Here is a 54,311-nt window from a genome sequence, read left to right on the forward strand (position 1 = left end):
CGCGCGCGGCCTGGCGCCTGGCGGCGGCGCTGTGGCTGCTGGCCTGCGCCGCCGCGGCCGCGGGCCTGCTGGTGCAGCACCTGAACCTGCGCGGCCTGCAACCGCAGCCCGCGCCGCTGGCGGCCCAGGTGCTGGGCAGCCGCGCCGTCACGCCCAGCCTGCGCAGCACGGGCGGCACGCTGGTCGTGCTGCAGCCCGAGGGCGAGCCGCCCCGCCAGGTTCTGATCGGCGATGCGGCCGCCGCCGGCTGGACGGCCGGGCAGACGCTGCGGCTGTCCTGGGCGCGTGGGCGTTTTCACGGGCGCTACGTGACCGGCTGGACGGGCCAGGAATGAGCGATGCCGACTTTCCCCGGGCGCGTGCAGGCCTGCGGGCCGGGCGTGAATAATCTGCAGGCATGAAACTCGCCATCCTCGACCGCGACGGCACGCTCAACGCCTGGGCGGGCGACCCCGTCACCACGCCCGCGCAGTGGCAGGCCCTGCCGGGCGCACTGGAGGCCCTGGCGCGGCTGCACCAGGCGGGCTGGCACGTGGTCCTGGCCACCAACCAGCCGGGGCTGGGCACGGGGCGGCTCGACACTGCCACCATGGTCGCCATCCACGCCCGCATGCACCGCGAGCTGGCGGCGCTGGGCGGGCGCATCGACGCGGTGTTCTACTGCCCCCACGCCCCGGACGAGCCGTGCACCTGCCGCAAGCCCGGCTCCGGTCTGCTGCAGCAGATCCGCGACCGCTACGCCCTGGAGGGGCGCGACCTGGCCGTCATCGGCAGCTGCCTCGACCACCTGCAGGCCGGCGCCCCGCTGGGCGCGCAGCTGCACCTGGTCTGCACGGGCGCCGCGGCGGTGCTGGACCCGGCCGCGCCCCTGACGCCGGCCTGGCCTGCCGGCACCCGGGCGCACGCCAGCCTGGCGGCGGCGGTCGATGCGCTGCTGGGCTGAGGCTGGTGCGTTCTATGAAATGCATAGCTGAAAGTCGTTGACAGACAAGGGCTGAGGCCTGTTTTCTTTAACCATTCATTGATATTTCATGGCCCTGATCCGCTCCGTTCTGCATCTGCTGGTGATGGTCATTACCGTCATTCCCTACACCCTGGGTGTGCTGCTGGCGCGCTGGATCACCGGCAGCAGCAGCGCGGCCTACCGCGTGGCGCGCGCCTGGCTCAAGCTGAGCGTGGATTCCGCGCGCTGGCTGCTGGGCATCCGCACGCAGGTGCAGGGCATGGAGCGCCTGCCGCTGCAGGGCGCGGGCGGCGCGGTGCTGCTGGTAAAGCACCAGTCGGCCTACGAGACCTTCCTGATGCCCGCGCTGCTGCCGCGTCCCTTGGCCTACGTGTTCAAAAAAGAGCTGCTCAAGGTGCCGTTCTTCGGCTGGTCCATCGGCAGCCTGGACATGATCCACATCGACCGCGACAAGCCCACGCGCGCCTTTGCCCGCGTGCTGCAGCAGGGGCGCAAGCTCCTGGGGCAGGGCCACTGGGTCATCATGTTCCCCGAGGGCACGCGCATCCCGCGTGGGCAAAAAGGCGACTACAAGAGCAGCGGCGCGCGCCTGGCGATCGACGCGGGCGTGCCCGTCATCCCCGTGGCTGTCACCTCCGCGCGCGTCTGGCCGCCCAAGGCCTTCGTCAAGCGGCCGGGTGTGGTGCAGGTGAGCTTTGGCGCGCCCATCGCCAGCACCGGGCGCCGCCACGACGAGCTGATAGCCGAGGTCGAGGCCTGGATCGAGGGCGAGATGCGCCGCCTCGACCCCGAGGCCTATCCCGGCCTGCAGGCATCCGCCCCGCAGGCCGGCGGCTGAGGCCGCCCGCGCGCCATGACGCTGCGCCACCCCGAGGCCAACCGCGCCATCGCCCTTGAGGGGCGCGAGGTGGCCTATCTGCTGCAGCGCGCGCGCCGGAGCAGCATCGGGTTTCGGGTCGATGGCGCGGGCCTGTCGGTGCGGGCGCCGCAGGCGGCCAGCCTCCCGGCCATCGAAGCGGCGCTGCAGGCCAAGGCCGGCTGGATCGTGCGCAAGCTGGCCGAGCAGGGCGCATACCAGCAGCGCCTGGAAAGCAGCCGCATCGCCTGGGCCGCGGGCGCCGTGCTGCCCTGCCTGGGCCGGCCGCTGACCATCGTGCTCGCTGCGGGGCCGGCCACCCGCCTGGCGGACGGCGCCACCGACCGCCTCGTGCTGGCCCTGCCCCCCGACGCGGCGCCGGCCCAGATCAGGAGCGCCGCCCACGTCTGGCTGCTGCGCCAGGCGCGCGAGCACTTCACGGCCCGGCTGGACCATTTCGCGCCGCTCCTGGGCGTGCAGTGGACGCGGCTGACCCTGTCCAGCGCGCGCTCGCGCTGGGGCAGCGCCCGCATCGACGGCTCCATCCGGCTGAACTGGCGCCTGATGCACTACGCGCCCGAGATCATCGACTACGTCGTGGCGCACGAGCTGGCGCACCTGCGGTACATGGACCACAGCCCGCGCTTCTGGAGCACCGTGGCCAGCGTGGTGCCCGACCACGCGGCGCTGCGCCGCGCCCTGCGCGAGCAGCCGGCGTCGCTGTGGGAGTGACGCGCGGCGCCTGCCACAATGCCCGGCCATGAACGCGCCCGCATCCACCCCCGACCCGCTGCCCGACCACCCCCTGCCCGCCGAAGGCTACGCCGGCGACGTCGCCCCGCACCTGGCCTGGCGCTGGGTGCAGGCGGGCGAGGCCGTGCTGGTGGACGTGCGCACCGACGCCGAGCGCGAGTGGGTAGGCCAGGTGCCCGGCGCCGTGGCCATCGCCTGGAAGCAGTGGCCCGGCATGGCCGTGAACCCGGACTTCGGCGCCGCCCTGCGCAGCAGCGTGCCCCCGGGCGGCAAGGCCGTGCTGCTGTGCAGGAGCGGCGTGCGCTCGGTGGCTGCCGCGCGCTGCGCGGCCGGGCTGGGCATCGAGGCCTACAACATCCTGGAAGGCTTCGAAGGCGCGCTGGACGCGCAGGGCCGGCGCGGCCGCGTGGGCGGCTGGCGCCTGCGCGGCCTGCCCTGGCGTCAGGGCTGAGCGGGCGCGGCCCGGCTCACTTGCCGCCCAGCGGCGGAATGCGCAGCTTCTGCCCGGGGTAGATCTTGTCCGGGTCGCTCAGCATGGGCTTGTTGGCCTCGAAGATCACCGGGTACTTGCTGGCGTCGCCATAGAACTTCTTGGCGATCGCGCTCAGCGTGTCGCCGCGCGCCACGTCGTGGTACTGGGCCTCGGGCTCGGGGTTGGACACCGTCATCTGGTTGTCCACGCTGGTCACGTGAGCGACGTTGCCGCAGCACAGGGTCACCTTCTCCTTGGCCGCCTGCGTGGGCGCGGTGCCGGTCACGGTCACCTTGCCCTCGGGGCCCTCGAACTTCACCTTCACATCGCTCACGCCCAGGTTCTGCGAGGCCACGTAGGCCTCGATGGCCTTGCCGGCGCGGGCATTGAGTTCGTCCTGTGCCGGGGCGGCGGCCTGCGGGGCCGGGGCACCTGCCGCGGGGGCGGGTGCCGGGGCTGCGCTGGTGCTGGCCGGGGCCGCCGGGGTGGCGGCGTGCGCGTCCTTGCCGCCGAACAGCTTCTCTCCGGCCTCCCTGACGAAATTGAACAGTCCCATCGTTGACTCCTTGTGGTTGCATTTGACGCGTATGGATACGCCGGGCCACTGTAGTGAGGGGCGTGGGGGTGCGCCTGTCGGATAAACCCCCGCCGCCCCATCGGCGGCCATGCCAGCGGCGCCCGATGGACGGCCCATGGGCGCCCGGCAAAACTCACGATAATCCGCGCCATGACTTTTCTGGCCATCGACGTGGGCAACACCCGGCTGAAGTGGGCGTTGTTCGACACGCCACAGCCGGGCGCCGTGCCGCGCGCGCACGGCGTCGAATTCCTCGAGCACATCGAACGCCTGGCCGAGGGGCCCTGGGCGCAGCTGCCCACGCCCACCCGCATGCTGGGCTGCGTGGTCGCGGGCGACGCCGTCAAGCGCCGCGTGGCCGAGCAGATGGAGCTGTGGGACGTGACCGCCAGCTGGGTCGTGCCGCAGCCCGAGGAGGCGGGCGTGGTCAACGGCTACGACCACCCCATGCGCCTGGGGGCCGACCGCTGGGTGGCCATGATCGGCGCACGCCACCGCCTGCTGGCGCGCGGCCCGGCGCGCCCCCTGGTGGTGGTCATGGTCGGCACGGCGGTGACGGTGGAGGCGCTGGACGCCTCGGGCCGCTTCCTGGGCGGGCTGATCCTGCCGGGCCACGGCATCATGCTGCGCGCGCTCGAGTCGGGCACCGCCGGCCTGCACGTGCCCACGGGCGAGGTGCGCCCGTTTCCCACCAACACCAGCGACGCGCTGACCAGCGGCGGCACCTACGCCATCGCCGGGGCGGTGGAATGCATGGTGCAGCACCTGCGGCACCACTGCGGCGAGGAGCCGGCCTGCATGATGACCGGCGGCGCCGGCTGGAAGATGGCGCCCAGCATGACGCGGCCGTTCGAGCTGGTGGAGAACCTGATCTTCGACGGCCTGCTGGAGATCGCCGCGCGGCGCTTCGCGTGAGGGCGAGGCAAGCCCGGCGCCTCAGGCGGTTGCGGCCTTGCCCCGCAGGAAATCGATGCAGGTGCGCACCGCGCGCGTCTGGTGGCGGTGCGGCAGGTACAGCAGCCACAGCTGCGTGCCGAAGATGCTCAGCCGGTACCCGTCCAGCGCGGCCAGCACCTCGCCGCTGGCCAATTCCTGCTGCACCACGTAGTCGGGCACCAGGCCCACGCCCAGGCCGGCCAGGATGGCCTGTCTCAGGAACGGAAAGTGCTCGGACACCAGCGTGGGTTCGAGCAGCACCTCCTGACGCTCCTCGCCCCGGTAGGCCGACAGGCGCAGCGGCCGGCCGACCACCCCGGCGGTGATGAGGGGCGCCGCGGCCAGCGCCTCGGGCATGGCCGGCAGGCCGTGCTGCTGCGCCCAGGCGCGGCTGGCGCAGGCGACGTAGCGCACCGTGCCCAGGCGGTGCGCCACGGTGGAGGGCGGCGGCTCCTCGACCACGCGCACGGCGATGTCCACCTCGTCGCGCAGGTGGTCGGCGCGGTTCTCGAACAGCACGTCCAGCACGATGCCTGGGTAGAGCCGCTTGAACTCGATCAGCCAGTCGCTCATCACGATCTGCCCGTAGCCGCTGGGCACGCTCAGGCCCACGCGGCCCTGCAGGCCCTGGCCGAGGCTGGCGATGGTCTCGCGCGCGGCCAGCATCTCGCCCTGGATGGCGCGCCCGTGCGCGTACAGGCGCAGGCCCAGCTCGGTGGGTTCGGCGCGGCGCGTGGTGCGGCGGATCAGCTGCGCGCCCACCGATTTTTCCAGCTGCATCAGGTGGTAGCTGACGTTGGCCCGGCTCATCTTGAGCTTGCGCGCGGCCTGGCTCAGGTTGCCGCTGTCGATGATCTCCACCAGCAGGGCCAGGGATTGCAGGTCCATATGTCAAATGGTGCTTGACGGATTGTCAATGGTTCATGTGATTGTAAAGAGCGGTTGACCTATGCAGAATGCCCGGGCTGCGGCCCGGCCGCACTGCTCCAGGAGACCCAGACATGTCGCAAGCCGCCGCGCCCGGCGCCCCAACCCCCCCGGTCGTCACCACCGAAACGCACGGCCCCGTGCTGCTGGCGCGCATCGACCACCCGCCCGTCAACGCCCTGGGCCAGGCCGTGCGCGCCGGCCTGCTGGCGGCCATCGAACAGGCCGAGGCCGACGCGGCCATCCATGCCTTGCTGCTGGTGGGTGCGGGCCGCGCCTTCATCGCCGGCGCCGATATCCGCGAGTTCGGCAAGCCCCCGCAGCCGCCCAGCCTGCCCGAGGTCTGCCAGCGCATCGAGGCTTCGTCCAAGCCCGTCATCGCCGCGATTCACGGCGCGGCGCTGGGCGGCGGGCTGGAGGTGGCCATGGCTGCCCACTACCGCCTGGCCCTGCCGGGCGCGCAGCTGGGCCTGCCCGAGGTCAACCTGGGCCTGCTGCCGGGCGCCGGCGGCACGCAGCGCGCGCCACGCCTGATGGGGGCGCTGCCGGCCGCCGAGCTGATGCTCTCGGGCAAGCCCCTGGCCGCGCGTGCCGCCCTGGCCGCCGGGCTGGTGGACCGCCTGGTCGAGGGCGACGACCCGGCCGCCGCCGGCCTGGCCTGGGCCCGGGAGCTGCTGGCCCAGGGCGCCGGCCCGCGCCGCACCGGCGCGCTGCCCGTGCCCGACGCCGATGGCGCCCTGGCCGGCCTGGAGGCCCTGGCCACCGAGACGGCGAAGAAGTCGCGCGGCCTGTTCTCGCCGCAGCGCATCATTGAATGCGTGCGCGCCGCGCTCACCCTGCCGTTCGAGGAGGGCCTGGCGCGCGAGCGGGCGCTGTTCCTGCAGTGCCTGGACAGCCCGCAGCGCGCCGGCCTGGTGCATGCCTTCTTTGCCGAGCGCGAGGTGGCCAAGGTGCCCGAGGCGCAGGCCGCCCCGGCGCGCCCGGTCGAGCGCGTGGCCGTCATCGGCGGGGGCACCATGGGCGCCGGCATCGCCGTGGCGGCGCTGGATGCGGGCCTGTCGGTCACGTTGCTCGAGCGCGACGAGCCTGCCCTGGAGCGCGGCCGCGCCAACGTGCGCAAGGTCTATGACGCCCTGGTGGCGCGCGGGCGCCTGGCGCCCGAGGCGCGCGAGGCCAGGCTTGCGCGCTGGCGCACCAGCACGCGCTATGAGGACATCGCCGACGCCGACCTGGTCATCGAGGCCGTGTTCGAGGACCTGCAGGTCAAGCGCGCCGTCTTCGCCGAGCTCGACCGCGTCTGCCGGCCCGGCGCGGTGCTGGCGACCAACACCTCCTACCTGGACATCGAGGCCATCGCCGACGCCACCGGCCGGCCGCAGGACGTGATCGGCCTGCACTTCTTCAGCCCGGCCCACATCATGCGGCTGCTGGAGATCGTCGTGCCCGCGCGCGTGGCGCCCGATGTGGTGGCCACCGCCTTTGCCCTGGCGCGGCGCATGAAGAAGGTGCCCGTACGCGCAGGCGTGTGCGACGGCTTCATCGGCAACCGCATCCTGGCCGTGGTCCGCGAGGCGGCCGACCACATGGTCGAGGACGGCGCCAGCCCCTACCAGGTGGACCAGGCGCTGCGCGACTTCGGCTTTGCCATGGGGCCCTTCCAGGTCGTGGACCTGGCCGGTGGCGACATCGGCTGGGCGACGCGCAAGCGCCGTGCGCCGCAGCGTGACCCGCGCGCGCGCTACGTGGAGGTGGGCGACCGGCTGTGCGAGCGCGGCTGGTTCGGCCAGAAGACCGGGCGCGGCTGGTACCTCTACCCCGAGGGCGCGCGCACCGGCCAGCCCGACCCCGAGGTGCTGGCCATCGCCGACGCCGAGCGCACCCGCAAGGGCGTTGTGCCGCGCAGTTTTACGCCCGAGGACATCGTGCGCCGCTACATGGCGGCCATGGTCAACGAGGGGGCCAAGGTGCTGCAGGAGGGCATCGCCCTGCGGCCGCTGGACATTGACGCCACTTTCCTGTTCGGCTACGGCTTTCCACGCTGGCGCGGCGGGCCCATGAAGTGGGCTGACATGCAGGGCCTGCCCAGGGTGCTGGCCGACATCCGCGAGTTCGCCCGGCAAGACCCGCTGTTCTGGACACCCACGCCGCTGTTGGAAAAGCTGGTGGCCGAAGGCCGCGATTTCGACAGCCTGAACCGCGCCGCCTGATTGATCCCACTCCCTCCCCCTGTGGGGGAGGGCAGGGGTGGGGGCAGCGACGATGGGCTCGCGACACGGCGTGCCAGCACCCACCGGCCCCCATCCCCACCTTCCCCGAGAGGGGGAAGGAGCAAGGCAAAAAACGCCTTCAGCCAGCGTCAATAAAGCGCCAACAGCTATCAATTTTTTATCAATCAACCACCACCAGGGTCCCCCCATGCGCGAAGCCGTCATCGTCTCCACCGCCCGCACGCCGCTGACCAAGGCGCACCGCGGCGAATTCAACGCCACGCCCGGCCCCGCGCTGGGGGCCTTTGCCGTGCGCGCCGCCGTCGAGCGTTCGGGCATCGATCCCGCTCTGATCGAAGACCTGATCTGGGGCTGCGGCTATCCCGAAAACTCCATGGGCCGCAACATCGGCCGCCAGACCGCCCTGCGCGCCGGCCTGCCGGTGTCGGTGGGCGGCACGGTCATCAACCGCTTCTGCGCCTCGGGCCTGCAGGCCATTGCCGTGGCCGCCGGCCGGGTGATGCTCGAAGGCGTGCCGGCCATCGTCGCCGGAGGGGCCGAGAGCATCTCGCTGCTGAACCCCGCCGGGCGCAGCGGCACCGCGCACCTCGACCCCTGGCTGGTCGAGCACCAGCCCGAGCTGTTCATGGAAATGATCGACACCGCCGACGTGGTGGCCCAGCGCTACGGTATCTCGCGCGAGGACCAGGACGCCTTTGCCCTGCAGAGCCAGCAGCGCACGGCGGCGGCGCAGCAGTCGGGCGTGTTCGACAACGAGATCGTCCACTGCGCCACCCGCATGACGGAAAAGAACAAAGAAACCGGCGAGGTCACCTGGCGTGAGGCCGTGGCCACCATGGACAACTGCAACCGGCCGTCCACCACCCTGGAAGGCTTGGCCAAGCTGGAGCCCGTCAAGGGCGCGGGCAAGTCCGTCACCGCCGGCAACGCCTCGCAGCTGTCCGACGGCGCGGCGGCCTGCGTGATCATGGAGGGCAAGGAGGCCGAGCGCCTGGGCCTGTCGCCCCTGGGGGCCTTCCGCGGCCTGGCGATTGCCGGCTGCGAGCCCGACGAGATGGGCATCGGCCCGGTCTTTGCCGTGCCGCGCCTTTTGGAGCGCGCCGGCCTCAAGGTGCAGGACATCGACCTGTGGGAGCTGAACGAAGCGTTTGCCTCGCAGGCCCTGTACTGCCAGCGCCAGCTTCAAATTCCCATGGACCGGCTGAACGTCAACGGCGGCGCCATCTCGATTGGCCACCCCTTCGGCATGACCGGCGCGCGCCTGACCGGCCATCTGCTGCTGGAAGGCCAGCGCCGCCGGCAGCGCGGCGAGCGCGTCAAGTGGGGCGTGGTGACCATGTGCATCGGCGGCGGCATGGGCGCGGCCGGCCTGTTCGAGATCTTCTGATGGCGCCCGCCGAGTCCGCAGGCCAGCCGCTCGCGCTGCGCCGCGAGGGGGCGGTGCTGGTGCTGTCCATCGACAACCCGGGCGCGCGCAATGCGCTCTCGCCCGAGCTCTACGCCGCCCTGCTGGAGGCGCTCAGGCAGGCCGGGGCCGACCCCGGCGTGGGCGCCATCGTGCTCACGGGCGAGGGCGGGCATTTCTGCTCCGGCGGCGACCTGCGCCAGCTGGCCACGCGCCGCGACCTGCCCGAGGCCGCCCGGCGCCAGCGCGTGGAGGCGCTGCACGAGGTGGTGCGCGCGCTGCGCGACTGCCCCAAGCCCATCGTCGTGGCCGTGGAGGGCGCGGCCGCCGGCGCCGGTCTGTCGCTGGCCCTGGCGGGCGACCTGCTGGTGGCGGCGCGCAATGCCGTGTTTTCCGCCGCCTACGTCAAGGTGGGTCTCACGCCCGACGGCGGCGCCACGGCGCTGCTGGCCCAGTTCGTCTCGCGCCAGGTGCTCACCGAGCTGTGCCTGACCGGCGAGCGCGTGGGCGGCGAGCGCATGCACCAGCTGGGCGTGGTCAACCGCCTCACCGAGCCCGGGCAGGCGCTGCCGACGGCGCTGGCGCTGGCCGGGCAGCTCGCCGCCGGCCCGGACCTCGCCATGGCGCGCATCAAGCACCTGTGCCGCATGGCGCCCGAGCAGGGGCTGGACGCGCAGATGGCGCTGGAGGCGCTGTACATGCCGCTGTCGCAGGCCACCGAGGAATCGCGCGAGGGCATAGCCGCCTTTCTGGAAAAGCGCGCCCCCGACTTTGCCGCGCTGCGGCGCAGGTCCGGCTGAACGGTTTTCATCCGCCGTTTCTTTTTTGATAGCGCAACATCGATAGCTGATGCGGGGTTGCACCCCTTTTCCCTCTGGGAGAGGGCAGGGGTGAGGGCCGCCCCGCCCACCCCGTCAGCCCGACGCCGCGCCTTCCGCGCCTTCCGCTCCCGTCCGCCTGCGCCACAGCAGCTCGGTTGCCAGCAGCGCCAGCGCCGCCACGGCCAGCGGCGCCAGGTAGTACAGCGCCCGAAACGCCAGCACCACCGCCAGCGCCGCGCTGACCGGCATGTGCGCCGACAGCACGGCCGTGCCCACGGCCTCCAGCACGCCCAGGCCGGCGGGGATGCGCGACACGAGGCCCGCCACCGCGCCCAGCAGCACGGTGGCCAACGCCGCGGGGTAGGGCGCCTGGCCCTGCGCCAGCGCCCACACCGCGCCGCCCATGAGCGACCAGTTGACGCTGGAGATCGCAAGCTGCAGCAGCGCCACGCGCCAGGTCGGCAGCGGCAGGCTGCGCCCGCGAAATACCAGGGCCTGGCCACCGCGCAGCACGCACAGGGCCAGGTAGGCCAGGCTCACGCCCGCCAGCAGCACGCCCAGCCAGCGCAGCTGCTGCGGGCCCAGGTGCCAGCCTTCGGGCAGTGGCGGCGCCCAGCCCCAGAAGACCACGCAGGCCAGCAGGAAGTAGCCCACCCAGTTGGTCACGATGGACAGCACCACCACCTGCGCGATCTGCCCCACGCTCAGGCCCTGGCGCGAGTACAGCCGATAGCGCACCGAGACGCCGCCGATGAGCGAACCCAGGTTCAGCGTGAACGGGTAGGCGATCAGGGTGATGGCCATGGTGCGCGCCACGCTCAAGGGGTGGCGCATGGCGTGCCGCCCGAACAGGTCGAAGCAGCCGTAGGCCAGGTGGCTGGCCCAGGCCAGCAGCGCGCCCAGCAGCAGCGTGCGCGGCGGCAGCTGCCTGAGCGCCTGCCACACCGCCGGCCAGTCCACCTGCAGGGCCTGGCGCACCAGCAGCCAGACCACCAGCAGCGCCACCGCGGCCATGGCCGCGCCGCCCGCCCAGCGCCAGCCGCGGCTGGCCAGCAGGGCGCGCCAGCGGCCCTGCGCGGCCAGCGCCCGGCCTTCAGCGGGTGCTGCCGGCATGCTCAGGCTCCGGCTGCACCAGGGAGATGGTGGGTGCATGGCGCGGCAGCCAGCCCGCCCAGGACGGGAACCAGCGCACCAGGTGATAGACGCAGTAGCCGCGCAGCAGCCGCAGCCCCTCGAAGGCGCCCTTGGGCTGGGGTTCGACCTGGGTGCAGCTGTCGGCCATCAGGCGCTCCAGGCGCCGGTGCAGCAGCGCGTTGAACTCCCGGTCGCGGATGATCACGTTGGCCTCCAGGTTCAGCGACAGGCTTAAAGGGTCGAGGTTGCTCGACCCCACGGTGGACCATTCGTCGTCCACCAGCGCCACCTTGCCGTGCAGCGGCCGCTCGCAGTATTCGTAGATGTGCACGCCCGCGCGCAGCAGGTGGTCGTAGAGCAGGCTGGCGGCCGTCTTGACGATGGGCATGTCGGGCTCGCCCTGCAGGATCAGGCGCACGTCCACGCCCCGGCGGGCGGCGCGGCGCAGCTCGCGCACCAGGCGCCAGCCGGGGAAGAAGTAGGCGTTGGCGATCACCACGCGCTTGCGCGCCGCGCGCAGGGCGATGCGGTAGTGGCGCTCGATGGCGGTGGTGTGCAGGTCGTTGTCGCGCGTGACGAAAATGGCGTCGGCCGGTCCGGCCGCGGGCAGCTCGGGCAGGGGCGCACGCAGCTTGCGCCGGCGCTCCTCGCCGCGCGGCAGCACGGCGCAGCGGGCAAAGCGCTGGATGTGCGCTACGACGGGCCCGCGCACCTGCACCGCCCAGTCCTGCTTGGCCTCGGGGCCGAAGTCGGCCACGTGGTCGGCCGAGTAGTTGATGCCGCCGATGAAGGCCAGCTCGCCATCGACCACCACGATCTTGCGGTGCATGCGCCGCAGCACGTTCAGCCGCCGCCCGAAAAGGCGGCGTCCGCCCGGGTCGAACACCCGGAAATGCACGCCCGCCTGCACCAGGCTGGCCAGAAAGGGCGGCGGCAGGTCGGGCGAGCCGAAGCCGTCCACCAGCACGTGCACGTCCACGCCCCGTTCGGCGGCGGCCAGCAGCGCGGCATGCAGGGCGCGGCCGATCTTGTCGTCGAAGAGGATGAAGGTCTCCAGTAGCACCTCGCTGCGCGCGGCGCGGATGGCGTCGAACACGCGCGGGAAGAACTCCTCGCCGTTCTCCAGCAGTTCGAACTGGTTGCCCGCCACCCAGCGTGAGGAGCGCGGCGGGCGCCGGCGCCCGGGGCGGGTCTGGGGGCGCGCACTCATGGCACCAGCTCCGCGGCCAGGGGGGCGTGGTCCGACAGCCGGCTCCAGGGCCGGCGCGGCAGCGCCACGGGCAGGTGCACCGAGACGCCGCGCACGTAGATGCGGTCCAGCGCCAGGAGGGGCATGGACGCGGGAAAGGTGCGCACCGCGCGCCCGAACGAATGCACGAAGACCTCACGCAGCCCGGCCTCGCGTGCCAGCAGCCCGTGGGCGCGGCCGCGCCAGTCGTTGAAGTCTCCGGCCAGCACCACCGGGTCGTCCTCGGGCAGCGAGCGCACCAGCGCCGCCACGCGGTGCAGCTGCTGGTGGCGGTGCGCCTCCTGCAGCCCCAGGTGCACGCAGATGGCGTGCACGGGCGTGGCCAGCTCGGGCGGCTGCAGCACGCAATGCAGCATGCCCCGGCGCTCGGGGCCGGCCACCGAGATATCGTGGTTCTCGTAGTGCACGATGGGGAACTTCGACAGCAGCGCGTTGCCGTGGTGGCCGCTGTCATAGACAGCATTGCGGCCATAGGCGTACTGCGTCCAGATCGAGTCGGCCAGGAACTCGTAGTGCGGCTGCGTGGGGAAGTTGCGCACGCGGCGGGCATGGCGCTGGTGCGTGCCCACCACCTCCTGCAGGAACACCACATCGGATGCGACCTGGCGCACGGCCTCGCGCAGCTCATGCAGCATGAAGCGGCGGTTGAAGGAGGTGAAGCCCTTGTGGACGTTCACGGTGAGCACCTTGAACGCCATGCGCGAGGAAGAGGGGGGGGTATTGGGGTTCATTGCGGTCCGTGGTCCCCCGGGCGGCCGGCCATGGCGGACCGGGACCAGCCGGAGGACAAGTGGACCGATTCTTGGCGGTCACCGCCCTGCGCACTGTAGGACGGGGGACCAAGCGCTTGACTGCGCTGGTCCCCAGGCCGCGTGCGCCCGGCCGCAAAGGCGCGGCTCCCTCGTGGCCGCCGCAGGCCGATTTAGCCCGGCAGGAAGCCTTCCACCGACAGATAGCGCTCGCCCGTGTCGTAGTTGAAGCCCAGGACGCGCGCGCCCTGGGGCAGCTCGGGCAGCTTCTGGGCAATCGCCGCCAGCGCCGCGCCCGAGGAGATGCCCACCAGCAGGCCTTCCTCGCGCGCCGCGCGCCGCGCGTACTCGCGCGCCGGCTCGCCATCGACCTGGATCACGCCGTCGAGCAGGCTGGTGTCCAGGTTCTTCGGGATGAAGCCCGCGCCCAGGCCCTGGATGGGGTGCGGCCCGGGCTCGCCGCCCGAGATCACGGCCGAGGCCGTGGGCTCGACGGCGAAGACCTTGAGCTGCGGGAACCGCGCCTTGAGCACGCGCGCCACGCCCGTGATGTGCCCGCCGGTGCCCACGCCGGTGATTAGGGCGTCCAGTCCCTCGGGAAAATCCGCCACGATCTCGGCCGCCGTGGTGCGGGCGTGCACCTCGACGTTGGCCGGATTGTCGAACTGCTGCGGCATCCAGGCGCCGGGCGTGGCGGCGACGATTTCCTGGGCACGGGCGATGGCGCCCTTCATGCCCTTTTCCTTGGGCGTCAGGTCGAAGCTGGCGCCATAGGCCAGCATCAGCCGGCGGCGCTCGATGGACATGCTGTCGGGCATGACCAGCACCAGCTTATAGCCCTTGACGGCGGCCACCAGCGCCAGACCGATGCCGGTGTTGCCGCTGGTCGGCTCGACGATGGTGCCGCCGGGCGCGAGCGAGCCGTCCCGCTCGGCCGCCTCGACCATGGCCAGGGCGATGCGGTCCTTGATCGAGCCGCCGGGGTTGCCGCGCTCGGATTTGACCCAGACGTTGGCACCCGGCCCGAACAGCCGGTTGATGCGCACATGGGGGGTGTTGCCGATGGCTTGCAGGATGTTGTCGATTCGCATGCAGGGCTCCGCGGTAGAGGGGGACGAGAAAAAGGTGCCGGCCATTGTGGCGGACAACGGCTGACTGCGCGTGATATCGATATTCCCGCGCGGCATGCCGGGCTGCCCGCTGCCAGCGGATAATCGCGCCCTTGTGAAGCACGCCGGACCGCCGCTGGTGCAAGCTGGGAAACCAGGCACTGGAGGAACGTCCGGACTGCACAGGGCGGCGTAGCAGCTAACGGCTGCCCACCGCGAGGTGAGGATCAGAGCAACAGAGACGAGTCCGAGCGGGCATCGAGCCCGCTCGGGGTGAAACGGGCAATCTCTACGCGCAGCAACACCAAGTAGGCACACGTTGACGGGGCCCCCGGAGTGTGCGGGTAGGTGGCATCGAGCCGGGCGGGCGACCCCCGGCCCAGAGTAATGGCGGTCACGCCCAGGTTGTCGCAAGACGGCCCGGGTGCACAGAATCCGGCGTACAGGCGTGCTTCACATTTTTTTGGTCAAAAGTAGCTGCAAACCCTTGCAAATAAAAGGCATGCAGCTATTTTTTTGAGAGCAAAAGGGTTGACTCAGAACCGCTCCCACGGCCGCAGGTAGCGCCATTGCCCCTCGGCCAGCGGCGCCAGCGCCACGCGGCCGATGCGCAGGCGCTTGAGCGCCACCACGCTCAGGCCCACGGCCGCGCACATGGCCGGCACCTGGCCCGGGCGGATGCCCTTCAGGGCAAAGCGCAGGCGCTGCTCGCTCTGCCAGCTGACCTTGATGGGCGGCAGGGCCCGGCCATTGAACTCAAGCCCGTGGCACAGGCGCTGCAGGCCCCCGTCGGCGATCCGGCCGGTCACCTGCACGATGCATTCCTGCTCCAGCGTCTCGATGTCCTCGGCCAGGCGGCGCGCCATGCGCCGGTCCTGCGTATAGACCACCAGCCCGCTGGCCTCGGTGGGCAGGGGCGTGTGGCACTGCAGCTGCCGGAAGTGCCGCTGCAGCACGCGCACGGGCGGCCCGCCCTCGGCGTGCAGGCTGTCCGGCTGCAGCAGGGTCAGCGCCTCGGGTGCGCCGCGGCTGCGACTGGCGTGGGCGCCGGGCTCGATCCCGCCCAGGCCGGCCTCGTAGCCCGGCGGCTTGTGCAGCAGCAGCGTGACGGGCGGGGCCTCCTCGGCCCGGGCGCCGGACTGCAGTTGCACCTGCTGGTCCGGGCGCACGCGCAGGCCCGGCTCCTCGGCGAGCCGACCGTCGACCTGCACCCAGCCGCCTTCGATGTACAGCTCGGCCTCGCGGCGCGAGCAGCCGAGGTCTGCCGCCAGGCGCTTGGACAGGCGGATGGCCTGCGTCTCGTCCGGGGCCGTCATGTCAGCTCTGTCAGGTTGTTGCCCGGCTCCAGCATGCGGATGCGCTCCACGTGCGCCAGCAACGAGCGCTGCGCCAGCGGCCACATGCGCGGCGGCACGTCGTCGTAGGCCAGGCGTACCCAGTCCTGGATGCTGCCGTCGGGCCGGGCCTGCATGGCGGCCAGCACCCTGGCCTCGCGCGCCAGGCGGTGGGCCTGCAGGCCGGCAATGACCCGGCGCGCATCGCACAGCACGTAGCCGTGGGCCGGGGCAATGAACTCCACCCCATGCCGGGCGCACAGGGCATCGAGCCGCGCCAGCGAGTCCAGGTAGTCGGCCATGTTGCCGTCGGGCGGGTCGATGATGGTGGTGCTGCCGTTCAGGATGTGGTCGCCCGAGAACAGCAGCCCGTCCTCGCGCAGGATCAGGCACAGGTGGTTGGCCGCATGGCCGGGCGTGTGCACGATCTGCAGGGTATGGGTGATTTTGCCCTCCGGCCCTTGTCCCTCAAGGACGAGTAGCTCATCATTCGATAGCGCGCGGTCGGGCGTGAAGCGGCTGGCCGCGCGCGCCGTGGCGGCCGAGGGCAGGCCCAGGATGGGTGGGGCGGCGCGGCCATGCGCGGCCACCAGGGCCTTGAGTGGCGCCGCGCCGGGGAAGTGGTCGGGGTGCGAGTGCGTGCAGACGATGGCGCGGATGTCACCGCCGGCGGCGCGCCACAGGCGTTCGATGTGCTCGGGCTCGGCCGGGCCAGGGTCGATTGCGATGTAGCCCGTGGCCGGCTCGCCGACCAGGTAGCTGTTGGTGCCCGGCCCCGTCATCACGCCCGGGTTGGGGGCCGTGAGGCGCTGCACGTTCTTCAGCAGCGGCAGCACGCGCTCGCACTGCCAGTCCAGCGGATGCTGGTGGTGCCCGTCGGGGCAGACCAGGGCCAGCTCGCCGTAGGGGGAGTCGTGCTCCATGAAGTGTTCGACCTTGCCCGCCACCAGACCTGAGCGCGGGACGGTCACCCACAGCGGCTGCTCGTGCGCCACGGCATCGAGCACGGCCTGCACATCGGCGTAGGTGGCCAGGCGCTGCAGCGTGCGGATGGTCGGAAAGATCATGAAGAACTGCCCGGCTTCGTGGCGCGCCAGCGCGTCCTCGGGGCGCACCCAGACGGGCTCGAATTGCTCGGACTCGTCGGCCACCGGCTCCTGCCCCTCGGGCATGCGCGCCACGAGAAAGGGCACGGCAAAGCGCTTGGGCAGGTTGCGGTCGGCCGTCCAGTGCGCCAGCTGGTACATGGCGTCGGCCGCCAGGCGCAGGCCGTGCGCGGCCACCTGCGCGGCAAACGGGGCGCTGCGGTCCAGGGCGGCGATGTCCTCGGGCCCGGCCCAGCGCCCGTCGGGGTGGCGCGCCAGCAGGATGCCCAGCTCCTCGAAGCTCTCGCGCAGCGCGGCCAGGGCCTCGGTCAGCTGCTGGCCGGTCTGCGCCGGCCGCCGGTCGGCCAGGGCGTGCGCCTCGGGCGCGGCGTCCTGCGCCTCGATGCCGCCGCCGGGGAAAACATAGGCGCCGGGCACGAAGCTGGCCTTGGCCGAGCGGCGCGTCATCAGCACCTCCAGGGCCGGCCGCCCGTCCGGGCCAGGGGCGTCGCGCAGCAGCAGCACGGTGGCGGCGTTCAGGGGGGTGACGGGGGTGCGGCGGGGGTGAAGGTGTTGGCTGTCGCGGGGCATGGGTGCATTATGGGCAGCGTGCCGCGCGGCGGCCGGATAATCGTGGGCCCGTCTGTCACCCCCGTTCCGACTGCCTGCCCCGTTCATGACTTCACCTTCCGCCCTCGCTCCCGCGCTGCCGCTGTCTCCCATCACCGAAGACGACATCGCCCATTACCTTGCCGGCACGCCGGGCTTCTTCGAGCGCCATGCCGAGCTGCTGGCCAGCATCACCCTGACCAGCCCGCACGGCGCGCGCGCCGTGAGCCTGCAGGAGCGCCAGGCCGAGATGCTGCGCGAGAAGATCAAGGCGTTGGAGCACCGCGTCATGGACATGGTGCGCCACGGCGGCGAGAACGTCGCCATCGCGGCCAAGGTGCAGCAGTGGGCCTGTCGCCTGGCCGCCGTGCGCGACGCCGCCGACGTGCCGCGCGCCGTGACCGAGGGCGTGAGCAGCGGCTTCGACGTGCCCGAGGTGGCGCTGCGCCTGTGGGAGGCCGCGCCCGTCTATGCCAGCGCGCACTTCACCGAAGAGGTCAGCGCCGACGTGCGCGCCTTCGCCTCGTCGCTGACCATGCCGTTTTGTGGCCCCAACCTGGGCTTCGAGGCCGTGGCCTGGGTGCCCCGGCCCGACGAGGTGCGCTCCATGGCGCTGCTGCCGCTGCGCGCCGGCGCCATCGACAACGCGGCCGAGCCGGCTTTCGGCCTGCTGGTGCTGGGCTCGCCCGACCCCCAGCGTTTCGACGCCACCATGGGCACGGACTTTCTGGTGCGCATGGCCGAGCTGGCCAGCAGCGCGCTGCAGCGCCTGCAATGAGCGCGCCGGGCCCGGCCGGGGGCGACGCGCAGGCGCAGGCCGCCGGCGCGCCGCCCAGCCGCCCGGCGCTGCCGGCCGAGGCCCGGGCCTACCTGGAGCACGCCCGGGTGCAAAAGCGCCTGGCCGGGCGCACCCTCATCCTCTACACCCTGGACCTGCAGCGCCTGTGCGCCCACGCCGCGGAGGTGGAGCTGCCGCTGCTGTCGCTCACCAGCGCCCACCTGCGCCGCTTTGCCGCGCAGATGCACGCGGGCGGGCGCAGCGCGCGGGGCATCGCGCTGATCCTGTCGGGCTGGCGCGGCTTCTACACCTGGGCCGCGCGCCAGGGGCTGATCGGCCACAACCCGGCGCGCGACGTGCGCGCACCGCGCGCGGCCAAGCCCCTGCCCAAGGCCCTGGGCGTGGACGACGCCGTGCACCTGGCCGGGCACACCCAGCCCGGGCAGGACCCCTGGCTGGAGGCGCGCGACGCGGCCATGGTCGAGCTGCTCTATGGCTGCGGCCTGCGCGTGGGTGAGCTGATCGGGCTGGACGTGGTCGCCAGCAGCGCCGCCCACCGCCAGGGGCGCGGCTGGATCGACCTGCTCGAACGCGAGGCGCACGTGCTGGGCAAGGCCGGCAAGCGCCGCAGCGTGCCCATGGGGCAGGTGGCGGCCGATGCCGTCGAGCGCTGGCTGGCGCAGCGCGCCCTGCCGTTTGCCGGCGCGGGCGTGGCGCGGCTCGACCCTGACGCGCTGTTCGTCGGCACGCGCGGCGCGCGCATCAGCGCACACGCCGTGTGGCTGCAGCTGCGCCGACGCAGCCTGGCCGCAGGGCTGGCCACGCCGGTGCATCCGCACATGCTGCGCCATTCATTCGCCAGCCACCTGCTGCAGTCCAGCGGCGACCTGCGCGCCGTGCAGGAGCTGCTGGGCCACGCCAGCATCACCACCACCCAGGGCTACACCCGGCTGGACTTCCAGCACCTGGCGCAGGCCTACGACAAGGCGCACCCGCGCGCACATCGCAAGGACGGGGGCGAGGAGTGAGCGGCGGGCCCGGGGCCCGTAAAACCCTTGCCCGGACAGCACGGGCGTGTGAAAGTAGCATCCCTCGTGCATTTTTCCACCCACCAAAAGGAGACCGTCCCATGGCCGACACCTGGCTGCCCTCGCTCATCACCGAAACGCCCCAGCAAGGCTTTGAGCTGGCCATCACGCTGAGCCGCCGCGGCGTGAAGTACACCCAGCCCGATGCCGAGGTGCTGCACAAGCTGCGCCCCGAGTACGCCAACAGCCACGAGGCGCTGACGGCTGCCTCGCAGGTCGTGGCCATCAACTTCCAGACCGTGGCGGCTGCCAACGGCTACTGGCGTAAATGATCCCGTTTGCTATCTGAACGATAGCTGCATGCCGGCGCCCCGCAAGGGCTGCCGGCCTTTTTTCTTGAAATGCTTCGGCCCGCACCGACCTGCGCACCATGTCCCTGATCCCCGTCACCATCCTCACCGGCTTCCTCGGCGCCGGCAAGACCACCCTGCTCAAGCGCGTGCTGACCGAGGCGCACGGCCAAAAAATAGCCGTGATCGAGAACGAGTTCGGCGAGGAGAACATCGACAACGACATCCTGGTCACCGACTCGAAGGAGCAGATCGTGCAGATGAGCAACGGCTGCATCTGCTGCACCATCCGCGAGGACCTGCGCGAGACGCTGCAACTGCTGGCCGCCAAGCGGCGCAAGAAGATGCTCGACTTCGAGCGCGTGGTGATCGAGACCACCGGTCTGGCCGACCCCGGCCCGGTGGTGCAGACCTTCTTCATGGACGACGAGATCGCCGAGACCTACCTGGTGGACTCGATCATCACCGTGGTGGACGCCAAGCATGCGAACACCCAGCTCGACGAGCGCCAGGAGGCGCGCCGCCAGGTGGGCTTTGCCGACCAGATCTTCCTGTCCAAGACCGACCTGGTCAGCGAGGCCGAGAAGGACGCGCTGATCCACCGCCTCAAGCACATGAACCCGCGTGCGCCCATCAAGGCTGTGCATTTTGGCGAGGTGCCGCTGTCGGAGGTGCTGGACCTGCGAGGCTTCAACCTGAATGCCAGGCTGGACGTGGACCCGGACTTCCTCAAGGACGACGACCACGGCCACGTGCACGACGAGCACTGCGGACACGACCACCACGGCCATGACCACGGCCATGACCAGGCGCACGCCCATGGCGAGCACTGCAGCCACCCGCACCACCACCACCACGATGACGACGTGAAAAGCTTCGTCTATCGCGCCACCCGGCCGTTCGACCCGGCGCGGCTGGAGGACTTCCTGGGCGCCATCGTCAACGTCTATGGCCCGCGCATGCTGCGCTACAAGGGCGTGCTGGACATGCAGGGCACCAACCGCAAGGTCATCTTCCAGGGCGTGCACCAGCTCATGGGCAGCGACCTGGGGCCCGAGTGGGCCGAGGGCGAGGAGCGCACCAGCCGCATGGTGTTCATCGGCATCGACCTGCCGCGCGACATCCTGGAGCAGGGGCTGTCGCAGTGCCTGGCCTGAAGGGCCGGCCGTTGAAAGGCCAGCCAGGATTGTGGTGAAAACCGCCTGAAACCCGTGCCAGGCAAGGGCGGTCAGCTATCGAAAACGGCAGCCGCGTCAGCCATGCGCCTGCCGCGCGATCTCCAGCGAGCGCAGCCGCAGCTGCGGGTCGAACACGTCCGACACCAGCATGAACTCGTCCGCCTGCGTCTCGCTGGCCAGCGCGCGAAAGCCCGCACGCACCGTGTCCGGCCCGCCCACCACGCCCACGGCCAGGAAGTCGGCGATCGCCTGGCGCTCCTGGTAGCCCAGGCCTTCCAGGTAGCCCGCCACCGGCGGCGCCAGCAGGCCGCGCTGGCCCGTGAGGATGCCCAGCACGCGCTGGTAGGTGCTGCTGGCGAGGAACTGCGCCTCCTCGTCGGTGGGCGCGGCGATCACCGGCACGCCGATCATGACGTAGGGCTTGGCGAGCACCCCGGACGGCTTGAACAGCCGGCGGTACAGCTCGATGGCCGCGTGCAGCATGCGCGGCGCGAAGTGCGAGGCAAAGGCGTAGGGCAGGCCCATGTGCGCCGCCAGCTGCGCCGAGAACAGGCTGGAGCCGAGCAGCCAGATCGGCACCTCGGTGCCCGCGCCGGGCGTGGCGACCAGCTTCTGGCCGGGCTCGGCCGGGGCCAGCAGGCGCTGCAGCTCGGCCACGTCGCGCGGAAAGTCCTCCTCGCGCTCGACGCGGTCGCGGCGCAGCGCGCGCATGGTGGCGCCGTCGGTGCCGGGCGCGCGGCCCAGCCCCAGGTCGATGCGGTCCGGGTAGAGGGTGGCCAGCGTGCCGAAGGCCTCGGCCACCACCAGCGGGGCGTGGTTGGGCAGCATGATGCCGCCCGAGCCCACGCGGATGGTGGTGGTGGCGCCGGCGATGTGCCCCACCAGCACGGCGGTGGCCGAGCTGGCGATGCCGGGCATGTTGTGGTGCTCGGCCAGCCAGTAGCGGTGGTAGCCCAGCGCCTCGGCATGGCGCGCGGTGCGCACGGCCAGGTCGAGTGCCTGGGCGACGCTGCCGCCCTCGCGCACGGCGACCAGATCAAGAAAAGACAGCAGGGGAAGGGGGCGGGTGCTCATGGCCCGATTGTGGCCACATGTTCAATCGCCTGTCACGCGCAGCACTTCCTCGCGGCTGGTGATGCCGGCGGCCACCAGCCGCTCGGCGTCCTCGCGCATGAGCTGCATGCCGCCGGCCTGCGCCCGCGCGCGGATCTCGCCTTCGGGTGCGCCGGCGTGCACCTGCGCGCGGATGGCGTCATCGACCACCAGCATCTCGAACACCCCCGTGCGCCCGGCGTAGCCGGTGGCGCCGCAGTGCTCGCAGCCGCTGCCGTGGCAGGCGGTGCAGTACTTGCGCACCAGCCGCTGCGCCAGCACGCCCAGGAGCGAAGACGACAGCAGGAAGGGCTCGACCCCCATGTCCACCAGCCGCGTCACGGCGCTGGCCGCGTCGTTGGTGTGCAGCGTGGCCAGCACCAGGTGGCCGGTGAGACTGGCCTGGATGGCGATCTGCGCCGTCTCGAAGTCGCGGATCTCGCCGATCATGATCACGTCCGGGTCCTGGCGCAAAATCGCCCGCAGCGCCTTGGCGAACGTCAGCTCGATGCGGGAGTTGACCTGCGTCTGGCCCACGCCGGGCAGCTCGTATTCGATGGGGTCTTCCACCGTCATGATGTTGCTGCGCGTGGCATCGAGCCGCGCCAGCGCCGCGTACAGCGTGGTCGTCTTGCCCGAACCCGTGGGCCCGGTGACCAGCAGGATGCCGTGCGGCTGACCGATCAGATGCTCCATGCGCGCCAGCACCGCGCCCTGCATGCCCACGGCCTCCAGGCTCAGGCGGCTCTCGCTCTTGTCCAGCAGGCGCAGCACGGCGCGCTCGCCGTGGGCGTTGGGCAGGGTCGAGACGCGCACGTCGATGGCGCGCGTGCCCAGGCGCAGGCTGATGCGGCCGTCTTGCGGCAGGCGTTTTTCCGAGATGTCCAGGTCGGCCATGATCTTCAGGCGGCTGATCAGGGCGGCGTGCAGCGCCCGGTTGGGCTGCACCACCTCGCGCAGGCTGCCATCGACGCGAAAGCGCACGCTCGAATGGCGCTCGTAGGGCTCGATGTGGATGTCGCTCGCGCCGTCGCGCACGGCCTGCGTGAGCAGGGCGTTGAGCATGCGGATGATGGGCGCGTCGCCGGCGGACTCCAGCAGGTCCTCCACCGCGGGCAGCTCCTGCATCATGCGCGACAGGTCGGCGCCTTCCTCGACCTCGCTGACCACCGTGGCGGCGCTCGATTCGCTTTGCGAATAGGCGGCGCTGATGCGCTGGGCCAGCGCCGGCGCCTCCAGCTGCGCCAGCTGCTGCACGGCGTGCCGGCGCAGCACCTCCGACAGCGCCGGCGCCGCAGGCGCGGGGCCGTGCCACAGCACCAGCTGCTGGCCGTCGTCCTCCAGCAGCAGCTGGTGCGTGCGCGCAAAGGCGTAGGGCAGGGGGTGGCGCATGCGGGCGGCCTCGTGCTCGTTGACTGCGGCTGGCTTATTGCGGCTGGTAGGCCGGATCGACTGGCGCGGGCGTGGGCAGCGGCCGTGGCGGCTCGGGCCGCACCGGCGCCAGGGGGGCCAGCGCCCCGGGCCGCGCAGGGGCGCTGCCTACGGGCGGGGCGGGCAGGGCCGGCAGCACCGGCGCGTCGGGCACGGCGCGCAGCAGGGCGTTGTCCTGCGGCTGGCTGCCTTGCTGCAGCGCGCGGATGGCCTCATAGCGGTCCATCACCAGCGCGTCGCTGGTGGCGTTGTCGCGGATCACGATGGGGCGCAGGAAGACCATCAGATTGGTCTTCTCGCGCGTGCGCCGCTCGCTGCGAAACAGCCCGCCCACCACGGGCAGGTCGCCGGCCAGGGGCACCTTGTCCTGCGCGAGGCCGTAGCTGTCCTCCAGCAGGCCGCCCAGCACGATGACGCTGCCGTCGTCCACCAGCACGTTGGACTCGATCGAGCGCTTGCTGGTGGTGGGCCCGTTGGTGTTGTTGAGCGTGTTGGCCGCGACCTTGGAGACCTCCTGGTACAGCGAGAGTTTGACGGTGCCGTTCTCGTTGATGGTCGGGCGCACGCGCAGCATCAGGCCCACGTCCTTGCGCTCGACCGTGGTGAAGGGGTTGACGGCGCCGCCGCTGCCGCCGGTGTTGGCGTAGGAGCCGGTCGGGAAGGGCACGTTGTCGCCGATGATGATCTGCGCCTCCTCGTTGTCCAGCGTCAGCAGGTTGGGCGTGGACAGCACGTTGGCGTCGCCCGTGTTCTCCAGGAAGTTCGCCAGCGCCCCGAGGTAGTACTTGCCGTTGATGCGCGGGATCACGCCCAGGTTCAGGCCCGGCGAGGGGCGGGCGTTGGCCAGGGCCGCCGTGTTGCCGCCGGCCGCGCCCGCCGCCGCCAGCGCCAGGTCGAGGATGTTGCGCCCGGCCACGCTGGAGTTGGTGCCCAGCACCCCGAGCGTGCTGCCGTAGTTGCCCATGATGCCCTGCCACTGGATGCCGAACTCGGCCACCTTGCTGGCGCGCACTTCGACGATCAGGCTCTCGACCAACACCTGCGCGCGCCGCCCGTCGAGCTTGTCGATCACGGCGCGGATCTGCCGGTACAAAGGCTCGGGCGCGCTGATGATGAGCGAGTTGGTGGTCGGGTCGGCCTGCACGATGCCGCCGGTGGAGGGTTGGTTGGCCTGCGCGCCGCCGCCCGCCGCGCCGCCTGCGCCCAGGCCCATGCCTCCCATGCCGCCGCCCAGGCCCGGCTGCCCGAGCGAGCTGCCGCCCTGGCCCATGCCGCCCAGCCCGCCTGCGCCGCCCAGGCCGCCCGCCATGCGCTGGGGGGCCGTGGCGCCCGGCTCGCTGCCGCCCGCCGCCGCGCCGCCGGCCAGGGCCGCGCGCAGCGTGGTGGCGAGCTTGACCGCGTCGGCGTTCTTCAGATAGACGACATGGATGTTGCCCGTGCCCGCGCCCGCGCCGCTCGCCGCGGGCTGGTCCAGCCGCGCCACCAGCGAGCGGATCAGCGCCACCCGCGCCGGGTTGGCCGCGCGCACGATCAGCGCATTGCTGCGCGGCTCGGCCAGCAGCGTGGTGCGAAATGCGGTGTCGCTCTGGCCGGCCGCAGCCGCGGGCGCGGCGCCCAGTGCCGGGCCGCTGCCACCCTCGACCAGCCGCGCCACCAGGGGCGCCAGTTCGCTGGCGATGGCGTGCTGCAGCGGGATGATCTCCACGTCGCTGGCGTTGGAGACGTCCATCGCCGCGATGATGCGCGCCAGGCGCTGCAGGTTGTCGGCGTAGTCGGTGATGACCAGCGAGTTGTTGCCCGGGTTGACGTTGATGGTGTTGTTGGGGCTGATCAGCGGGCGCAGCACCGGCACCAGGTTGTTCGCGTTCTCGAAGTTGAGCTTGAAGATCTGCGTGACAACCTGCCCGCCCGCCGGCGCCCGGCCCGAGGCGCCCTGCGTCACCGTGACGCTGCCCGCCTGCAGCTTGGCGTCGGCCTCGGGCACGACCTTGTACAGCCCCGCCGCCTCCACCACCGTGAAGCCCTGCAGGCGCAGGGCCGCCAGGAACTGGTCGAAGGCCGCCGCCGGCGGCACGGCGCGCTCGGTCACCAGGGTGAGCTGGCCCTTGACGCGCGGGTCCACCACGACGTTGCGCCCGGTGATGGTGGCCATGGTGCGAGCCACTGCCTCGATGTCGGCGCCGTTGAAGTTGAGTGTGACCGGCTCGTGCGCGCGCACGCTGCCGTTCTGGGCGTGCAATGGGCCGCAAACCCCCGCCAGCAGAGAGCCGGCAGCTATCAATCGCAGAGCAAGTCGCAGGGGGCGTCGGGGCAGGGAGGTCATAGCGTGATGATGGAGCGCGCGCCGCTGCGCCGCCCGATGATATTGAGGAGATTGGCCAGCGCCGGCTCGCTGCCCGCAGCGGCGCTGGCCTCGCCGTCGAAGCGCAGCCGCTGGCCCACCCAGCGGCCGCTGCCCGACAGCAGCAGCGCCCCGTCCAGCGTGGACAGCTGCAGCGTGGGCGCATCGCCCCCCTGCACGGCCAGGCGGTAGCTGCCCAGGGGCCGGAGCGTGGACAGGCGCGAGGACAGCTGCAGCGCGTCGAGCTGCACGCGCCCGCCCAGGCGCAGGCGGCCTTCGGCCCAGGACAGCTGCAGCCCCTCGGTGCTCAGCTGCAGGCTGCCCTGGGGCTGCAGCGTGTTCCAGGGCGTGCCCAGGCCAGCCAGCAGGGCGGCCGGCCAGTGGCTGTGGCTGTCCTCGACCGCCAGGCGCAGCGTGCGCCAGCCGGCCGCGACGCGCACGGCGATCGGCGCCGCACCGGCGGTGGTGCAGCAGTCGGCCGTCAGTTGCAGGCGCGCGCCGGCCAGCGCCGGGCGCAGCCGCCAGTGCAGGCGCCCGGGCAGGGCGGCCCGGTCCTGGCTGCCCGCGCCGCCCGTGAGGACGAGCTGGGCCGAGCCCTGCCACAGCGTGCCGCGCGCGTCATGCAGCTGCACCTGGCCGGCGCTGGCGCGCTGCAGGGCGGTGGCCAGCCAGCGCGCCGGCGCCTCGGCCAGGGCCGTGGCCGCCAGCCCCAGGGCCAGGCCGGCCGCGGCCCACGCCCAGGGCGTGCGCGCACTCTCGGCCGGGGGGCGCCGGGGGCGCGTCGGGGCCGGGGCGGGTGCGCGGGGCCGGGCCATGATCATGCGGCCCGCGTCATTCGGTGGGCAGGGCCAGCACCACGGTGCCGTCCCAGGCCGCGCTGGCAGGGGCGGACGGACTGCGGGTGAGCTGGGCCTGCACCGGTGCGGCGCGCGCGGCGGCCCGGGCCTGGGCCAGCCACTGCGCCAGCGCCTCGGCCGGCGCAGCCTTCAGGGTGATGGTGGCGCGGTCGCCCACCACGGTGATTCGGGCGCTCTCGCCCAGGTGCTGCGTCACGCTCGCGCGCAGCGCGGTCTGCGGGTCGCCCCCGCCCTGGGCGCGCGGCGCCGCCTTGAGGCGCTCGGCCTCGGCCTGCAGCTCTTGCATGCGCTGCAGCCGTGCGTCGAGCTCGGCGTGGCGCGCGGCCGACTGGCGCGCGGTGGCCAGGGCCGGCGCCAGCAACAGCCACCAGGCAAGCGCCAGGCCCAGCAGGGCGGCGGCTGCCAGCACCAGGCTGCGCTCGCGCGGCGCCAGCGTCTGCCAGCGCGCGCGCAGGGCCTGGGCCGAGCCTGGCATCGATGGGGCCCGCATGGTCAGCTGCCCGACTGCGCCGCGGGGCGCAGCACCAGGATGTCGCCCTGCAGGTTGAGGCTTGCGCCCGCAGCGGCGGCGCGTTGCCGCAGGGCGGGCAGCTCGCTCTCGGCCAGGGAGGCGCCGCGCAGGCGCAGCTCGCCCTCTTGGTAGTCGAGCGCTGCGGGGCTGGTGCTGGGTGGCAGGGCGCTGGCGGCTGCGGCCATCAGCGGCTCCAGGTCACGCGCCGAGACGCTGCCCGACTGCTGGCGCAGGCGGGCCAGCTCGCGCTCCATCTGCACCGGCGCATCGACCACCACCCGCACCTGCGGGAAGGTTTCGGTCAGCAGCAGGTCGCTGCCGGCGCGCTTGGCGGCCAGGGCCTGGCGGTCCTGCCAAGCCCACAGGTTCAGGCCCAGCACCTGCACCGCGAGCAGCAGGGCCAGCGCCCAGCGCGCGGCGCGCCACTGCGGCACGCGCAGAAAGGCATGGGCCGCGCCGGCCAGCCGGCGCAGCGCCCGCGTGCGCCCACTGCTGGCCAGGTCGAACTGCGCCAGGTCCCAGGGCCCGCGGGTGGCGGCCAGGGCGCGCTCGGCCGTGGTCTGCAGCCGCACCGGGCGCGGCGCCAGCAACCGTTCGGCCAGCGCCACCACGGCGGGTTCGGCGCGCACGGGCGGGCCGTCCTCCGGCGCCGGGCCGAGCAGGGCCTGGGCGGTCGCGGCGGCGCTGGCGGGCAGCACGGCCACGGCCTGCGTGGGCGCCAGCCCGGTGAGCAGCAGCTGCGCGTCCTCGGGCGTGCCAAGCACGCTGCACTCGGGCTGGCCGCTGGCGGTGGGGCCGGGCGCGCATTCGGGCACCACCCGGTCGGCCGGGTGGCCGGCGGCCTCCAGGGCGGCCAGGGCGGCGCGCAGCCAGGCGCGGTCGCACACGGCCACCCAGGCGGCGTTGCCCGACTGTGCGCCCGGCTCCAGCGCCAGGTGCAGCGCGGCGGGCTCGTCGAGCAGGTGCTCCTCCAGCAGGCCTTCCAGCACGGGGCGCACGCGCGCGGCCTGCGCCAGCGCGCCGGGCGGCAGGGCCACGCGCTGCCAGGACAGGGCGCGCGCCGGCACCACGGCCACGGTCTCGCCCGCGCGCCCCGGGTCGGGCAGCAGCGCGGCGCTGGCGCTGCCGTGGCGCGTCACGCCCTGCCCGTCGCTGGACAGGACGTAGTCGAGGCTGTCGGCAACCCCGGACGGGGCCGGGGGCAGGAGGATGGCGAGGATGCTCATGGGGCGGGGGGTGGCGCGGCATTGTAGGTGCCGGCCCCGCCGCCAGCGTCCACGGGCGGCGCGCCGCGTTCGCGCCACAGGGTGCGCGCCTCGCCCTGCTGTTTGTGCACCAGCGAGCGCTCGCGCACCACGGCCCCGCCCAGGCGCAGCTGCCCGTGCACCAGGAAGTACTGCGAGCTGACGGTGTGCGTGGCCGCGGCGATGCCGTCCGCCGTACCCAGCAGCCGCGTGGCGTCGGCTTCGCCGGTGAAGTGCCGCGCCGCCCGCGCCTGCACCAGCTGCTGCGCCTGCGCCATGGACAGGCCGTCGGCGCTGGCCCACAGCACCACGGGGTCGGCGGTGTTCAGGTTGACCTTGGTGCGCATGGGCAGCAGCGTCACGTAGGGCGCCAGCGCCGCCACCGTGGCCACGGGCACGCCCCACCAGCCGAGCTGCTCGACGCGCTGGGGCAGCAGCGGCGCGGGGCTTGCGCTGCCGCCGCTGCCGCCAGCCGGTGTGGCCGGCTCGGCCAGCGCCTGCACCATCTGCCGGGCGATGGCGTCCAGCTGCGCGGGCGGCAGGCCCAGGTATTCGAACAGCCGGGCGAACTGGCGCAGGGCAACGGCATCCACCTGGCCCGACTGCGCCAGGTTGCGCAGGTTCAAAAGGGCCTGCTGGTCGGTGATCTGGCCGGAGAGAAAGGCGTCGGTGGTGTCGGTGCTGGCGTCCGGGGCCTGGGCCACGCCCCGCTGGGCGGCCAGGAAGGTGGACAGGCGCGCCTCGGCCAGGGGCACGGCCCAGGGTTCGGTGAGGTTGTCGGTGCCGTCGCCGCTGCGCGCCAGCGAGTCCTCGCGCAGGATCAGGCGCGACCAGTCGAGTGCGCCGGCCAGGACCCAGGCCGACTGGATGCGGGCGCGCTCGGCCGTCTCCACCTCCACCGCGCGCCACTGCTGCCACAGCGCGGCGGCGGCAAAGCTGGCCACCAGCGTCACGGTGAGCATGGCCGCCAGCAGGGCCGCGCCGCGCTGGCGCCGGGCCGGCGCGCTCACGACTTGCCCCCGCCCAGCAGCGGGTTGACCCAGTCGTGCACCAGCGTGCCGGCCAGCGCCCCGCCGGCCGGCAGGGTGAGCTGCAGGCGCACGCCCTCGGGGATGCGCGCCGCCGCCTCGCCCAGGCCCCCGGGCGCGCGCGGGGCGCTGGCGCCCATGTCACCGCTGGACAGGGCGTTGGCCCAGGCGCCGCCGCGAAAGTAGTGCAGCTGCCAGCCGGCCACCGGCATGAGCCGGGTCTGCCCGCCGCGCCCGGCCGCGCCCGGCGTGCGTGCCCACAGGGCGGCCTGCTGCCAGGCCTCGCTCCACTCGGCGCGGGTGCGCACCGGGGCCGACTGCCAGCGCAGCCACTGGGGTGAGCCGCCATCGCTGCGCAGCGCCCAGGCGACCACCAGCGCGCCATCGTCGGGCCTGCGGCTGTCCGCGCGCGTCAGGCGCAGCGCCTGGCCGTCCCAGGCCAGAGGCTCGGTGTGCTCGACGGCCTGCAGCGCGTCCAGGTCGGCCGACCACTGCGCCAGCACCGCCTGCAGCGCCAGCAGGTCGTCGGCGCGGCTGCGCGTCTGCTCCTGCGCGCGCACCATGGCGTCCAGCCCGCGCCAGCTGGCCAGCGCCAGCAGCGCCATGACGAACAGCGCCACCAAGAGCTCCACCAGGGTGAAGCCGCGCGGACGGCGCGCCGGGCCGGCCATCAGTAGCGCCCCACGATGGTGGTCAGGCGCAGCACCGGGTAGGCGCCGCCGTACACCTGCGCGTCCACGCGGCGGAACTGCGGGTTGGGCGTGGGCGTGGTGGTGACGGTGACGCGGTACGGGCGGCCGGCCTGCTCGCAGTCGCGCGTCTCGTCGCCGATGAGCGGCATCTGGCGCGACAGGCGGGCACGCACCAGCTCGTTCTGCGCGCACAGGTGGGCCAGCACCACGTCGGTCTGCCGCTCGGCATTGCGCGCCAGCGCCGAGGTCGCCTGGCTGCCCGCCAGCAGCGCGATGGCGACCACCGCCAGGGCCACCAGCACCTCGATCAGGGTGAAGCCGCGCGCCGCCCGCCGCGTCGTCGTCATGGCTGGGCCCGCACGGCAAACGGACGCAGCCCGTCGGTGGCCACGGTGACCGTGCGGCCCGGATGGCTGCGGCTGGACAGCACCACCTGCTGCGGGCCGATCAGCGGCTCCGGCCCCAGCCACAGGACGGCAGGGCCGCGCGCGCTGGTGCCGGCGTCCAGCCAGGCCTGGGCGCCGCCGGCGCCGGGCAGGCCCTCGAAGCGAAAGCCCGCGCCCTGCGCCCGCCACGCCACCGGCTGGCCCGAGGCGCGCGACTGGGCGCGGGCCGATTCCAGCAGGGCCGCCAGGCGCTCGCCCTCGCGCTCGAGCTGCGCCGCCCCGCTGTCGCGCAGCGCCAGGGCGGCGCCGGTCGTGGCCAGGGCAGCAATCGCCAGCACCACCAGCAGCTCCAGCAGGGTAAAGCCGGCGGCGGCCCGCCAGCATGGCGTCCCCCGGGAAGGCGGGCGCCTGCGCGCGGGCGGCGCCAGCGTGGGGGCGGGCGCTGGCCCGGAGCGGGTCCAAGGCATGCGTCGAAGGGCCGGAGGCCGGGGGCCGAGCCTTACTGCCAGCTGCCGATGTCGGCGTTCTTGCCCTCGCCGCCGGACTGGCCGTCGGCGCCGAAGCTCATGACGTCCACCTCGCCCTTGATGCCGGGGTTCAGGTACTGGTAGGGCCGGCCCCAGGGGTCGTTCGGCAGCTTTTCCAGGTAGGGGCGCCAGTTGTTCGGCGCGGGACCGGCCGTGGGCTTGGCCACCAGCGCCTGCAGGCCCTGCTCGGCCGTGGGGTAGTGCTGGTTGTCCAGGCGGTAGAGCTTGAGCGCCTGCATGATGTTGGTGATGTCGGTGCGCGCCGCGGTGCTGCGCGCGTCGTCGGCGCGGTCGAGCACGTTGGGCACGATCAGCGCGGCCAGCACGCCGATGATGACCAGCACCACCATCAGCTCGATCAGGGTGAAGCCGGCGGCGACGCGGCGGCGCGCGCGGGCGAGGAGGGCAGGGGAAGCGGCGGATTTCACGGTGCGGGGCGGCAGGGCAGTCATGGGCGGGCGATGATAAATAATCGCGCCATGGTGACACAGACGAATCGCTCCTGGGGCCCGCGCCTGGCCACGCTGGCGCTGTGGGCGGCGCTGGGGGCGAGCGCCATCCACTGGGGCCTCAAGCTCTCCAGCCGCCCGCTGGCGCCGCTGCCGGCGCCCGCGCAGGACGGCCCGCGCATCGACACCGCGGCCGTGGCGCGACTGCTGGGCGCCGGCGTGGCCGCGCCCGTGGCCGCCGGCGCGCCGCTGCCCGCCGCGCAGGACGGCCTGGTGCTGCAGGGCGTGCTGGCCGGCACGGCCAGCGGCGGCGGCGCGGCGCTGATCGCCGCCGCCGGCCAGCCGGCCCGGCCCTACCGCGTGGGCGCCCAGGTGGCGCCGGGGCTGGTGCTGCAGTCGCTGTCGCGGCGCGAGGCCCGCCTGGGCCCGCAGGCGACGGGGGCGAGCACGCTGACGCTGCAGCTGCCGCTTCAGCCCGGCGCCAGCGGCACGCTCATCCAGCGGCCGTAGGCGGGCGCGGGCAGCGTCCAGTCGCCTGCCCGGGGCAAGCGTGCGCCGCCATGGCGCAGCAGCCACTGCACGCAGCGCGCCACCCCGGCATGGGTGAGCCAGACCACGTCGCCACCCATGGCCGCCTGCCGGCGGGCGGCCGCGAGCGCCTCGGCCACGCGCGCCAGCATGTCGGCCAGCGCCTCGCCGCCGCCCGGGGCATGGCGGGGTAGCTGCGCGGCCCAGGCGTCGATCTCGGCGCGGGCGATGGCGTCCCAGGGCCGGCCCTCCCAGCGGCCGAAATCCATCTCGACGAGACGGGCGTCGGGTTGCAGGGTCAAATCGGGCCTGAGCCCTTGCAGGACAAGGGCCAATTGCTCACATCGTTGTAGCGTGGAATGGTGCACGGCGGCCAGCCGCGCGGGCAGGGCCGGCGCCAGGGCGCGGGCCGCCTGGCGGGTGGCCTCGGGCTCGGCCGGTACGTCCAGTCGCCCATAGCACCGGCCGGGCGCGATCTGCGGCGCGGCATGGCGCACCAGCCACAGCCGGGGTAGGGCGCTGCTGCCTGAGGCGTTCACGCCGCCTGCCGCGCCAGCGCCAGGGCCGCGCCCAGGTAGAAGCCCAGCTCGGCGACCTGCTGCGAGGCGCCCAGGCAGTCGCCGGTAAAACCCTGCAGCCGCGCGGCAAAGCGCCGGTGCAGCCACAGCGCGCCCAGGACGCTGGCCAGCGCGGCGCAGGCCAGTACGGACGCGCCCAGCCACCAGCCCGCCAGCGCCAGGGGCGCCACGCACCACAGCGCGGCGGCGGCGAGCGAGCGGGCGGCGATGCGGTCGGCCAGGGGCTTGCTCTTGGAGGTGGCGCTGTCGCCCACGTGCGGCAGAAGGCGGATGGTGAAAAGCGGCCACAGGCGCGAGAGCGGGTGCGCGCCGACGAGCGCGGCAACGGGCATGAGCGCGCCGTAGCCGCCCAGCTGCGCCAGCAGCGCGACCTTGGCCAGCAGCGCCAGCGTGAGCGCCAGCGTGCCGAAAGCGCCCAGGCGCGAGTCCTTCATGATCTCCAGCGCCCGCTCGCGCGTGCTGGCGCCGCCCAGGCCGTCGGCGACGTCGGCCAGGCCATCCTCATGGAAGGCGCCGGTCAGGTACACCGTGGCCGCGGTGGACAGCACGGCCGCGACCAGCGCGGCCTGCGCCCCGGGCCCCAGCAGCCGGTGCAGCGCCGCATAGACCAGCGCCGCCACCAGCGCCACCAGCCACCCGACGCCGGGAAAGTGTCCGCCGGCAGCGCGCAGCATCTGCGGGCTGAACCCCACCCACTGCGCCAGCCGGCCGGTGACCGGCACGCGCGTGAAGAACTGCACGGCCAGCAGGTAGTGGCGCAGGGCTTGCATGGGTCGCTACTCAAAAGATAGCTTGAGGTCTTGCTCGGGCAGCGTTTTCAGGATGTTTTGATCCTGGGATCACCGCTGTGCAAAGACGTTTTGCTATCACGAAGATAGCATCAAGCCCCGTTGCCCTGCAGGAACAGGCGATAGGCGGGGTTGTCCGTCTCCTCCACCCAGGGGTAGCCCAGGGCCTGCAGGAAGGCGTCGAAGGCGGCCGCATCGCCCGGCGGCACCTGCATGCCCACCAGGATGCGGCCATAGTCCGCGCCCTGGTTGCGGTAGTGGAACAGCGAGATGTTCCAGGTCGGCTGCATCAGGCTCAGGAACTTGAACAGCGCCCCGGGCCGCTCGGGGAAGGTAAAGCGCATCAGTCGCTCGTCGCGCGCCAGGTGCGAATGCCCGCCCACCAGGTGGCGCAGGTGCTCCTTGGCCATCTCGTCGTGCGTCAGGTCCAGCGCCGCAAAGCCCGCCTTGTGAAAGCTGCGCGCGATCTTCTCCGACTCACCCCGCCCGTGCGTGGTCAGGCCCACGAAGACGTGCGCGCGCTGCTCGTGGCTGATGCGGTAGTTGAACTCGGTGACGTTGCGCGGCCCGCCGGGCAGGGCGCCGACGACCTCGCAAAAGCGCTTGAAGCTGCCGCGCTCCTCGGGGATGGTCACGGCAAACAGGGCTTCGCGCTCCTCGCCCATCTCGGCGCGCTCGGCCACGAAGCGCAGGCGGTCGAAGTTCATATTGGCGCCCGAGAGAATGGCCGCGTAGGTTTGTCCGCGCGTCTTGTGCTGGGCCACGTACTGCTTGATGGCGGCCACCGCCAGCGCCCCGGCCGGCTCGACGATGCTGCGCGTGTCGACAAAGATGTCCTTGATGGCGGCGCACACGGCATCGGTGTCCACCAGCACGTAGTCGTCCACCAGCTCGTGCGCCACGCGGAAGGTCTCCTCGCCAACGAGCTTGACGGCCGTGCCGTCGGAGAACAGTCCCACGTCGGGCAGCTGCACCCGCTCGTGCGCGCGCACCGACTGCGCCATGGCGTCCGAGTCCTGCATCTGCACGCCGATCACGCGGATCTCCGGGCGCACCGCCTTGATGTAGTTGGCCACGCCCGCGATCATGCCGCCGCCGCCGATGGCGACAAACACGGCGTCCAGCCCCGTGCCCAGCTGCTGCACCTGGCGCAGCATTTCCATGGCGATGGTGCCCTGGCCGGCGATCACGTCGGGGTCGTCGAAGGGGTGCACGAAGGTCAGGCCCTGTTCGGCCTGCAGCCGCGCGGCGTGCTCGTAGGCGTCGGAGTAGCTGTCGCCGCTGAGCACCACCTCGCCGCCCAGCGTCTTCACCGCATCGATCTTGAGCTGCGGCGTGGTCGTCGGCATGACGACCACCGCGCGCGTGCCCAGGCGCGCGGCGCTCATGGCCACGCCCTGGGCATGGTTGCCGGCGGACGCGCAGATCACCCCGCGCGCCAGCTGCTCGGGCGGCAGCTGCGCCATCTTGTTGTAGGCGCCGCGCAGCTTGAAGCTGAAGACGGGCTGCTGGTCCTCGCGCTTGAGCAGCACCTTGTTGTGCAGCCGGCGCGAGAGCGCGCGCGCCGGTTGCAGGTCCGACTCCACGGCCACGTCATAGACGCGCGCCGTCAGGATCTTCTTCAGGTAGTCGAGGGGGGTCAGGTGCGGGGTCATCGGTCGCCAGGAATGCTGCGCCGCAGCAAGAGCGGCGCGGGGCGCCATCATAGTGAACGCCCCGGAGGCGCAAAAAACCGGAGCCAAAAAAAAGCCCCGGGCGGTAAGGCCCAGGGCTGAATCCATCCTTTGAGGAGATGGAGGAGACAAATGGTGCGGGCCGCCCCTGCGCCTGGCAGGGCTTGTACGGTCAACGCGTGGGGCGGATTGTAGCGCGGGGTTTGCTGCGTTGCAGCAAAATGCCCTGTCAGACAACAGCCAATTCACAGCCAATTTCTGGAGAACATCGAATGGAATGCACCGTCAGCTGGACCGGCGCCGCCGGCACGCAGTCGGCCATGGGCTTCATCGCGGAGACCGGCAGCGGCCACGTCCTGGCCATGGACGGCGCGCCCGACGCCGCCCGCCCGCACCTGGGAGGACAAAACCTCGCGCCGCGGCCCATGGAGACCGTGCTGGCCGGCACCGGCGGCTGCACCGCCTACGACGTGGTGCTGATCCTGCAGCGCGGCCGCCACGACGTGCGCGGCTGCAGCGTGCGCCTGTCGGCCGAGCGTGCCGAGACCGAGCCCAAGGTGTTCACGCACATCCACATGCATTTCACCGTGACCGGCAAGGGCCTTTCGCGCGAGGCGGTGGAGCGCGCCATCGCCCTGAGCCACGAGAAATACTGCTCGGCCAGCATCATGCTGGGCAAGACGGCGCAGATCACCACCGGCTTCGAACTGGTCGAGGCGTAATCGGCAGCCAGCGACAGGACGCAAGAGCGTCCCGTCCTTTCCTCACACGTAGTGCGCCGTGGTGGTCATGACCCGGGCCGCGGCGCGCATCAGCCAGCGCGCGGGCAGGGGCAGGGTCAGCGCGCCGGCCGCCTGCGCCTTGGTGGCGTGGCGCTCCTCGTCGGCCTGCATGCGCGCCACCACGGCGCGCGAGGCGCGGTCCTGCGCCGGCAGCCGCTTCAGGTGGCCCTGCAGGTGCTGCGAGACCTGGCGCTCGGTCTCGGCGACGAAGCCGAGGCTTGTCCGGTCGCTCACGCGCGCGGCCGCGAGGCCGATGGCAAAGGCGCCGCCGAACCACAACGGGTTGAGCAGGCTGGGCCGGCTGCCCAGCGCATCGAGGCGCTCGCGCGTCCAGGCCAGGTGGTCGGTCTCCTCGCGCGCGGCCTGCATCAGGTCGCGGCGCAGCGCCGCATCGCGCGTCACGCACGCCTGGGCGACGTAGAGCGCCTGAGCGCATACTTCGCCCACGTGGTTGACGCGCATCAAGGCGCCGGAGAGACGCTTGTCTTCAGGCGACAGCTCGTCTTGCTCCTGCACCTGCCGGGCCGGCGAGGCCTCGGCGGCGGCGGGAGAGGCAAACAGGGTGCGCAGGGCGGTGTCCGCAGCAATCAACAGGGCATCCATGGTGGTCCGGGTGGCTGAAAAAGCCCAGGTGGGGATGGGCGGCGCAAGGACAATGCGCCTGCTGCCGGTTGGGCGCAACGACAGAGGGCTTTTGCGGGTCCGAGGGCAATGTTGCACTCGAGCAACGAAACGCCGCTTTCCGGCCGATTGTGCGGGAATTTCTTTGCGTAACCCAGGCTGCTCTGTTGCAATAGCCTCCAACTTCCCCCCAGGAGGTTGGCCCGGGGAGCCGGCAAGGACATGCACGGGCAGCGCCCCCGCACATGAGCCCCCTAGAGATCCGTGGCCCTCTGTTTAACCTTGGAGTAACTCGCAATGAAGAAATCCCTGATTGCCCTGGCAGTGCTGGCCGCCTCCGGCACCGCGATGGCCCAGTCGTCGGTCACCCTGTTCGGTATCGTTGACGCCAACGTCACCCACGTGAACCATGCAACCGCCGCCGGCAAGAGCATGACGGGCATGGGCCACAGCGGCAACGCCACGAGCCGTCTGGGCTTCCGCGGCGTGGAAGACCTCGGCGGTGGCCTGAAGGCAGGCTTCTGGCTGGAAGGCGCCGTGTCCAACGACGACGGCAACGGCACCGGCGCTGGCGCTGGTCCCGGCTTCGCCTTCAAGCGTCGCTCCACGGTCAGCCTGATGGGCAACTTCGGTGAAGTGCGCCTGGGCCGCGACCTGGTGCCTTCCTACACCAAGGTCAGCTCGTACGACGTGTTCGGCCAGGTCGGCATCGGCCAGTTCATGGGCTGGAACACCTGGAGCCAGGTGTCCAACCTGACGCCTGCTGCTGTCGCTGCTGACAACGCCGACGCCAACGGCTTCCGCCAGAGCAACATGCTGGCTTACTACACCCCCAACTTCGGTGGTTTCACCGCTGGCCTGGGCTATGGCCTTGACGAGCGCACCGCCGGTGGCCACGCTGGCCGCTACATGGGTGGTTTCGTGGCCTATGACAACGGCCCCTTCAGCATCACCGGTGCCCTGGACCGCCGCGACGTGCTCTACACGAACGCTTTCGCTCCCCTGGCTGACGGCAAGAAGGACATGTACTCGCTGGGCGTCGCCTACGATGCAGGCATGGCCAAGATCAGCGCCATGGCACAGCAGACCCGCTTCAAGAGCATCCCCACGGCCACCGGCACCACCGACAACAAGGTCAATGCCTACCTGATCGGCGCTGCAGCTCCCGTGGGTGCTGGCCAGTTCCGCATCCAGTACGCCCTGTACGACCAGAAGGCCATCGACAGCAAGGCACACCAGCTGAGCCTGGGTTACGTGCACAACCTGTCCAAGCGCACTGCCGTGTACGGCACGCTGGCACACATCCGCAACAAGAACAACTCCAACCTGGCCCTGGCCAGCACGGGTGTGGCCAATGCGGGTCCTGGCGTTGGCAACAACCAGACCGGCCTGTCGCTGGGCGTGCGTCACTCCTTCTAAGGAAAAGGCTGGCTTGCCCAGCTTTACCTAGAGCAGAAACCGCCACCTCCGGGTGGCGGTTTTTTTATGTCTCCATCCCTCTCCTACGTAACAAAACCTAGGGTAAATGCCTGTGGCGAGGATGCCGACGCTGTCTTGTCCCCTTTGGGGGCATTTTTAAGAATGGAGCCTCTTCTCCTCCTTCTGTAAGAAAGACTCCCACCATGCGTCCTTTGGTCAAGAAAACTGCCGCCCTGGCCGCCCTTGCGGTCACGGCTCCCCTGCTGCACGCGCAAACCGGTGGCAGCAGCGTCCAGCTGTATGGCATCGTTGACGTGGCTGTGCGTCACACCAACCACGAGGGCCCTGCCGCCGACCGGTCCGTCACCCGCATGGTTGGCGGCGGCATGTCGCAAAGCCGCTGGGGCATCAATGTGACCGAGGACCTGGGCAGTGGGCTCAAGGCAATCGCCAACCTGGAAAACCGCATCGACGCCGACAGCGGCTCCGTTTCCACCCCGTTCTTCCAGCAGTCCTGGGTCGGCCTGCAAAGCAGCAGCTTTGGCCGCATCACGATGGGTCGCCAGTTCAACGTGTTGTTCGATGTGGTGACCTCCACCTACGCCTCGTTCCCGTACTCGCCCTACATGGACGCGTACAAGCCGGAAATCGGGATGTCGCTGGGCGCACGCGCCAGCAACATGATCAAGTACACGGCGGAGTTCGGCGCACTGCGTGGCGCCTTGCAGTACTCCTTCGACGAAGGCAACACGGTAGACAGAATGGGTGCCGCCGCGAGTGGGGCAGGGGCCGTCAAGACTGCTGGCGGCTATCTGCGCTACGGTGCTGGCCCGTTCGCCGCCGGCGGTGGCTACCAGCGCTCGACCTTGCCGGGCGGCACCCGGGTCGACGCCTGGACCCTGGGCGGCTCCTACAGAAGCGGTCCGATCTACGTGAACGCCGGTTATGCCGAAAACAAGCGCAAGGATGCCTTCGTCATGGGCACGGCCGGTGTGATCGACAGCGCGCTGCTGTCCAACTACTGGTCGGGCTCTTCCAACGGCGGGTTCATGCCGGGTGACAACACCAATCCGGGAACCGGCGGCAACCCTGCCAACATGATCAACCACGCAAACAAGCGCCAGATGTACAAGGTGGGCTTCGGCTACCAGGTCACGCCGCAGATGAATGCTGGCCTGCACTACTACCACGCGCGCCAGAGCGGCTCAGCCTCGGGTGCCTTCAACGGCAAGGCCCACTTCCTGGTGGGTGTGGTGGACTACGCTTTCTCCAAGCGCACCGATGTCTATGCGGCCGTGGATCACACCAAAGTCAACGGCGGCGGCGGAATGGCGCTGGACTCCAACGGCGCCCGCAACCGCACCGGCTTCACGGCCGGCCTGCGCCACCGCTTCTGATGACCCGGCGGGGCCGCCGGCCCCGCTACGACATCGCCAAAACCTCCCTCCTCGGGAGGTTTTCCATTTTGGGCGGCCGATAGGTCTGCCGGCTGCTCTGCGCCACGGGGCTTTCCCTAGCGAAAATGCCCCGGCCGCCTGCGGCATAGTAAGGCCCCCATGCTTGCCTTCATTCTTCGCCGCCTCGCGCAGGCCGTGGTCGTCATGGTCACGGTGGCCTTCGTCGCTTTCATGCTGTTTCAGTTCGTGGGCGACCCGGTGGTCATCCTGCTTGGGCAGGACGCCACGCCCGAGCAGATCGCCGAGCTGCGCGCCTCCCTCGGCCTGGACCAGCCCTTCGTCGTGCAGTTCTGGCACTTCCTGCTGAACGCGGCGCAGGGCGAATTCGGTCTCAGCCTGCGCCAGGGTGCCAAGGTCTCGCGCCTGATCGCCGAGCGCTTCCCGGCGACGTTCGAACTGGCCCTGGTGGCCGCCGTCATCGCGCTGCTGGTGGGCATCCCCATGGGGGTGTATGCGGCGCTCAGGCGCGGCAGCTTTCTGAGCCAGGTCTTCATGACGCTGTCGCTGCTGGGGGTGTCGCTGCCGACCTTCCTGATCGGCATCCTGCTGATCCTGATCTTCTCGGTCACGCTGGGCTGGTTTCCGAGTTACGGGCGCGGCGAGGTGACGCAACTGGGCTGGTGGAGCACCGGTCTGCTCAGCCCCAGGGGCTGGCACCACCTGGTGCTGCCGGCGGTCACCCTGGCCATCTTCCAGCTCACCCTCATCATGCGGCTGGTGCGCGCCGAGATGCTGGAGGTGCTGCGCACCGACTACATCAAGTTTGCGCGCGCGCGCGGCCTCACCGACCGGGCCATCCACTTCGGCCATGCGCTCAAGAACACGCTGGTACCGGTCATGACCATCACCGGCCTGCAGATCGGCGGCCTGATCGCCTTTGCCATCATCACCGAGACGGTATTCCAGTGGCCCGGGATGGGGCTGCTGTTCATCCAGGCCGTCACCTTCGCCGACATCCCGGTCATGGCTGCCTACCTGTGTCTGATCGCGCTGATCTTCGTCGTCATCAACCTGGTGGTGGATCTGCTGTATTTCGCCGTCGATCCGCGCCTGCGCGTCTCGGGCCGGGCGGCGGGGCACTGAAAACCATGCAGACACAGCAACGCTACAAGGCGGGGGGGCGCGCCTTTGCCCAGATCGCCCGGTTCCACCCCGAACTCACCGCGCTGCGCCGTGACCTGCACGCCCACCCGGAGCTCGGCTTCGAGGAGGTCTATACCGGCGCCCGGGTGCGCGAAGCCCTGCGCGCGTGCGGCGTCGACGAGATCCACGAGGGCATCGGCAAGACCGGCCTGGTCGGCATCATCCACGGCCGTGGGCGCGGCAGCAAAGCCATGATCGGCCTGCGCGCCGACATGGACGCGCTGCCCATGACCGAGCACAACGACTTTCCCTGGCGTTCGGCCAAAAGCGGCCTGATGCACGGCTGCGGTCACGACGGGCACACGGCCATGCTGGTGGGTGCGGCGCGGTATCTCGCCGCCACGCGCGACTTCGACGGCACGGCGGTGCTGATCTTTCAGCCGGGCGAGGAAGGCCTGGGCGGCGCGCGCGTGATGATCGAGGACGGCCTGTTCGAGCGTTGGCCGGTGGGGGCCGTGTACGCCATGCACAACTGGCCCGCCATGAAGCCCGGCACCGTGGGCCTGAACGACGGCGCCATGATGGCCGCCGCCGACCGCGTCACCATCGAAATTGCCGGCCGCGGCGGCCATGGCGCGCATGCCTACCAGACGGTGGACGTGGTGCTGGTGGCAGCGCACATCATCACCGCGGTGCAGGGCATCGTCTCGCGCAATGTGCGCCCGCTGGACAGCGCCGTCATCAGCCTGTGCGCCGTGCAGGCGGGCGACCTGGGCGCCTTCAGCGTGCTGCCCGGCACGGCGACTCTGGTAGGCACGGTGCGTGCCTTCGACCCGGCCGTGCAGGACATGGTCGAGCAGCGCATCAAGGAGCTGGCCAGCGCCATCGCCCTGGGCTTTGGTGCCACCGCCACCGTACGCTATGAGCGCATCTACCCGGCCACCATCAACACCCTGGCCGAGGCACGCTTTGCCGGCGATGTGGCGGCGGCCCTGGTGGGCGCGGACTGCGTGGAACGCGACCTCGAGCCCAGCATGGGCGCGGAGGATTTCTCCTTCATGCTGCAGGCCCGGCCGGGTGCCTACCTGCGTCTGGGCCAGGGCATGGGCGCCGGCCACAGCCTGCTGCACAGCAGCCGCTACGACTTCAACGACGACATCCTGCCCCTGGGGGCGGCGCTGCACGCCAGCCTGGTGGAGCAGGCCCTGCCGCTGGCGGCGGCCTGAAGGTGGACAGATGAGCTCCTTCCGATCCGCAGCGCTGTTTTCTCTTCCTCCCTCCCCTTCTGGGGGAGGGTGGGGGTGGGGGCCAGCGACGCTTGCCACACAAGCCGCGCGCACATCATTGCCCGACAGCCCCCATCCCCACCTTCCCCCAGAGGGGGAAGGAGCAAAAACCAAGACCCCTTCGATCTTGCAATGATCCCCACCCTCTCGCGCTGGTACGACAGCGACGTCGCCTACAGCTTCCGCTCCTCGCCCATGGCCATTTTGGCGGCCGTGATCGCTGCCGTGTGCATCGTCTGCGCGCTGTTCGCCGGCTGGGTGGCGCCGCACAACCCCTTCGACCTGGCCACGCTGGAGCTGGGCGATGCGCGGCTGCCGCCCGCCTGGATCGAGGGTGGCAGCACCAAGTACCTGCTGGGCACCGACGACCAGGGGCGCGACATCCTCTCGGCGCTGATCTACGGCGCGCGCATCTCACTGATCGTGGGTCTGGCGTCGGTGGCGATCTCGGTGGTCGTGGGCGTGGCGCTGGGCCTGTGGGCCGGCTTTGCCGGCGGCTGGGTCGATGCCGTGCTGATGCGCCTGTGCGACGTGATGCTGTCGTTTCCGGCCATCCTGATCGCGCTCCTGATTGCCGGCGTGGGCCGCGCGGTGTTCCCGGACGCGCCCGAGTCGCTCGCCTTTGGCGTGCTGATCCTGGCGATCTCGCTCACGGGCTGGGTGCAGTACGCGCGTACGGTGCGCGGCAGCACGCTGGTCGAGCGCAGCAAGGAATACGTACAGGCCGCGCGCGTCACGGGCGTGCCGGCGAGGCGCATCATGCGCCGGCACGTACTGCCCAACGTGCTGGGGCCGGTCATGGTGCTGGCCACCATCCAGGTGGCCACGGCCATCATCACCGAGGCCACGCTGTCGTTCCTGGGCGTGGGCGCGCCGCCCACCTCGCCGTCGCTGGGCACGCTGATCCGCATCGGCAATGACTACCTGTTTTCCGGCGAGTGGTGGATCACCGTCTTTCCCGGGGTCATGCTGGTATTGATCGCGCTGTCGGTGAACCTGCTGGGGGATTGGCTGCGCGATGCGCTCAATCCTCGCCTGCGTTGAAACGGGCGCCACCATGTCTCTTCTCGAAGTCAACCACCTGATCGTCGAATTCCCCAGCCGGCGCGGCCTGCTCCGTGCGCTGGACGACGTGAGCTTTTCCATCGCACCGGGCGAAATCCTGGGCGTGGTGGGCGAGTCCGGCGCGGGCAAATCGCTCACCGGCGCATCCATCATCGGCTTGCTCGAACCCCCCGGGCGTGTGGCGGGCGGGCAGATCCTGCTGCAGGGCGAGCGCATCGACCACCTGCCGCACGAGAAGATGCGTCATATCCGCGGCAAGCGCATCGGCGCCATCTTCCAGGACCCGCTGACCTCGCTCAACCCGCTCTACACCGTGGGCCAGCAGCTCGTCGAGACCATCCGCACGCACCTGCCGGTGAGCGCGTCCGAGGCGCGTGAGCGCGCGGTGCAGCTGCTCAGGGACACCGGCATCCCCGCCGCCGAGCAGCGCATCGAGCACTACCCGCACCAGTTCTCCGGCGGCATGCGCCAGCGCGTGGTCATCGCCCTGGCGCTGGCCGCCGAGCCGCAGCTGATCGTGGCCGACGAGCCGACCACGGCGCTGGACGTGTCCATTCAGGCGCAGATCATCCAGCTGCTGAAAAACATCTGCCGCTCGCGCGGCGCCGCCGTCATGCTGATCACGCACGACATGGGCGTGATCGCCGAGACCTGCGACCGCGTGGCCGTGATGTACGCCGGGCGCATCGCCGAGATCGGCCCGGTGCACGAGGTCATCAACCGGCCGGCGCACCCCTACACCGCCGGCCTGATGGCCTCGATTCCCGACATGGACAGCGAGCGCGAGCGCCTGGCCCAGATTGACGGTGCCATGCCGCGCCTGAATGCCATCCCGCCCGGCTGCGCCTTCAACCCGCGCTGCCCGCACGCGTTCGAGCGCTGCCGCATCGAGCGCCCCGACCTGCTGCCGGCTGGCGCCACCCGGGCCGCGTGCTGGCTGCACGCCGCCTACCGCAAGGAGCTCGCATGAGCGAACCGCATCTCCCTTCTGGCTTCAACTCCTTCCCCCTCTGGGGGAAGGCCGGGATGGGGGCCGGCCTCGTGGCAGGCGGTGGTGGTGGAGCAAGCGGCGCTGGCCCCCACCCCAACCCTTCCCCGGGGGGGGAGGGGGCAGGAAGGGCGCCGCTGGTGCAGGCGCGCGACCTGGCCATGACGTTCGACGTCTCGGCGCCCTGGCTCAACCGCGTGCTCGAGCGCCGGCCGCGCACCTTTTTGCACGCCGTGGACGGCGTGGGTTTCGACATCGAACGCGGCCAGACGCTGGCTCTGGTGGGCGAGTCGGGCTGCGGCAAGAGCACGGTGGCGCGGCTGCTGGTGGGCCTGTACGAGCCCACGCGTGGCGGCTTTGCCTTCGACGGCCAGGACGCCCATGCCCTCTACAGGGGCAGCGACGCCAAGGCGCTGCGCCGGCGCATCCAGATGATCTTCCAGGACCCCTACGCCAGCCTGAACCCGCGCTGGAAGGTGGCCGACATCATCGCCGAGCCGCTGCGCGAGCACGGCATCCTGAGCGCGAAGGCCGAGCTTGCCGAGCGCGTGGGCCAGCTGCTGCAGTCCGTGGGCCTGTCGCCGCAGGACATGGCCAAGTTTCCGCACCAGTTCTCGGGCGGGCAGCGCCAGCGCATCTCGATCGCCCGGGCGCTGGCCACCGAGCCCGAGTTCCTGGTCTGCGACGAGCCCACCAGCGCGCTGGACGTATCGGTGCAGGCGCAGGTGCTCAACATCATGAAGGACCTGCAGCGCCAGCGGGGCCTGACCTACCTCTTCATCAGCCACAACCTGGCCGTGGTGCGCCACGTGAGCGACCGCGTCGGCGTGATGTACCTGGGCCGGCTGGTTGAGCTGGCGGACAAGGCCCCGCTCTTTGCCGCGCCGCGCCACCCCTACACGCGCATGCTGCTGGACGCCATCCCCAAAATGCACGACACCGGCCGCGCGCGTACGCCCGTGCAAGGCGAGGTGCCCAATCCGCTCAACCCGCCCAGCGGCTGCGCCTTCAACCCGCGCTGCCCCTGGGCCAACGAGCGCTGCCGCGCCGAGCGCCCGCAGCTGCTGGACGCAGGCGATGGCACGCAGGTGGCCTGCCATGCGGTGCAGGAGGGGAGGATCGATTCCGCAGACCATTGAATATGTATGAAAAACGCCGCAAGACGTTGGTGGTAAAGGGCGTGCAGCTATGAAAATTGAAATGCTTGCGGCCAAGCTGCGCTTCGCTCTCCGGCTCCTTCCCCCGCTGGGGGAGGGAGCCGCAGCCTGGAAGGCGGCAGGGGATTCCGGCTCCCTCTCCCGCCTAGCGGCCCTGGCGGCCCTGGCCCTGGGCACCCTGCTTGCCGGCTGCGGCGGCTCTGGCCCCGTGCAGCCGCTGGCCAACAACCCCGCCTTCGAGCTCACGGTACTGCACATCAACGACCACCACTCCCACCTGCAGCCGCGCACCGCCACCGCGCAGCTCGATGACGGCAGCGGCCGGCGCGTGCCCGTGACCATGGAGGTTGGCGGCTTCGCCCGCGTGGTCGGCGCGCTGGAGGCGCTGTCCGCCGCCGCCGGTCCCCACGTGCTCAGGCTGCACGCCGGCGACGCGCTGACCGGAACCCTGTACTTCGAGCGCGCCGGCGCCCCGGGCGAGGCCGACGCAGCCCTCATGGAGACGGCCTGCTTCGACGCCTTCACCCTGGGCAACCACGAGTTCGACAAGGGTGATGCGGTGCTCAAGGGCTTTCTGGACCGCCTGGCCGCCGGCCGCTGCCCCGTGCCGGTACTCAGTGCCAATGTGCAGTTCGGTGCGGCCTCCGCCTTGCACGAGAGCCGCGCGCCCGGCAGGGTGCGGCCCTCGGTGGTCGTGCGGCGCGGCGGGCAGAGCATCGGCATCGTCGGCCTGACCGTGGCCTACAAGACCCAGGTGTCCTCCGCGCCTGACCCGGGCACACGTTTCGAGGACGAGGCCACGGCCGCCCAGCGCGAGATCGACCGCCTCACGGCGCGCGGCATCGACAAGATCATCCTCCTGAGCCACGTCGGCCACGAGGCCGAGCTGCGTCTGGCCGCGCGCCTGCGCGGGGTGGACGTCATCGTCGGTGGCGACTCGCACACCCTGCTGGGCCCGCCCGCCATGGCGCAGGCCGGCCTGGGCACGCCCACGGCGGACTACCCGGTGCGCACGCGCAATGCCGACGGCCAGCCGGTCTGCGTGGTGCAGGCGGCCGAGTTCTCGCAGGTGCTGGGCGAGCTGCGCGTGGCGTTCAATGCGCGCGGCAACGTGCTGTCGTGCAGCGGCACGGCGCATGTGCTGGTGGGCGAGGCCATGCGCGTGGACGGCCGGGAGCCAGCGCCTGCACTGGCGCAGCAGCTGGCCGCCAGCCGCGCGGCCACGGGCTTTCTGCGTGTGACAGAGCCCTCGGCCGCGGCCCTGGCGGCGCTGGCGCCCTTCGAGGCACGCGTGGCCACATTTGCGCGCACGCCCGTGGCCGTGGTGCCCTGGGAGCTGTGCGCGCGCCGCGTGCCGGGCGGGCCGGGCAGCGTGGACTGGGGCCGCTCCAGCGCCGCCTGCAACGCCGAAGGGCATGTCGATCGCTACGGCGGCGACATCCAGCAGCTCGTCGCCCAGGCCTACCTGGACGTGGCGCGCCTGCGCTACGGCGGCGCCGACGTGGCGCTGCAGCACGGCGGCGGCGTGCGCACGCCGCTCCTGGGTACCGTCACGGCCGGGCAGGTCATCGGCGTGCTGCCCTTTGGCAACACGTTGTGGCGCCTCACCGTGAGCGGCGCCGAGCTCAAGGGCATGCTCGAAGACGGCATCGAGGCCGTGTGGGGGCCGGGCGGCTCCACCGGGCCCTACCCCTATGCCGCCGGCCTGCGTTTCGAGGTGGACGCGAGCCGCCCGCGCGGCGAGCGCATCAGCGGGCTGCAGGTGCACGACCCGGCCAGCGACAGCTGGGACGCGCTGAACGCCACGCGCATGTACCGCCTGTTCGTGCCGCAATACACCGCGCGCGGCGGCGACCGCAACCTGACCCTGGCCGGCGTGCCGCCCGAGCGCCGGCTGGACATCGGCGTGCTGGACGCCGATTTGCTGCTGGACTGGATGGCGCAGCAGCCGCGCGATACTGCCACCGGCCTGCCGCTGCTGGCGCGCCTGCCGGACAGCCGCTACAGCACGCAGCGTTTCACCGACCGCTGATCGCCCGGCGATCGGCCCGAGACCCCCGGAAAGGAACCCACCATGAACCAGAACTTCAGCCTGAGCAGCCCCGACATTGCCGACGGCGCCAGCATCGATGCGCGCTTCGAATTCGACGACTTCGGCTGCGGCGGCGAGAACCGCTCGCCCGTGCTGCGCTGGCGCGGCGCGCCCGAGGGCACGAAAAGCCTTGCCGTGACCTGCTACGACCCGGACGCCCCCACCGGCTCGGGCTTCTGGCACTGGTACGTGATCGACCTGCCGGCCGGCACCACCGAACTGGCCGCCGACGCTGGCGCCAGGGGCGGTGCCAGCCTGCCCGCGGGCGCGCGCCATATCCGCAACGACTACGGCCAGTACGCCTGGGGCGGCATGTGCCCGCCGCCAGGCGACAAGCCGCACCGCTACATTTTTACCGTGCACGCGCTGTCGGTCGAACGCATCGACGTGCCCGACGACGCGCCGGCAGCGCTGGCCGGCTTCAACGTCAACGCGCACACGCTGGCCAAGGCCAGCTTCACGGCGACCTACGGCCGCGCGGGTTGAGACTTCGCCTCCTTCCCCCTCTGGGGGAAGGTTGGGATGGGGGCTGACTGGTTCTGGCGCAACGCGTCACGAGACCGCCCTCGCTGGCCCCCACCCCAACCCTCCCCCAGAGGGGGAGGGAGCCATGCCCGCTGAGACTCGGGCCCAGGCAGCCATCAATCCCATGGCAAAACGGGCCGTCAGGTATACCGCTTGGCCCGCAGGTTGTTCTTCATCTGCTGCAGCACCGGCTGCAGCGCGCTGCCGATGCGCAGCGCCACGCGCGTGGCCAGCACGTCGATGACCAGCAGGTGCAACAGGCGCGAGACCATGGGGCTGTAGCGGTCGTAGCCCTCCGGGTGGTCGGCCGCCAGGTGGATCTGGCACGAGTGCGCCAGGGGCGAGCCGCTGGCCGTGATGGCGATCGTCGTTGCGCCGCGCCGGCGCGCGATGTCGGCCGCGTCCATCAGGTCGCGCGTGCGGCCGGAGTTGCTGATGATCACGGCGCAGTCGCCCGGCTGCAAAAGCGTCGCGCTCATGACCTGCATGTGCCCGTCGCTCGTGCTGATGCTGGTGATGCCCAAGCGAAAGAATTTGTGCTGCGCGTCCTGCGCCACGATGCCCGAGTTGCCCGCGCCGTAGAACTCGATGCGCCGCCCGGTCTGCCAGGTCGCGGCGATCGCTTCGGCGGCGCGGTCCAGCGCCTGGACGCTGGCGGCATTGCGGTATTGCAGGAAGGCCGCCACGGCGTTGTCCACCACCTTGACCAGCACCTCGCCCGTGCCGTCGCCCGAATCGACGCTGCGGTGGATGAAGGGCACGCCCTCGCTCACGCTGCCGGCCAGGCGCAGCTTGAAGTCGGCCAGGCCCCCATAGCCCATGCTGCGGCAAAAGCGCACCACCGTGGGCTTGCTGACCTGGGCGCGTGCGGCGAGCTCGCGCACCGGCAGGCGGGCGAAGGCGCGCGGGTCGGCCAATACCAGGCGGGCCACGCGCTGCTCGGCCGGTGCCAGCGACGGCAGCGAGGCGGTGATGCGCTCTAGCATTCCTCGGCCCAGGTATTGCCGTCGCGCGCCACCAGGGCGCTGGCCGCGCCCGGGCCCCAGGTGCCGGGGGCATAGGGGCGCGGGCGCTCGCCGCGCGCGTCCTGCTGGCGCCACAGCTGCAGGATGGGTTCGACCCATTGCCAGGCCGCCTCCTGCTCGTCGGCGCGCACGAACAGGTTCAGCCGGCCGTCGATCACGTCCAGCAGCAGCCGCTCGTAGGCGCCCACGCGCTCGGCGCCGAAGCGCTGGTCGAAGTCCAGGTCCAGCTGCACGGGCGTGAGCGCCGGCGCGTCCAGCGCGCCCGCGCCGGCGCGCGGTTCGTGCGCGGCGGCCAACAGGTGCAGCGCCAGGCCGTCGCGCGGTTGCAGGTGAATGACCAGGCGGTTCGCGCCGCACACCAGCGGCGTGCGGTAGATGGGGTGTGGCGTGGGCCGCAGGTGGATGGCGATGTGCGCCTCGCGTGCGGCCAGGCGCTTGCCGGTGCGGATGTAGAAGGGCACGCCCGCCCAGCGCCAGTTGGCGATGCCGGTGCGCAGGGCGACGAAGGTCTCGGTGGTGCTGTCCGGGGCGACGCCCGTCTCGCCGCGGTAGGCGGGCACGGCCTGCCCGGCCAGCTGCCCGGCGCCGTACTGGCCGCGCACCACGTCCTGGGTCAGGCGCTCGGGCGTCCAGGGCAGGAGCGAGCGCAGGACTTTCAGCTTTTCATCGCGGATGGCGTCGGCATCGGCGTTGATGGGCGGCTCCATGGCGATGGCGCACAGCAGCTGCAGTGCGTGGTTCTGCACCATGTCGCGCAGGGCGCCGGTTTGGTCGTAGAAGGCGCCACGCGCCTCCACGCCCAGCTGCTCGGCGATGGTGATCTCGATGCTGGCGATGGTCTCGCGCCGCCACCAGGGCTCGAACAGCGCATTGCCAAAGCGCAGCGCCAGCAGGTTCTGCACCGACGGCTTGCCCAGGTAGTGGTCGATGCGGAAGATCTGCTGCTCGCCGAAGACGGCGCGCACGGCGGCGTTGATGGCCTGGTTGGAGGCCAGGTCGTGCCCCAGGGGCTTCTCCAGCACCACGCGGGTGCGGGGCGTGGCCAGGCCCGCGGCGTCCAGCTGCTCGCAGGCGGTGGTGAACAGCTGCGGGGCCGTGGCCAGGTACATGACAACCACGTCGGCGCCGCGTTCGTCCAGCCGCGCCTTCAGGCGCGCGTAGTCGCCCGGCTGGGTCAGGTCCATGCGCTGGTAGTGCAGGAGGGCGGCAAAGCGCGCCGATTCCTGTGGGCTCGGGCGCTTGTCGCTGTCCACCTCGGCCAGGCGCTCCCGGATCAGGGCACGGTACTGCGCGTCGTTCAGCTCCTCGCGCGCCACGCCGATGATGCGTCCGCCCGCGGGCAGCGTGCCGTGGCGGTGCGCCTGCAGCAGGCCGGGCAGCAGCTTGCGCCAGGCCAGGTCGCCCGTGCCGCCGAAAAGGACCAGGTCAAAGCTCATGGCCGGGCATGTTATCGAGTTTCATGTGCGGCCCTGGCCGACAGGGCGGCGCAAGGCAGGCGGCATACACTGCCTGCGCTTATCCAGAGGGCCGGCCGTTCACGGGTGGCCCCGCCCATGATTTGATGAGGGATGTGTCCAGATGAACCAGCTTGAGGCCCTGCGCCAGTACACCACCGTGGTCGCCGACACGGGCGACTTCCGCCAGCTCGCGCAGTTCCAGCCGCAGGATGCGACCACCAACCCGTCGCTGATCCTCAAGGCCGTGCAAAAGCCCGAGTACGCGCCGCTGCTGGCGCAGGCCGTGGCCGGCGGCGCCGGCCAGCACATCGACGCGCTGATGGACCGGCTCATCGTGCGCTTTGGCTGCGAGATCCTGCAGCTCATCCCCGGGCGCGTGTCCACCGAGGTCGATGCCCGCCTGTCGTTCGACACGGCGGCCACCGTCGAGCGCGCCGAGCGTCTGATCGCGCTGTACCGGGCCGAAGGCGTGGACCCGGCGCGCGTGCTGATCAAGATCGCCGCCACCTGGGAGGGCATCGAGGCCGCGCGCCTGCTAGAGCAGCGCGGCATCCGCACCAACCTGACGCTGCTGTTTTCCTTCGCCCAGGCCGTGGCCTGCGGGCAGGCCCGGGTGCAGCTGATCTCGCCCTTCGTCGGCCGCATCTACGACTGGTACAAGAAGCAGGCCGGCAGCAGCTGGGACGAGGCCGCCATGGCCGGCGAGAACGACCCGGGCGTGCAGAGCGTGCGCGCCATCTACCAGCACTACAAGCACTTCGGCATCGCCACCGAGGTCATGGGTGCGAGCTTTCGCAACGCCGGCCAGATCACGGCCCTGGCCGGCTGCGACCTGCTGACCATCGCGCCCGAGCTCATGGCCCAGCTGCAGGCCAGCGACGCGCCGCTGGCGCGCGTGCTCGACGCCGACACCGCGCGCACCCTGCAGCTTGAGCCCGTGCACTATGACGAGCCGGGCTTTCGCTATGCGCTCAACCAGGACGCCATGGCCACCGAAAAACTGGCCGAGGGCATCCGCGCCTTTGCCGCGGACGCGGCGAAGCTGGAGCAGCTCATGCAGGCGGCAGCGGCGGCATGAGCGCGGCGCCTGTTGCCCACGCCGACCCGCGCACGCGCTGCGACCGCACCACCGCCTGGGGGCGGCTGCAGGCGCACTACGCCCGGGTGGGGCGCTGCTTCGACCTGGGCGCGGCGTTCGACGCCGAGGGCGCTGCCCGCGTGCGCCACTTCAGCCAGCAGGCGCCGCACGTGTATGCCGACCTGTCCAAAAACCTGATCGACGTGCGCGCCGAGGCGCTGCTGCTGCAGCTGGCGCGCGAGTGCGGGGTGCAGCAGCAGCGCGACGCCATGTTCGCCGGCGCGGCCATCAACCACACCGAAGGCCGCGCGGTCATGCACTGGTTGTTGCGAAAACCGCCGCAAACCAAGGCAGGTCAAGGACTTTATGCTATAGATTTGGTGGCTGATGCCCTGCGCGAAGTGCACGCCACCCTGGACGCCATGCTCGCCCTGGCCGAGCAGGTGCGCGGCGACAGCGCCATCACCGACATCGTCAACATCGGCATCGGCGGCTCCGACCTGGGCCCGTCCATGGCGGTGAAGGCGCTCGACGACTTGCGCCCCCAGGGCAAGACGCTGCATTTCATCAGCAACGTCGATGGCATGGAGCTGGGCAGCCTGCTGCGCGGGTTGCGCCCCGAGAGCACGCTGTTCCTGATTGCCTCCAAGACCTTCACCACGGCCGAGACCATGACCAACGCGCAGGCCGCGCGCGACTGGTTCATTGCTCAGGGTGGCACCGACGTGGCGCGGCACTTCTGGGCGCTGACCACCAACAGGCCGGCCGCCGCCGAGTTCGGCATCGAGACCACGCTGGGCTTCTGGGACTGGGTGGGCGGGCGCTATTCGCTGTGGTCGTCCATCGGCCTGCCGATCGCGATTGCCATCGGCGCGGACCACTTCCGCCAGCTGCTGGCCGGCGCGCACGCCATGGACGAGCACTTTCGCACTGCGCCCCTGGAGCAGAACCTGCCCGTGCGGCTGGCGCTGCTGGACGTGTGGTATCGCAATTTCCACGGCTTTGGCAGCCGCTGCGTGGCGCCCTACAGCCACGGTCTGCGCCGGCTGCCGGCCTATCTGCAGCAGCTGGAGATGGAGAGCAACGGCAAGGGCGTGGACGCCGCCGGCGAGCCGCTGCCCTACGCCACGGCGCCGGTGGTCTGGGGCGAGCCGGGCACCAACGGTCAGCACGCCTTCTTCCAGATGCTGCACCAGGGACCCGACGTCATTCCCGTGGAGTTCATCGCCCTGCGCCGCCCCGGGCGCGACCTGCCCGGCCAGCACACGCGCCTGGTGGCCAACGCGCTGGCGCAGGCCAAGGCACTGATGCGCGGGCGCGCATCGCCGGACAACCCGCACCGCCACTTCGGCGGCAACCGGCCCAGCACCTTCCTGGTGCTGGACGCCCTGACGCCCGAGGCGCTGGGCGCACTCGTTGCCCTGTACGAACACCGGGTGTTCGTCTGCGGGGCGATCTGGGGCATCAACAGCTTCGACCAGTGGGGCGTGGAGCTGGGCAAGGTGCTGGCCCAGGGCCTGGAGCCGCGTCTGGCCAGCGGCGACGCGAGCGGCCTGGACGCCTCCACCGCCAGCCTGCTGCAGCGCCTGCTGTGACGGTGCGGGCCCGCCCGGCCCATGCCCGGTTTGGCGTCTTTTCCGACAAACCCGCTTTCGCCCGCTTCCCATAATGGGCCGCCAGGGCGGGGTTGCCACAAGGCCCCGCCGCCGGTGGCGCGGTTTGCTGCGCGCCCGGCATCCACCAGGGGCATGCACGGCCCGGAGAAAGGGGCTGGCCACGATGAGGCACGACGAAACGGGGCAGCGGCCGACCTGCTGCCCGGCGCACCCCGCGCTGCTCACGCGGCGCGAGGCGCTGGCACTGGCCGCCGCCGGCACCGCGCTGGCCGCCAGCGGCTGGCAACCGGGCGCAAGCGCCGCGCCGGCGGCCGCTGCCACCGCGGCTGCCGGGCCCGCGCTTGCGGGCGCCCAGGCGGCCTTCCTGGCGCTGTCGCAGCGCCTGACCGGCCACGACGATCTCGATGCCGAAACCGCCGCGCGCATCCACCAGGCCATGGCCGGGCGTTCGGCCGACTTCCCCGGCCAGAGCGAGCATCTGGCCCGCCTGGCGCAGGACGCCGCCTCGCCCGAGGCGGTGCTGGAGAGCGCTGCCGCTGCCGGCCTGCGCGAGACGGCGCTGGCCATCGTCGCGGCCTGGTACACCGGCACCGTGGGCAGTGATTCCAGCGGCACGGTGGTCGCCTACCGCAATGCGCTGATGTACCGCCCGGTCAGCGACGCCATGAGCGCGCCCACCTACTGCCCCGCAGGCCCCGCCTGGTGGACGCGCGAGCCGCCGCCCACCGGCGTCAGCGCGCCCGTCGAGCGCCCCGCCGGCCACGCGCCCACCACCGGCACGCCCGAGGAAAAGGAGCGCCCCGAAACCACCCCGCACGGCGAGCCCCAGGGCTCGGGCCACGTCCGCGCTTCCTGACGCCCTGAAAGCGCACGCACCCTTCCGTCCTCGCCCCTCGATCCTCCTCCCCGCCTGGCCACCCGGGCCTCCGCCACCATGAAAAAAGCCCCCGCACCCGTCTTCGATTCCACCGGCAACGCCACGGCCGACGTCGTCGTCGTCGGTTCGGGCGTGGTGGGCGCCATGGTGGCCGACCGGCTGGTGGCCCAGGGCCACTCGGTGCTGGTGCTCGAAGCCGGCCCGCGCATCGACCGCGCGCAGGCCGTGGAGAACTGGCGCAACATGCCCTTTGCCAACCGCGCGGGCTCGGACTTCCAGGGCCTGTTCGCCCAGTCGCCGCTGGCGCCCGCGCCGCTGTACTTCCCCAAGAACAACTACGTGCACCTGACCGGCCCCGATGGCGGCGGCTACGCCCAGGGCTACCTGCGCGTGGTCGGCGGCACCACCTGGCACTGGGCGGCCTCGTGCTGGCGCCACCTGCCGGTGGATCTGAAGATGCAGAGCACCTATGGCGTGGGGCGCGACTGGCCCATCGGCTATGACGAGCTGGAGCCCTACTACTGCCAGGCGGAAGAAGAAATGGGCGTGGCCGGCCCGCAGGACCCGGCGCTGCAGTCGCCCGCCGAGCGCAGCCGGCCCTATCCGATGGACATGATCCCCTGGGGCCATGGCGACCGGCGCTTCGCCGATGTGGTCAACCCCTACGGCTACCGCAGCGTACCCATCCCGCAGGCGCGCAACGTTGTGCCCTGGCAGGAGCGCCCGGCCTGCTGCGGCAACAACAACTGCCAGCCCATCTGCCCCATCGGCGCCATGTACAACGGCATCCACCACGTGCAGCGCGCCGAGGCGCGCGGCGCGCAGGTGCTGGCCGAGGCCGTGGCCTACAAGGTGGACACCGACGGCAACAACCGCCTCACCGCCGTGCACTGGTACGACAGCGCGCGGCGCTCGCACCGCGCCAGCGCCCGGGCCTTCGTCTTTGCCTGCAACGGCGTGGAGACGCCGCGCCTGCTGTTGCTGGCGGCCAACGCGGCCAACCCGCGCGGCATTGCCAACTCGTCCGACCAGGTGGGGCGCAACATGATGGATCACTCGGGCTTTCACTGCACCTTCCTGGCCAGCGAACCCATCTGGACCGGGCGCGGGCCGGCG

General features: G+C 71.7%; 52 protein-coding genes, 1 other RNA gene and 1 pseudogene (1 of these 54 running past the window's edge). 29 read left to right on the forward strand and 25 right to left on the reverse strand.

Features of this window, described 5'->3' with window-relative positions; all coding sequences use genetic code 11:
• The 5 genes and pseudogenes from RT051_RS03230 to RT051_RS03250 all read left to right on the forward strand — a co-directional run.
• Nucleotides 1-335, forward strand: a pseudogene (locus RT051_RS03230) (hypothetical protein); the annotation flags it as partial.
• Between the two features lie 62 nt (nucleotides 336-397).
• Nucleotides 398-943 carry an HAD-IIIA family hydrolase gene (locus RT051_RS03235; RefSeq protein WP_313071591.1) on the forward strand — a complete coding sequence of 182 codons (546 nt, stop codon included), beginning with the start codon at nucleotides 398-400 and terminating at the stop codon, nucleotides 941-943.
• A gap of 88 nt (nucleotides 944-1,031) precedes the next feature.
• Nucleotides 1,032-1,802, forward strand: coding sequence for a lysophospholipid acyltransferase family protein (locus RT051_RS03240; RefSeq protein ID WP_313071595.1), 771 nt, complete (start codon nucleotides 1,032-1,034; stop codon nucleotides 1,800-1,802).
• A 15-nt stretch (nucleotides 1,803-1,817) separates the two neighbouring features.
• A complete protein-coding gene (locus RT051_RS03245; RefSeq protein WP_313071600.1) occupies nucleotides 1,818-2,552 on the forward strand; it encodes a SprT family zinc-dependent metalloprotease in 735 nt (244 codons plus the stop codon).
• A gap of 28 nt (nucleotides 2,553-2,580) precedes the next feature.
• On the forward strand, nucleotides 2,581-3,024 hold the full coding sequence (locus RT051_RS03250; protein ID WP_313071604.1) for a rhodanese-like domain-containing protein: 444 nt from the start codon (nucleotides 2,581-2,583) through the stop codon (nucleotides 3,022-3,024).
• 16 nt (nucleotides 3,025-3,040) lie between these two features.
• On the opposite strand, the gene lysM is transcribed toward RT051_RS03250, so the two are convergent.
• Nucleotides 3,041-3,601: a peptidoglycan-binding protein LysM gene (gene lysM / locus RT051_RS03255; RefSeq protein ID WP_313071609.1), complete on the reverse strand. Its 561-nt coding sequence runs from the start codon at nucleotides 3,599-3,601 to the stop codon at nucleotides 3,041-3,043.
• 171 nt (nucleotides 3,602-3,772) lie between these two features.
• Between lysM and RT051_RS03260 the strand changes: the two genes are divergently transcribed.
• Nucleotides 3,773-4,537, forward strand: coding sequence for a type III pantothenate kinase (locus RT051_RS03260; RefSeq protein WP_313071613.1), 765 nt, complete (start codon nucleotides 3,773-3,775; stop codon nucleotides 4,535-4,537).
• Between the two features lie 21 nt (nucleotides 4,538-4,558).
• Here the strand turns inward: RT051_RS03260 and RT051_RS03265 are convergent, their stop codons facing one another.
• Complete coding sequence (locus RT051_RS03265; protein ID WP_313071618.1) at nucleotides 4,559-5,446, reverse strand: LysR substrate-binding domain-containing protein; 888 nt, start codon at nucleotides 5,444-5,446, stop codon at nucleotides 4,559-4,561.
• A gap of 113 nt (nucleotides 5,447-5,559) precedes the next feature.
• Between RT051_RS03265 and RT051_RS03270 the strand changes: the two genes are divergently transcribed.
• From RT051_RS03270 to RT051_RS03280, 3 genes are all read left to right on the forward strand, one after another.
• Nucleotides 5,560-7,692, forward strand: coding sequence for an FAD-dependent oxidoreductase (locus RT051_RS03270; protein WP_313071622.1), 2,133 nt, complete (start codon nucleotides 5,560-5,562; stop codon nucleotides 7,690-7,692).
• Nucleotides 7,693-7,900: 208 nt separating this feature from the next.
• Nucleotides 7,901-9,100: an acetyl-CoA C-acyltransferase gene (locus RT051_RS03275; protein WP_313071627.1), complete on the forward strand. Its 1,200-nt coding sequence runs from the start codon at nucleotides 7,901-7,903 to the stop codon at nucleotides 9,098-9,100.
• Complete coding sequence (locus RT051_RS03280; protein WP_313071631.1) at nucleotides 9,100-9,918, forward strand: oxepin-CoA hydrolase, alternative type; 819 nt, start codon at nucleotides 9,100-9,102, stop codon at nucleotides 9,916-9,918. The genes RT051_RS03275 and RT051_RS03280 overlap by 1 nt, the downstream gene beginning before the upstream one ends.
• A 114-nt stretch (nucleotides 9,919-10,032) precedes the next feature.
• On the opposite strand, the gene RT051_RS03285 is transcribed toward RT051_RS03280, so the two are convergent.
• The 4 genes from RT051_RS03285 to cysK form a co-directional block, all read right to left on the reverse strand.
• Complete coding sequence (locus RT051_RS03285; RefSeq protein ID WP_313071635.1) at nucleotides 10,033-11,052, reverse strand: YbhN family protein; 1,020 nt, start codon at nucleotides 11,050-11,052, stop codon at nucleotides 10,033-10,035.
• Nucleotides 11,033-12,283 (reverse strand): cardiolipin synthase ClsB, encoded by a 1,251-nt coding sequence (gene clsB / locus RT051_RS03290; protein ID WP_313071639.1) that lies wholly within the window; start codon nucleotides 12,281-12,283, stop codon nucleotides 11,033-11,035. The genes RT051_RS03285 and clsB overlap by 20 nt, the downstream gene beginning before the upstream one ends.
• The gene (locus RT051_RS03295) at nucleotides 12,280-13,053 is read right to left on the reverse strand and encodes an endonuclease/exonuclease/phosphatase family protein (protein ID WP_313071643.1); all 774 of its coding nucleotides are present in this window, start codon (nucleotides 13,051-13,053) and stop codon (nucleotides 12,280-12,282) included. Before RT051_RS03295 ends, clsB begins: the two co-directional genes overlap by 4 nt.
• 191 nt (nucleotides 13,054-13,244) lie before the next feature.
• Nucleotides 13,245-14,162, reverse strand: coding sequence for a cysteine synthase A (gene cysK, locus RT051_RS03300; protein WP_313071649.1), 918 nt, complete (start codon nucleotides 14,160-14,162; stop codon nucleotides 13,245-13,247).
• A gap of 135 nt (nucleotides 14,163-14,297) precedes the next feature.
• On the opposite strand from cysK, the gene rnpB reads away from it, so the two are divergent.
• Nucleotides 14,298-14,639: RNase P RNA component class A (gene rnpB / locus RT051_RS03305), an RNA gene on the forward strand.
• Between the two features lie 77 nt (nucleotides 14,640-14,716).
• Here the strand turns inward: rnpB and RT051_RS03310 are convergent.
• Nucleotides 14,717-15,496, reverse strand: coding sequence for an RNA pseudouridine synthase (locus RT051_RS03310; protein ID WP_313071655.1), 780 nt, complete (start codon nucleotides 15,494-15,496; stop codon nucleotides 14,717-14,719).
• Nucleotides 15,493-17,190: an MBL fold metallo-hydrolase gene (locus tag RT051_RS03315; protein ID WP_313071660.1), complete on the reverse strand. Its 1,698-nt coding sequence runs from the start codon at nucleotides 17,188-17,190 to the stop codon at nucleotides 15,493-15,495. Before RT051_RS03315 ends, RT051_RS03310 begins: the two co-directional genes overlap by 4 nt.
• Before the next feature lie 85 nt (nucleotides 17,191-17,275).
• On the opposite strand from RT051_RS03315, the gene RT051_RS03320 reads away from it, so the two are divergent.
• From RT051_RS03320 to RT051_RS03335, 4 genes are all read left to right on the forward strand, one after another.
• Nucleotides 17,276-17,986, forward strand: a complete 711-nt coding sequence (locus RT051_RS03320) for a DUF484 family protein (protein WP_313071664.1) — start codon at nucleotides 17,276-17,278, stop codon at nucleotides 17,984-17,986.
• Nucleotides 17,983-19,014 carry a tyrosine recombinase XerC gene (locus RT051_RS03325; RefSeq protein ID WP_313071670.1) on the forward strand — a complete coding sequence of 344 codons (1,032 nt, stop codon included), beginning with the start codon at nucleotides 17,983-17,985 and terminating at the stop codon, nucleotides 19,012-19,014. The genes RT051_RS03320 and RT051_RS03325 overlap by 4 nt, the downstream gene beginning before the upstream one ends.
• A 101-nt stretch (nucleotides 19,015-19,115) precedes the next feature.
• Nucleotides 19,116-19,346, forward strand: coding sequence for a hexameric tyrosine-coordinated heme protein (locus tag RT051_RS03330; RefSeq protein ID WP_313071672.1), 231 nt, complete (start codon nucleotides 19,116-19,118; stop codon nucleotides 19,344-19,346).
• 98 nt (nucleotides 19,347-19,444) lie between these two features.
• Complete coding sequence (locus RT051_RS03335; RefSeq protein WP_313071677.1) at nucleotides 19,445-20,521, forward strand: GTP-binding protein; 1,077 nt, start codon at nucleotides 19,445-19,447, stop codon at nucleotides 20,519-20,521.
• 96 nt (nucleotides 20,522-20,617) lie between these two features.
• On the opposite strand, the gene RT051_RS03340 is transcribed toward RT051_RS03335, so the two are convergent.
• From RT051_RS03340 to gspG, 11 genes are read right to left on the reverse strand one after another with little or no spacing between them, the layout of a single operon-like run.
• A complete protein-coding gene (locus tag RT051_RS03340; RefSeq protein ID WP_313071680.1) occupies nucleotides 20,618-21,616 on the reverse strand; it encodes an LLM class flavin-dependent oxidoreductase in 999 nt (332 codons plus the stop codon).
• A gap of 21 nt (nucleotides 21,617-21,637) precedes the next feature.
• Nucleotides 21,638-23,026 carry an ATPase, T2SS/T4P/T4SS family gene (locus tag RT051_RS03345; RefSeq protein WP_313071686.1) on the reverse strand — a complete coding sequence of 463 codons (1,389 nt, stop codon included), beginning with the start codon at nucleotides 23,024-23,026 and terminating at the stop codon, nucleotides 21,638-21,640.
• 34 nt (nucleotides 23,027-23,060) lie between these two features.
• Complete coding sequence (gene gspD, locus RT051_RS03350) at nucleotides 23,061-25,388, reverse strand: type II secretion system secretin GspD (protein ID WP_313071692.1); 2,328 nt, start codon at nucleotides 25,386-25,388, stop codon at nucleotides 23,061-23,063.
• Entirely contained in the window at nucleotides 25,385-26,221 is an 837-nt protein-coding gene (gene gspN, locus RT051_RS03355; protein WP_313071697.1) for a type II secretion system protein N, read from the reverse strand. Before gspN ends, gspD begins: the two co-directional genes overlap by 4 nt.
• 16 nt (nucleotides 26,222-26,237) lie before the next feature.
• Nucleotides 26,238-26,753 (reverse strand): type II secretion system protein GspM, encoded by a 516-nt coding sequence (gene gspM / locus RT051_RS03360; RefSeq protein ID WP_313071703.1) that lies wholly within the window; start codon nucleotides 26,751-26,753, stop codon nucleotides 26,238-26,240.
• Nucleotides 26,754-26,755: 2 nt separating this feature from the next.
• Complete coding sequence (gspL, locus tag RT051_RS03365; RefSeq protein WP_313071708.1) at nucleotides 26,756-28,000, reverse strand: type II secretion system protein GspL; 1,245 nt, start codon at nucleotides 27,998-28,000, stop codon at nucleotides 26,756-26,758.
• The gene (gspK, locus tag RT051_RS03370; protein ID WP_409520528.1) at nucleotides 27,997-28,980 is read right to left on the reverse strand and encodes a type II secretion system minor pseudopilin GspK; all 984 of its coding nucleotides are present in this window, start codon (nucleotides 28,978-28,980) and stop codon (nucleotides 27,997-27,999) included. The genes gspL and gspK overlap by 4 nt, the downstream gene beginning before the upstream one ends.
• Nucleotides 28,981-29,024: 44 nt before the next feature.
• Nucleotides 29,025-29,717 carry a prepilin-type N-terminal cleavage/methylation domain-containing protein gene (locus RT051_RS03375; protein WP_313071716.1) on the reverse strand — a complete coding sequence of 231 codons (693 nt, stop codon included), beginning with the start codon at nucleotides 29,715-29,717 and terminating at the stop codon, nucleotides 29,025-29,027.
• On the reverse strand, nucleotides 29,717-30,085 hold the full coding sequence (gene gspI / locus RT051_RS03380; protein ID WP_313071719.1) for a type II secretion system minor pseudopilin GspI: 369 nt from the start codon (nucleotides 30,083-30,085) through the stop codon (nucleotides 29,717-29,719). Before gspI ends, RT051_RS03375 begins: the two co-directional genes overlap by 1 nt.
• Nucleotides 30,082-30,591 carry a prepilin-type N-terminal cleavage/methylation domain-containing protein gene (locus RT051_RS03385; protein WP_313071723.1) on the reverse strand — a complete coding sequence of 170 codons (510 nt, stop codon included), beginning with the start codon at nucleotides 30,589-30,591 and terminating at the stop codon, nucleotides 30,082-30,084. Before RT051_RS03385 ends, gspI begins: the two co-directional genes overlap by 4 nt.
• 32 nt (nucleotides 30,592-30,623) lie before the next feature.
• Nucleotides 30,624-31,103: a type II secretion system major pseudopilin GspG gene (gene gspG, locus RT051_RS03390; RefSeq protein WP_313071726.1), complete on the reverse strand. Its 480-nt coding sequence runs from the start codon at nucleotides 31,101-31,103 to the stop codon at nucleotides 30,624-30,626.
• Between the two features lie 27 nt (nucleotides 31,104-31,130).
• On the opposite strand from gspG, the gene RT051_RS03395 reads away from it, so the two are divergent.
• Nucleotides 31,131-31,610 carry a type II secretion system protein N gene (locus RT051_RS03395; RefSeq protein ID WP_313071730.1) on the forward strand — a complete coding sequence of 160 codons (480 nt, stop codon included), beginning with the start codon at nucleotides 31,131-31,133 and terminating at the stop codon, nucleotides 31,608-31,610.
• Here the strand turns inward: RT051_RS03395 and RT051_RS03400 are convergent.
• The 3 genes from RT051_RS03400 to ilvA form a co-directional block, all read right to left on the reverse strand.
• Complete coding sequence (locus RT051_RS03400) at nucleotides 31,571-32,167, reverse strand: histidine phosphatase family protein (protein ID WP_313071734.1); 597 nt, start codon at nucleotides 32,165-32,167, stop codon at nucleotides 31,571-31,573. The two genes, RT051_RS03395 and RT051_RS03400, sit on opposite strands and share 40 nt — an antisense overlap.
• The gene (locus tag RT051_RS03405; RefSeq protein WP_313071738.1) at nucleotides 32,164-32,976 is read right to left on the reverse strand and encodes an adenosylcobinamide-GDP ribazoletransferase; all 813 of its coding nucleotides are present in this window, start codon (nucleotides 32,974-32,976) and stop codon (nucleotides 32,164-32,166) included. The genes RT051_RS03400 and RT051_RS03405 overlap by 4 nt, the downstream gene beginning before the upstream one ends.
• Before the next feature lie 110 nt (nucleotides 32,977-33,086).
• On the reverse strand, nucleotides 33,087-34,649 hold the full coding sequence (gene ilvA, locus RT051_RS03410) for a threonine ammonia-lyase, biosynthetic (protein ID WP_313071741.1): 1,563 nt from the start codon (nucleotides 34,647-34,649) through the stop codon (nucleotides 33,087-33,089).
• A gap of 290 nt (nucleotides 34,650-34,939) precedes the next feature.
• Here ilvA and RT051_RS03415 point away from each other — a divergent pair, with 290 nt between their 5' ends.
• A complete protein-coding gene (locus tag RT051_RS03415; protein ID WP_313071744.1) occupies nucleotides 34,940-35,389 on the forward strand; it encodes an OsmC family protein in 450 nt (149 codons plus the stop codon).
• A gap of 42 nt (nucleotides 35,390-35,431) precedes the next feature.
• Here the strand turns inward: RT051_RS03415 and coq7 are convergent, their stop codons facing one another.
• Nucleotides 35,432-36,052: a 2-polyprenyl-3-methyl-6-methoxy-1,4-benzoquinone monooxygenase gene (gene coq7 / locus RT051_RS03420; protein WP_313071748.1), complete on the reverse strand. Its 621-nt coding sequence runs from the start codon at nucleotides 36,050-36,052 to the stop codon at nucleotides 35,432-35,434.
• 315 nt (nucleotides 36,053-36,367) lie between these two features.
• On the opposite strand from coq7, the gene RT051_RS03425 reads away from it, so the two are divergent.
• The 9 genes from RT051_RS03425 (at nucleotide 36,368) to RT051_RS03465 (ending at nucleotide 47,103) form a co-directional block, all read left to right on the forward strand.
• Nucleotides 36,368-37,489: a porin gene (locus RT051_RS03425; protein ID WP_313071752.1), complete on the forward strand. Its 1,122-nt coding sequence runs from the start codon at nucleotides 36,368-36,370 to the stop codon at nucleotides 37,487-37,489.
• A gap of 203 nt (nucleotides 37,490-37,692) precedes the next feature.
• Complete coding sequence (locus tag RT051_RS03430; protein WP_313071756.1) at nucleotides 37,693-38,886, forward strand: porin; 1,194 nt, start codon at nucleotides 37,693-37,695, stop codon at nucleotides 38,884-38,886.
• 159 nt (nucleotides 38,887-39,045) lie between these two features.
• Nucleotides 39,046-40,029, forward strand: a complete 984-nt coding sequence (locus RT051_RS03435) for an ABC transporter permease (protein ID WP_313071761.1) — start codon at nucleotides 39,046-39,048, stop codon at nucleotides 40,027-40,029.
• A 5-nt stretch (nucleotides 40,030-40,034) separates the two neighbouring features.
• Entirely contained in the window at nucleotides 40,035-41,255 is a 1,221-nt protein-coding gene (locus RT051_RS03440; RefSeq protein WP_313071765.1) for a M20 aminoacylase family protein, read from the forward strand.
• A 192-nt stretch (nucleotides 41,256-41,447) separates the two neighbouring features.
• Nucleotides 41,448-42,359, forward strand: coding sequence for an ABC transporter permease (locus RT051_RS03445; protein ID WP_313071769.1), 912 nt, complete (start codon nucleotides 41,448-41,450; stop codon nucleotides 42,357-42,359).
• Between the two features lie 13 nt (nucleotides 42,360-42,372).
• Nucleotides 42,373-43,350 carry an ABC transporter ATP-binding protein gene (locus tag RT051_RS03450; RefSeq protein WP_313071774.1) on the forward strand — a complete coding sequence of 326 codons (978 nt, stop codon included), beginning with the start codon at nucleotides 42,373-42,375 and terminating at the stop codon, nucleotides 43,348-43,350.
• Between the two features lie 179 nt (nucleotides 43,351-43,529).
• Nucleotides 43,530-44,507, forward strand: a complete 978-nt coding sequence (locus RT051_RS03455) for an oligopeptide/dipeptide ABC transporter ATP-binding protein (RefSeq protein ID WP_313071835.1) — start codon at nucleotides 43,530-43,532, stop codon at nucleotides 44,505-44,507.
• 172 nt (nucleotides 44,508-44,679) lie between these two features.
• Complete coding sequence (locus RT051_RS03460; RefSeq protein ID WP_409520529.1) at nucleotides 44,680-46,557, forward strand: bifunctional metallophosphatase/5'-nucleotidase; 1,878 nt, start codon at nucleotides 44,680-44,682, stop codon at nucleotides 46,555-46,557.
• A gap of 42 nt (nucleotides 46,558-46,599) precedes the next feature.
• Nucleotides 46,600-47,103, forward strand: coding sequence for a YbhB/YbcL family Raf kinase inhibitor-like protein (locus RT051_RS03465; protein WP_313071782.1), 504 nt, complete (start codon nucleotides 46,600-46,602; stop codon nucleotides 47,101-47,103).
• 179 nt (nucleotides 47,104-47,282) lie between these two features.
• Here RT051_RS03465 and RT051_RS03470 read toward each other — a convergent pair whose 3' ends face one another.
• Together RT051_RS03470 and zwf are read right to left on the reverse strand one after the other, a co-directional pair.
• Complete coding sequence (locus tag RT051_RS03470; RefSeq protein WP_313071786.1) at nucleotides 47,283-48,128, reverse strand: MurR/RpiR family transcriptional regulator; 846 nt, start codon at nucleotides 48,126-48,128, stop codon at nucleotides 47,283-47,285.
• Nucleotides 48,122-49,603: a glucose-6-phosphate dehydrogenase gene (gene zwf, locus RT051_RS03475; RefSeq protein ID WP_313071790.1), complete on the reverse strand. Its 1,482-nt coding sequence runs from the start codon at nucleotides 49,601-49,603 to the stop codon at nucleotides 48,122-48,124. The genes RT051_RS03470 and zwf overlap by 7 nt, the downstream gene beginning before the upstream one ends.
• Nucleotides 49,604-49,745: 142 nt before the next feature.
• Between zwf and tal the strand changes: the two genes are divergently transcribed.
• The 4 genes from tal to RT051_RS03495 form a co-directional block, all read left to right on the forward strand.
• Nucleotides 49,746-50,702, forward strand: a complete 957-nt coding sequence (gene tal / locus RT051_RS03480) for a transaldolase (protein WP_313071793.1) — start codon at nucleotides 49,746-49,748, stop codon at nucleotides 50,700-50,702.
• Nucleotides 50,699-52,297, forward strand: coding sequence for a glucose-6-phosphate isomerase (gene pgi, locus RT051_RS03485; RefSeq protein ID WP_313071797.1), 1,599 nt, complete (start codon nucleotides 50,699-50,701; stop codon nucleotides 52,295-52,297). Before tal ends, pgi begins: the two co-directional genes overlap by 4 nt.
• A gap of 184 nt (nucleotides 52,298-52,481) precedes the next feature.
• Entirely contained in the window at nucleotides 52,482-53,174 is a 693-nt protein-coding gene (locus tag RT051_RS03490; protein WP_313071801.1) for a sugar dehydrogenase complex small subunit, read from the forward strand.
• Nucleotides 53,175-53,252: 78 nt separating this feature from the next.
• Nucleotides 53,253-54,311, forward strand: the 5' portion of a protein-coding gene (locus RT051_RS03495; RefSeq protein ID WP_313071804.1) for a GMC family oxidoreductase. Its footprint extends 603 nt past the window's final position; only the first 1,059 of its 1,662 coding nucleotides appear in the window; its start codon is at nucleotides 53,253-53,255; the stop codon falls past the right edge of the window.

Origin of the sequence: Melaminivora sp., from assembly GCF_032059615.1 — a bacterium.
Lineage (GTDB): Bacteria > Pseudomonadota > Gammaproteobacteria > Burkholderiales > Burkholderiaceae_C > Melaminivora.

What these genes read in the sequence shown, in the direction of transcription:
- RT051_RS03415 (WP_313071744.1), top strand. Translation starts at nt 34,940, where the DNA reads ATGGAATGCACCGTCAGCTGGACCGGCGCCGCCGGCACGCAGTCGGCC.
- RT051_RS03285 (WP_313071635.1), bottom strand. Translation starts at nt 11,052, where the DNA reads ATGCCGGCAGCACCCGCTGAAGGCCGGGCGCTGGCCGCGCAGGGCCGC.
- zwf (WP_313071790.1), bottom strand. Translation starts at nt 49,603, where the DNA reads ATGAGCTTTGACCTGGTCCTTTTCGGCGGCACGGGCGACCTGGCCTGG.
- RT051_RS03450 (WP_313071774.1), top strand. Translation starts at nt 42,373, where the DNA reads ATGTCTCTTCTCGAAGTCAACCACCTGATCGTCGAATTCCCCAGCCGG.
- RT051_RS03330 (WP_313071672.1), top strand. Translation starts at nt 19,116, where the DNA reads ATGGCCGACACCTGGCTGCCCTCGCTCATCACCGAAACGCCCCAGCAA.
- coq7 (WP_313071748.1), bottom strand. Translation starts at nt 36,052, where the DNA reads ATGGATGCCCTGTTGATTGCTGCGGACACCGCCCTGCGCACCCTGTTT.
- RT051_RS03260 (WP_313071613.1), top strand. Translation starts at nt 3,773, where the DNA reads ATGACTTTTCTGGCCATCGACGTGGGCAACACCCGGCTGAAGTGGGCG.
- RT051_RS03280 (WP_313071631.1), top strand. Translation starts at nt 9,100, where the DNA reads ATGGCGCCCGCCGAGTCCGCAGGCCAGCCGCTCGCGCTGCGCCGCGAG.
- RT051_RS03445 (WP_313071769.1), top strand. Translation starts at nt 41,448, where the DNA reads ATGATCCCCACCCTCTCGCGCTGGTACGACAGCGACGTCGCCTACAGC.
- gspK (WP_409520528.1), bottom strand. Translation starts at nt 28,980, where the DNA reads ATGCTCACCGTGACGCTGGTGGCCAGCTTTGCCGCCGCCGCGCTGTGG.
- gspI (WP_313071719.1), bottom strand. Translation starts at nt 30,085, where the DNA reads ATGACGACGACGCGGCGGGCGGCGCGCGGCTTCACCCTGATCGAGGTG.
- RT051_RS03340 (WP_313071680.1), bottom strand. Translation starts at nt 21,616, where the DNA reads ATGAGCACCCGCCCCCTTCCCCTGCTGTCTTTTCTTGATCTGGTCGCC.
- RT051_RS03315 (WP_313071660.1), bottom strand. Translation starts at nt 17,190, where the DNA reads ATGCCCCGCGACAGCCAACACCTTCACCCCCGCCGCACCCCCGTCACC.
- RT051_RS03345 (WP_313071686.1), bottom strand. Translation starts at nt 23,026, where the DNA reads ATGCGCCACCCCCTGCCCTACGCCTTTGCGCGCACGCACCAGCTGCTG.
- RT051_RS03320 (WP_313071664.1), top strand. Translation starts at nt 17,276, where the DNA reads ATGACTTCACCTTCCGCCCTCGCTCCCGCGCTGCCGCTGTCTCCCATC.
- RT051_RS03250 (WP_313071604.1), top strand. Translation starts at nt 2,581, where the DNA reads ATGAACGCGCCCGCATCCACCCCCGACCCGCTGCCCGACCACCCCCTG.
- RT051_RS03465 (WP_313071782.1), top strand. Translation starts at nt 46,600, where the DNA reads ATGAACCAGAACTTCAGCCTGAGCAGCCCCGACATTGCCGACGGCGCC.
- RT051_RS03375 (WP_313071716.1), bottom strand. Translation starts at nt 29,717, where the DNA reads ATGGCCGGCCCGGCGCGCCGTCCGCGCGGCTTCACCCTGGTGGAGCTC.
- RT051_RS03325 (WP_313071670.1), top strand. Translation starts at nt 17,983, where the DNA reads ATGAGCGCGCCGGGCCCGGCCGGGGGCGACGCGCAGGCGCAGGCCGCC.
- RT051_RS03295 (WP_313071643.1), bottom strand. Translation starts at nt 13,053, where the DNA reads ATGAACCCCAATACCCCCCCCTCTTCCTCGCGCATGGCGTTCAAGGTG.
- RT051_RS03435 (WP_313071761.1), top strand. Translation starts at nt 39,046, where the DNA reads ATGCTTGCCTTCATTCTTCGCCGCCTCGCGCAGGCCGTGGTCGTCATG.
- ilvA (WP_313071741.1), bottom strand. Translation starts at nt 34,649, where the DNA reads ATGACCCCGCACCTGACCCCCCTCGACTACCTGAAGAAGATCCTGACG.
- clsB (WP_313071639.1), bottom strand. Translation starts at nt 12,283, where the DNA reads ATGAGTGCGCGCCCCCAGACCCGCCCCGGGCGCCGGCGCCCGCCGCGC.
- tal (WP_313071793.1), top strand. Translation starts at nt 49,746, where the DNA reads ATGAACCAGCTTGAGGCCCTGCGCCAGTACACCACCGTGGTCGCCGAC.
- RT051_RS03385 (WP_313071723.1), bottom strand. Translation starts at nt 30,591, where the DNA reads ATGCCTTGGACCCGCTCCGGGCCAGCGCCCGCCCCCACGCTGGCGCCG.
- RT051_RS03235 (WP_313071591.1), top strand. Translation starts at nt 398, where the DNA reads ATGAAACTCGCCATCCTCGACCGCGACGGCACGCTCAACGCCTGGGCG.
- RT051_RS03430 (WP_313071756.1), top strand. Translation starts at nt 37,693, where the DNA reads ATGCGTCCTTTGGTCAAGAAAACTGCCGCCCTGGCCGCCCTTGCGGTC.
- RT051_RS03240 (WP_313071595.1), top strand. Translation starts at nt 1,032, where the DNA reads ATGGCCCTGATCCGCTCCGTTCTGCATCTGCTGGTGATGGTCATTACC.
- RT051_RS03425 (WP_313071752.1), top strand. Translation starts at nt 36,368, where the DNA reads ATGAAGAAATCCCTGATTGCCCTGGCAGTGCTGGCCGCCTCCGGCACC.
- RT051_RS03395 (WP_313071730.1), top strand. Translation starts at nt 31,131, where the DNA reads ATGGTGACACAGACGAATCGCTCCTGGGGCCCGCGCCTGGCCACGCTG.
- RT051_RS03490 (WP_313071801.1), top strand. Translation starts at nt 52,482, where the DNA reads ATGAGGCACGACGAAACGGGGCAGCGGCCGACCTGCTGCCCGGCGCAC.
- cysK (WP_313071649.1), bottom strand. Translation starts at nt 14,162, where the DNA reads ATGCGAATCGACAACATCCTGCAAGCCATCGGCAACACCCCCCATGTG.
- RT051_RS03275 (WP_313071627.1), top strand. Translation starts at nt 7,901, where the DNA reads ATGCGCGAAGCCGTCATCGTCTCCACCGCCCGCACGCCGCTGACCAAG.
- RT051_RS03310 (WP_313071655.1), bottom strand. Translation starts at nt 15,496, where the DNA reads ATGACGGCCCCGGACGAGACGCAGGCCATCCGCCTGTCCAAGCGCCTG.
- gspD (WP_313071692.1), bottom strand. Translation starts at nt 25,388, where the DNA reads ATGACCTCCCTGCCCCGACGCCCCCTGCGACTTGCTCTGCGATTGATA.
- RT051_RS03265 (WP_313071618.1), bottom strand. Translation starts at nt 5,446, where the DNA reads ATGGACCTGCAATCCCTGGCCCTGCTGGTGGAGATCATCGACAGCGGC.
- gspG (WP_313071726.1), bottom strand. Translation starts at nt 31,103, where the DNA reads ATGACTGCCCTGCCGCCCCGCACCGTGAAATCCGCCGCTTCCCCTGCC.
- pgi (WP_313071797.1), top strand. Translation starts at nt 50,699, where the DNA reads ATGAGCGCGGCGCCTGTTGCCCACGCCGACCCGCGCACGCGCTGCGAC.
- RT051_RS03335 (WP_313071677.1), top strand. Translation starts at nt 19,445, where the DNA reads ATGTCCCTGATCCCCGTCACCATCCTCACCGGCTTCCTCGGCGCCGGC.
- gspM (WP_313071703.1), bottom strand. Translation starts at nt 26,753, where the DNA reads ATGCGGGCCCCATCGATGCCAGGCTCGGCCCAGGCCCTGCGCGCGCGC.
- gspL (WP_313071708.1), bottom strand. Translation starts at nt 28,000, where the DNA reads ATGAGCATCCTCGCCATCCTCCTGCCCCCGGCCCCGTCCGGGGTTGCC.
- lysM (WP_313071609.1), bottom strand. Translation starts at nt 3,601, where the DNA reads ATGGGACTGTTCAATTTCGTCAGGGAGGCCGGAGAGAAGCTGTTCGGC.
- RT051_RS03440 (WP_313071765.1), top strand. Translation starts at nt 40,035, where the DNA reads ATGCAGACACAGCAACGCTACAAGGCGGGGGGGCGCGCCTTTGCCCAG.
- RT051_RS03470 (WP_313071786.1), bottom strand. Translation starts at nt 48,128, where the DNA reads ATGCTAGAGCGCATCACCGCCTCGCTGCCGTCGCTGGCACCGGCCGAG.
- gspN (WP_313071697.1), bottom strand. Translation starts at nt 26,221, where the DNA reads ATGGCCCGGCCCCGCGCACCCGCCCCGGCCCCGACGCGCCCCCGGCGC.
- RT051_RS03455 (WP_313071835.1), top strand. Translation starts at nt 43,530, where the DNA reads ATGACGTTCGACGTCTCGGCGCCCTGGCTCAACCGCGTGCTCGAGCGC.
- RT051_RS03405 (WP_313071738.1), bottom strand. Translation starts at nt 32,976, where the DNA reads ATGCAAGCCCTGCGCCACTACCTGCTGGCCGTGCAGTTCTTCACGCGC.
- RT051_RS03245 (WP_313071600.1), top strand. Translation starts at nt 1,818, where the DNA reads ATGACGCTGCGCCACCCCGAGGCCAACCGCGCCATCGCCCTTGAGGGG.
- RT051_RS03270 (WP_313071622.1), top strand. Translation starts at nt 5,560, where the DNA reads ATGTCGCAAGCCGCCGCGCCCGGCGCCCCAACCCCCCCGGTCGTCACC.